This window comes from Streptomyces sp. NPDC087420 (assembly GCF_044744165.1).
Lineage (GTDB): Bacteria > Actinomycetota > Actinomycetes > Streptomycetales > Streptomycetaceae > Streptomyces.
Window position 1 is genome coordinate 283,963 of the sequence record NZ_JBIUXU010000002.1, and the last position, 57,671, is coordinate 341,633.

Genomic DNA, 57,671 nt, shown 5'->3' on the forward strand with positions numbered 1-57,671 from the left:
GTGCGCTTGACGCCCTCACGGTCTTCGTAGGACCGCTGCTTCAGCCGGCCCTGCACGACGACGCGCATGCCTCGCTGGAGCGACTCCGCGACGTTCTCCGCCGCCTGACGCCAGACCGAGCAGGTGAGGAACAGGCCTTCGCCGTCCTTCCACTCGTTGGTCTGCCGGTCGAAGATGCGGGGTGTGGACGCGACACGGAACTTCGCGACCGCCGCACCGGACGGGGTGAAGCGCAGCTCGGGGTCGTCGACGAGATTGCCGACGACCGTGATGACGGTCTCGCCTGCCATGGGTGAACCTCTCGGCGGGGATTGCTTCTGGCTGCTTGCTGCTGCTACTCGAACCCGATGACGTGTGAGCTAGGTGCTCAGTGGGTCTCGGGGCGGAGGACCTTGGTCCGGAGGACCGACTCGTTCAGGTTCATCTGTCGGTCGAGCTCCTTGACGATCGCGGGCTCTGCCTGCAGATCGATGACCGAGTAGATGCCCTCGGGCTTCTTCTTGATCTCGTAAGAGAGACGACGACGGCCCCAGGTGTCGACCTTTTCGACCTTTCCGTTGCCCTCACGGACGACGGAGAGGAAGTTCTCGATCAGCGGGGAGACAGCGCGCTCCTCGAGATCGGGGTCGAGGATGACCATCACTTCGTAGTGACGCATATGGAACCCACCTCCTTTGGACTCAGCGGCCACGGTCGTTCCGTGGCAGGAGGGTCGTGATGCGTAGCAACGGTATCGGCCGCCACTGACAATCCGGCTCGGTGAGCGGGGGATCGTGTTCTGGCCTGGGCAGACACCGGTGCAGACCGTACAGACTACCCGCAGAGCGGCTTCCGGTTGAAATCCGGTCCCGGGTGGGCACAATCTGTACACATCGGGTGTGTGCGGCGCTGGCGTGCGCCGCCTTCCGGCAAAGCCAGGAGGTGCCTCATGGCACAGGCAATGCGACCGAACTCGGCCCGTTCCCTCTTCGCGACGGACGGGAAGCCTCATCCGCTCCAGGACAGCCTGATCGCGGTGGCGTGGGTGCTGGGTGTGCTGGCGGTGACTACCGCGTTCTTCCACAATCTGCATCTGCTCACGTCGTGGGCGGGGCTGGTGGGGATCTTCGCGGGGGGTAGCGCACAGTTCATCTCGGTCACCACGCGTGAGCGTTTTCTGGCGGTCCTGGGGTTGGGGGCGTCGGCGGTCGGCTTCTACATCGGGATGGCGCACGGTGGTCTGTTCGGCGGGGTGATCGGCTGACGGGCCGCTCCACGGCACGGCCGGCCGTCGCTCCACCGCACGGCCAGTCGGGGCGCTTCACGGGCGCAGTAGGCTTCGGCGCGAGAGCCGGAGCCCCTGTATCCATGGGGACACACCTGCCGAGGAGCGCCCCGCATGAGCCTGACCCTGAGGACCATCAGTCGTGAGCAGCATCTGGCGTACATCCAGAGCCTGCCCGCGGCGAGTCATTGCCAGGTCCCGGCTTGGGCCGACGTGAAGACGGAGTGGCGTTCGGAGAACCTGGGCTGGTTTGACAAGGACGGTCAACTCGTCGGCGTCGGGCTGGTGTTGTATCGGCAGTTGCCGAAGATCAAGCGGTATCTGGCGTATCTGCCGGAGGGTCCGGTGCTGAACTGGCACGCGCCCAATCTGGACGAGTGGATGCAGCCGATGCTGGCGCATCTGAAGCATCAGGGCGCGTTCTCGGTGAAGATGGGGCCGCCGGTGGTGATCCGCCGTTGGGACGCGGGCGCGATCAAGTCGGGTATTCAGGACCCGGATGTGAAGCGGCTGCGTGACGTCGAGGCGACGCATATCGAGCCGCGCGCGTTCGAAGTGTCGGACCGGTTGCGGAAGATGGGCTGGCAGCAGGCGGAGGACGGCGGTGCCGGTTTCGGTGACGTACAGCCTCGGTATGTTTTCCAGGTGCCGCTGGCGAATCGTTCGCTGGATGATGTCCTGAAGGGCTTCAATCAGTTGTGGCGGCGGAATATCAAGAAGGCCGAGAAGGCCGGTGTCGATGTGGTCCAGGGTGGTTACGGGGACCTGGAGGAGTGGCAGCGGCTGTACGAGATCACCGCGGAGCGTGATCATTTCCGGCCGCGGCCGCTCTCGTACTTCCAGCGTATGTGGAGTGTCCTGAACACCGAGGACCCGAATCGTATGCGGCTGTACTTCGCGCGTCACGAGGGTGAGAACGTGGCGGCGGCGACGATGCTGATCGTCGGTGGGCATGTCTGGTACTCGTACGGGGCGTCGGCGAACCACAAGCGTGAGGTGAGGCCGTCGAACGCGATGCAGTGGCGGATGTTGCGCGACGCGTACGCGATGGGTGCGACGGTCTACGACCTGCGTGGTATTTCGGATTCGCTGGACGAGACGGATCATCTTTTCGGTCTGATCCAGTTCAAGGTGGGTACCGGTGGCGAGGCTGTCGAGTACATCGGGGAGTGGGACTTCCCGTTGAACAAGTTGTTGCACAAGGCGCTCGACATCTACATGTCGCGTCGCTGACCGTGCCGGCGGGCGGGCGGAGTTTTCCGTGAAGCCGCCGGGATTGGCAAGTTTGTTCCTATCCTTTCGTTCTTACACCGCTGCCACGAGAAAGGTTCCGGCCCGGCATGGCGCTCTCTCTCTACGTCGACACCGCGCGCTGGCGGGCGCATCAGAAGTCGGTCATCGATCAGTTCCCCGGGCTTGTCCCGGTGTGCAAGGGCAATGGCTACGGCTTCAGTCATGAGCGTCTCGCGGACGAGACGACCCGCTTCGGTTCCGACATGCTCGCTGTCGGGACCATTTACGAGGCCGCCCGGATCAAGGACTGGTTCAGTGGCGACCTGCTCGTTCTGACGCCCTTCCGGCGGGGGGAGGAGCCGGTTCCGCTGCCTGACCGTGTGGTGCGTTCCGTCTCCTCCGTGGACGGGGTGTTCGCCCTGGTGGGTGCCCGTGTGGTCATCGAGTGCATGAGTTCGATGAAGCGTCATGGGGTGAAGGAGGAGGAGCTGGGCCAGTTGCACGCGGCCATCGAGGACGTGCGGCTGGAGGGTTTCGCCCTGCATCTCCCGCTGGACCGTACGGACGGTTCCGACGCGGTCGAGGAGGTCATCGGCTGGATGGACCGGTTGCGTGCGGCGCGGCTGCCGTTGCACACGATGTTTGTGAGTCATCTGCGGGCGCAGGAGCTGACGCGGTTGCAGCAGCAGTTCCCGCAGACGCGGTTCCGGGCTCGGATCGGGACGCGGCTGTGGCTGGGTGATCATGAGGCGACGGAGTACCGGGGCGCGGTGCTGGATGTGACGCGTGTCTCGAAGGGTGACCGGTTCGGTTACCGGCAGCAGAAGGCGGCGTCGGACGGCTGGCTGGTGGTGGTGGCCGGCGGGACGTCGCACGGGGTGGGCCTGGAGGCCCCGAAGGCGCTGCACGGGGTGATGCCGCGGGCCAAGGGGGTGGCGCGGGCGGGTCTGGCGACGGTGAACCGGAATCTGTCGCCGTTCGTGTGGGACGGGAAGCAGCGGTGGTTCGCGGAGCCGCCGCACATGCAGGTGTCGATCCTGTTCGTGCCGGCGGACGCGCAGGAGCCGAGGGTGGGTGCGGAGCTGGTGGCGCACCTGCGGCACACGACGACGCAGTTCGACCGGATCGTGGATCGCTGATCCTGCGTGGTTCCCGGGTGTTCCCGGGGGCCGTACCCGGGCCTGGGGGCCGTACCTCGGGCCCGGAGGCCGTACGGCCCCTCGTAAGCCCTCAGACGCCTCCTGACGGCCGTCCCGCGGTCTCCGTGTCCGGCGGCGGGGCTCCCCAGTCGACCCGCGGCCCGTCCGCCGCCGGCATCCCGTCGTACGGGGTCCGGGCGGGGAGTCCGAGCGCGTGTACGTCCTGTGCCCCGTCCAGGACGCCGCCGGAGGGGTCGTCGGAGCCGTCGGCCCGTACGCCGTCCCGTTCGGGGAGCAGGATGTCGCGTACGACCATCGCGCACAGGTAGAGGGTCCCGGCGACGTGCAGGGCGATGGCGAGCTGGTAGCCCTCGGTGGGGAGTCCCTTGTGGCTGTCGCCGCTCATCGTGTACGCGAGGTACATCCAGATGCCCAGGAAATACATGACCTCGCAGGCCTGCCAGATCAGGAAGTCGCGCCAGCGGGGGCGGGCCAGTGCGGCGAGCGGGACGAGCCACAGGACGTACTGCGGTGAGTAGACCTTGTTGGTGAGGATGAAGACGGCGACGACGAGGAAGGCGAGCTGCGCGAAGCGCGGCCGTCGGGGGGCCATCATCGTGAGTGCGCCGATCGCCGCGCAGCCGAGGGCGACGAGAAGGGTCGCGGCGGTGTTGACGGTCTCGATGTTGATGGGGCTGCCGGTGCGCTGGGTGATGACCAGCCAGAAGGATCCGAAGTCGATGCCCCGTTCCTGGCTGAACGTGTAGAACTTCTGCCATCCCTGGGGGGCGAGCAGCATCACGGGGAGGTTGACCGCGAGCCAGGAGCCGGCGGCGCCGAGGACGGCGGTGGTGTACTCCCGGAATTTCCCGGCCCGCCAGCAGAGGAAGAGCAGGGGGCCCAGGAGCAGGACGGGGTAGAGCTTGGCGGCGGTCGCGAGGCCGATGAGGATGCCGAAGGCCAGGGGCCTGGAGCGGGACCACATGAGCATGGCGGCGGCGGTGAGCGCGACGGCGAGCAGGTCCCAGTTGATGGTCGCGGTGAGCGCGAAGGCGGGCGCGAGGGCGACGAGCAGGGCGTCCCAGGGGCGGCGGCGGTGGACGCGCGCGGTGCAGACGGCGATGACGGCCGCGCAGATCATGAGCATGCCCGCGTTGACCATCCAGTACATCTGCTCGCGGTACTGCATGGAGCCGCCGGGGGTGAGCCAGGAGGCGACCTCCATGAAGAGTCCCGTCAGGACGGGGTACTCCAGGTACTGCATGTCGCCGTTGAGGCGGTCGAAGTACGGGACGAGGTTGTCGGAGAAGCCGCGTCCTACGTAGAGGTGTGGGATGTCCGAGTAGCAGGCGTGGGTGTACTGCGAGGTGGCGCCGCGGAACCAGGCCCAGTCGTAGCAGGGCATCTTCTGGGCCATGCCGAGGGCGAACATGCCGATCGCGACGAGGGCGATGACGCGGACGGGGGTGAGGCGGCTGCTGCCGTGCCAGGCCCAGCGCCCGGCGGGGCCGCCGATCAGTTCGCTGCCGGCGGCGGCGATCTCGTCCCGCCGGGTGGGGGCGACGACCGTCTGGTCCTGGTGCACGGTGGTCTCTTCTGCGCTGGGCATGGCGCCCATCCTGCCGTACGGCCCTGTGACGCGGCGAGGGCCGCCGTACCGCCGCGTACCGGGTGGGTACGCGGGGTGCGGCGGCCCTCGTGGGCGCTGCCGGGGTGTGGGGGCGGTGGGCCCCCGGGTGGTCGGCCTGCGGGGCGGTCAGCCCTGTTGGCCGCCGAAGATGCCGCCGTCGCCGCCGCCGTTGCCACCGCCACCGGGGTCGCCGGGGGGTGAGGTGGTCGTGGAGGGGGTGCCGGTGTTGCCGCCGTTCTGGCCTCCGTTGTTGCCGCCTCCGTTGTCGCCGCCGCCGTTCTGTCCGCCGTTGTTGTCACCGCAGCCGAAGAGCCTGGTGCAGGTGTCGGAGGGGGTGGGTTCTTCGGAGGGGGTTTCGCTGGGGGTCTCCGAGGGGGTTTCGCTGGGGCTCTCGGAGGGGCTCTCGCTGGGCGAGGCGGTTTCGCTGGGGGTGGGGCTGGGGCTGGCGCCGCCGCCGTACCAGGCTTCACCGAGGGATTCGGGCTTGGGGAAGGGCAGGGGCTTCTCGCCCTTCATGGCTTCCATCATGTAGTCGCGCCAGATGGTGGAGGGGAAGGAGGCTCCGTGGATCTTCTCCTCCCCACCGGTACCGAACATCTCCTCGAACTTGCGGTCCGCGTTCGTCGCGTCGTCGTCGAGGCGGTACATGTCGACCGCGGTGGAGATCTGCTTGGTGTACCCGACGAACCAGGCCGACTTGTTGCCGTCGGTGGTGCCGGTCTTGCCGGCGACCTGGTGGCCCGGGAGCTGGGCGTTGCTTCCTGTGCCGTCCTCCACGACGGTCTTGAGGACGTCCGTGACGGTGTCCGCGACCGGTGCCGAGAAGGCGGTCTTGACCTTGCCCTCGTGGGTGTAGACGGCCTTGCCCTTCTGGACGACCTTCTCCACGGAGTACGGCTCCCGCTGCTTGCCGCTGGACGCGAAGGTGGAGTAGGCGCCCGCCATGCGGATGGCGCTCGGCGTGGAGATGCCGATGGAGAACGACGGGACGTCGTTGGGGTTCATGGAGCCGTTGTTCAGCAGGCCCGCGCTGATGGCGGCCTGCCTCACCTGCGGGATGCCGACGTCCATGCCGAGCTGCACGTAGGGGGAGTTGGCGGACTCCCGCATGGCCTCACGCAGGTCGATGGGGCCGTACGACTTGCCGCCGTCGTTGGTCTGACGCCACTCGTTGCCCTCTTTGTCGGTCCAGATGGAACCGTCGAATCTCTTGATCTTGAGCTTGTTGTCGCCGTTGTAGATCGTCTTGTCCGGCGCGACGATCGTGCGCTTCCCGGACCCCTTGGGGTCCTGCACCCCGTCCTCCATCGCCGCGGCCAGCACGAACGGCTTGAAGGTCGATCCGACCTGGGCACCGGTCTCGTTGGCGTTGTTGGTGAAGTGCTTGGTGGCGTCCTGGCCGCCGTAGATGGCGAGGATCGCGCCTGTCTCGTTGTCGATGGAGGCGCCGCCGAACTGGACGTGCGTGTCGGTGTCCGGACGCTTCTTGGGATCGATCTTCGCGTCGTAGACCTTGCTGACGGCCTTGTCGAGGGCCGCGACCTTGTCCTTCTTGAAGGTCGTGTGGATCTCGTAGCCGCCGGCGGACAGCGTCTTCGCGTCGATGCCGAGGCCGGTGTTGTTCAGCACGTACGACTTGGCGAGGTCGACCAAGTATCCGGTCTGCCCGCCCAGCTTGTCGTTCTTCTTCAGCGGGTCGGGCATCGGGAACTTGGAGAACTTGGCGCGCTCCGCCTGGGTGAGCTTCTCCTCGACCACCAGCTCGTCGAGGATGCCCGCCCAGCGCTTCGTGGCCCGCCCGAGGTTGTCCTCGGGGGTGGCGGCGGAGTCGTACTCCGTGGCGCCCGCCGGATCGTAGTACGTCGCGCCCTTGAGGAGCGTGGCGAGGAAGGCGCACTGGCTGGAGTTGAGCTTCGCCGCGTCCACTCCGTAGTACGTGCGGGCGGCGGCCTGGAGGCCGAAGGCACCGCGTCCGTAGTAGGAGGAGTTCAGGTACCCCGCCATGATCTTCTTCTTGCCCCACTCGTTGCCCACCTTGATGGAGATGAACAACTCTTTGAACTTGCGGCTCAGCGTCTGGTTCTGGTCGTTGAGCACGGCGTTCTTGACGAACTGCTGGGTGATGGTGGAACCACCCTGCGTCTCGCCGCCCTTGGCCATGTTCACGAAGGCGCGGGCGATGCCCTTGGGGTCGACGCCGGAGTCCTCCCAGAACGTCTTGTTCTCGGCGGCGACCACCGCCTCCTGCATCTCGATCGGGATCTCGGAGTAGTCGAGGATCTGCCGGTTGACCTCACCACCGGTGGCCGCCATCTGAGTGCCGTCGGCCCAGTAGTAGACGTTGTTCTGGGCCACCGCGGTGTCGACGATGCTCGGCGTCTTCACCATGGCGTACGCGATCGACGCGGCCCCCATGAGGGAGGCGCAGAAGGCCAGGAAGAGACCCGTGGTCAGCTTCCAGGAGGGGGTCCAGCGCCGCCAGCCGTACTTGTCGTGGCGCGGATAGTCGATGATGCGCTTCTTGCGCGGCGGACCACCCCGGCCGCGGCCGGGTGGTCCTTCCGGATGTCCGGCGCGCCGGCCGCCGCGCTGCGAGGCGCGTCTGGCCTCGGCGCGGCCCCCGGCGGGGCGCTCCTCCTCGTACGCGTCGGAGGGGGCGGCCGAATCGGCTCCACGGGAATGATCCGCGCGACGGCCGGACGGCTGCTGGGCCGCACGCCTGGCCGCGACACGTCCGCCACCCTGCGACTGTGGCGATTTGCGACGGTGCTCGCTCATCGAACGACTACTCCTCGGGCAGGCGCATACGCCTGGAAGCGGCAGTTGAGTTCCGGTACCCCCGACCTCAATACGGACGGGCCCGGTGTCGGGCTCATCCGCCATGCATCCGGTGGGCCGAGTGGCTTGTCGTTCACTCGCGCCCCAGGGTCCCCGGTGGTCTGCATGCCGCACAGACTACGCACGGTCAAACCCCTCCGAGAGCTGAAGTTCATGCCAAACCAGGCAAGTTGCTTGATGAGAATTAAGGATGTGACGCCGTTCACCATGTCCCCTCTTGTCGCAGGAGCATCTCCCCTCTATCGTCGTGATGTATCGAGTCGATACATCAGTACGGCATAAGGGTCCTGAATGACGGAGGAGGCGAAGGGTGAGCAGACGCTCGGGCATCCTTGAGTTCGCCGTCCTCGGTCTTCTCCGTGAGTCCCCCATGCACGGCTATGAGCTGCGGAAACGGCTCAATACCTCGCTGGGGATCTTCCGGGCGTTCAGTTACGGGACGCTCTATCCGTGTCTCAAGACGCTGGTCGCGAGCGGCTGGTTGATCGAGGAGCCGGGGAGCGCTCCGGAGGACGCTCTCGCCGCGTCCCTCGCGGGCCGCCGGGCGAAAATCGTCTACCGCCTCACGGCGGCGGGCAAGGAGCACTTCGAGGAGCTCCTGTCGCACACCGGTCCCGACGCCTGGGAGGACGAGCACTTCGCGGCTCGGTTCGCCTTCTTCGGCCAGACGGAGCGCGAGGTGCGGATGCGGGTGCTGGAAGGCCGCCGCAGCCGGCTGGAGGAGCGTCTGGAGAAGATGAGCGCCTCCCTTTCCCGTACGCGCGAGCGCCTCGACGACTACACGCTCGAGCTTCAGCGGCACGGCATGGAGTCCGTGGAGCGCGAGGTGCGCTGGCTGAACGAGCTCATCGAGAGCGAGCGGGCGGGGCGGGACCGGCGACGGTCGGGCCCCGGGGACCCCGCTGAGCAGGAAGAGACATCCGTGGAGGTGGACGGCCTGCCCCGGCACCGGGACACCGCGTCTCCCGGGGGTACGCCCCCGGGTCGCGGCGGCCCGCCGGATCCGTCCGCCGACACGGCCACGTGAGATCCCGCATCTTCGCGGGCCTCATCAGAACACTGAGATCACAGGGAGCAAGCGGAATGGGTTCGGTTCGCGTAGCCATCGTCGGCGTGGGCAACTGCGCCGCCTCGCTGGTGCAGGGCGTCGAGTTCTACAAGGACGCCGACCCGGCGGGCAAGGTCCCGGGTCTGATGCACGTCCAGTTCGGCGAGTACCACGTGCGGGACGTCGAGTTCGTCGCCGCCTTCGATGTCGACGCGAAGAAGGTCGGCCTCGACCTCGCGGACGCCATCGGCGCCAGCGAGAACAACACCATCAAGATCTGTGACGTGCCCTCCAGCGGCATCACCGTCCAGCGTGGCCACACGCTGGACGGCCTGGGCAAGTACTACCGCGAGACGATCGAGGAGTCCGGCGAGGAGCCGGCCGACATCGTCCAGACCCTCAAGGACCGGCAGGTGGACGTTCTCGTCTGCTACCTGCCCGTCGGTTCCGAGGCCGCCGCGAAGTACTACGCGCAGTGCGCCATCGACGCCAAGGTCGCCTTCGTCAACGCCCTCCCGGTCTTCATCGCCGGTACGAAGGAGTGGGCGGACAAGTTCACCGAGGCCGGTGTCCCGATCGTCGGCGACGACATCAAGTCCCAGGTCGGCGCGACCATCACGCACCGCGTGATGGCGAAGCTCTTCGAGGACCGGGGCGTTGTCCTGGACCGCACGATGCAGCTGAACGTCGGCGGCAACATGGACTTCAAGAACATGCTCGAGCGTGAGCGCCTGGAGTCCAAGAAGATCTCCAAGACGCAGGCGGTCACCTCTCAGATCCGCGACCGCGACCTGGGCGCCGACAACGTCCACATCGGCCCGTCGGACTACGTGGCGTGGCTCGACGACCGCAAGTGGGCGTACGTGCGCCTCGAAGGCCGTGCCTTCGGCGACGTTCCGCTGAACCTGGAGTACAAGCTGGAGGTCTGGGACTCCCCGAACTCCGCGGGTGTCATCATCGACGCCGTGCGCGCCGCGAAGATCGCCAAGGACCGCGGGATCGGCGGCCCGATCCTCTCGGCGTCGTCGTACTTCATGAAGTCCCCGCCGGTGCAGTACTTCGACGACGAGGCCCGTGACAACGTCGAGAAGTTCATCCGCGGCGAGGTCGACAAGTAAAGCCCCGCGTTTCGCGGGAGCCGTTTCAGCACGATGAAGTCAGCACCATGACTTCAGCAGGATGAGGAGGGTCACCGGGCCGCCGGCCCGGTGACCCTCCTCTTCTGTGCCGCCTGTCCCTTCTGTGTCACCGGCGGGTGTGTGACGCTGGCTCCATGTCCGTCGTGGGTGATCTGCGCGTACTCCTGCGCCTCGGTGATTTCCGCCGCCTGCTGACCGTCCGTCTGCTCTCGCAGGCCGCCGACGGCGTCTTCCAGGTCGCGCTCGCCACCTATGTGGTCTTCTCCCCCGAGAAACAGACCTCGCCGGCCGCGATCGCCTCCACCATGGCTGTACTGCTGCTGCCGTACTCCCTGATCGGTCCGTTCGCGGGCGTGCTGCTGGACCGCTGGCAGCGCCGGCAGGTGTTCCTGTACGGGAACCTGCTGCGGGCCCTGCTGGCCGGCTGTACGGCTCTGCTGATCCTGGCGCAGGTGCCCGACTGGCTGTTCTACGTCTCCGCGCTGTCGGTGACGGCGGTCAACCGGTTCGTTCTCGCGGGGCTCTCGGCCGCCCTGCCCCGGGTGGTGGACGCGGAGCGCCTGGTGGTCGCCAACTCCCTTTCCCCGACGGCCGGGACGCTGGCGGCGACCGCCGGGGGCGGTCTGGCCTTTCTCGTACGGCTCACGGTCCTGGACTCCGCAACCGCCGTGGTGCTGCTGGGCGCTGTCCTCTATCTCTGTGCGGCGCTGGCCTCGCTCCTGATGGCGCGTGAACTGCTGGGGCCCGTACGGGCGCCGGACCGGCCGCGGTTCGGTGCGGCGGTGGCGTCCACCGTGCGGGGGCTCGGGGACGGGCTGCGGCATCTCGCGCGGCGGCCGGGGGCGGCGCGGGCGCTGGCGGCGATGGGGGTGATGCGCTTCTGCTACGGGGCGCTGACCGTGATGCTGCTGATGCTCTGCCGGTACGCCTGGACGGACCGGGAGTCGGACGGGCTGGCGCTGCTCGGCCTTGCCCTCGGTGTGTCCGGAGCCGGGTTCTTCGCCGCCGCGGTGGTCACCCCGTGGGCGGCGGGGCGGCTCGGTACCGCTGCCTGGACGTCGTGGTGCGCGGGTTCCGCGGCGGTGCTGCTGCCTCTTCTGGGGCTGCCCTTCGCGCCCGCGCCGCTGATCGTGGCCGCGTTTGTCCTCGGTCTGGTGACGCAGGGGGCGAAGATCGCGACGGACACGGTGGTGCAGACGGCGGTGGACGACACATTCCGGGGCCGGGTCTTCTCGCTCTACGACGTGCTGTTCAACATTGCCTTTGTCGGGGCGGCGGGGGTGGCGGCGCTGGTGCTGCCACAGGACGGCCGGTCGGCGCCGCTGGTGGTGGCGGTGGCGCTTCTCTACGCGGCTGTCGCCGTGGCGATGACGCGCAAGGGCGATGTTTCACGTGAAACATCGCCCTGGGAACGCCTCGACGGGGGTCATGTTTCACGTGAAACATGACCCCGCCGCCGTCAGTCCTGGGTGGCCCACCACTCCTTGAGGGCGGTGACGGCCGCATCGCGTTCCATCGGGCCGTTCTCCAGCCGCAGCTCCAGCAGGAACGTGTAGGCGGCGCCGATCGCCGGGCCCGGGCCGACCCCGAGGATCTCCATGATCTGGTTGCCGTCGAGGTCGGGCCGGATGGACTCCAGCTCTTCCTGTTCCTGGAGCTGGGCGATCCGGTCCTCCAGCCCGTCGTAGGCCTGGGAGAGGGCGTTCGCCTTGCGTTTGTTGCGGGTGGTGCAGTCCGAGCGGGTCAGCTTGTGGAGCCGGCTGAGGAGCGGGCCGGCGTCGCGGACGTAGCGCCGGACCGCCGAGTCGGTCCACTCGCCGGTGCCGTATCCGTGGAACCGCAGGTGGAGTTCCACCAGCCGGGACACGTCACGGATCAGGTCGTTGGAGTACTTCAGCGCGGTCATGCGCTTCTTGGTGAGCTTGGCGCCCACCACCTCGTGGTGGTGGAAGGAGACCCGGCCGTCCTTCTCGAAGCGCCGCGTGCGGGGCTTGCCGATGTCGTGGAGCAGGGCGGCCAGCCGCAGGACGAGGTCGGGGCCGTCCTCCTCCAGGTCGATGGCCTGCTCCAGCACGGTGAGTGAGTGCTCGTACACATCCTTGTGGCGGTGGTGCTCGTCGCTCTCCAGCCGCAGGGCCGGCAGCTCGGGCAGGATCCGCTCGGCGAGCCCGGTGTCGACGAGTAGCGCCAGGCCCTTGCGGGGGTGGGTGGAGAGGAGCAGCTTGTTGAGTTCGTCGCGGATCCGCTCGGCGGAGACGATCTCGATCCGTTCGGACATCGCCTTCATGGCGGCGACCACGTCCGGGGCGACCTCGAAGTCCAGCTGGGCGGCGAAGCGCGCGGCCCGGAGCATGCGCAGCGGGTCGTCGGAGAAGGAGTCCTCGGGGGTGCCGGGGGTGCGCAGCACCTGGGCGGAGAGGTCCTCCAGGCCGCCGTGCGGGTCGATGAAGTCCTTCTGCGGCAGGGCGACGGCCATCGCGTTGACCGTGAAGTCGCGGCGGACGAGGTCTTCCTCGATGGTCCGGCCGTAGGACACCTCAGGTTTGCGTGATGTCCGGTCGTAGGCCTCGGAGCGGTACGTGGTGACCTCGATCTGGTAGCCGTCCTTCTGGCTGCCGACCGTGCCGAAGGCGATACCGACCTCCCAGACCGAGTCCGCCCAGGGCCTGACGATTCTCAGGACGTCCTCGGGGCGGGCGTCGGTGGTGAAGTCCAGGTCGTTGCCGAGCCGGCCGAGCAGGGCGTCCCGGACGGAACCGCCGACCAGGGCGAGCGTGAATCCGGCATCCTGGAATCGGCGTGCGAGGTCGTCGGCGACGGGGGACACCCGGAGCAGTTCGCTGACCGCGCGGCGCTGCACCTGGTTCAGTGCGCTGGGATTGTCTTCATTGGCGTTCGGCACAACAGAAAAGATTACGTGTCCTGGCCGGTGCGGGCTCCCCCGTTTCCGGCGGCCCGGCCTCCGATGCACGGGTTTCGGGCGGGGCATGAGATTCTTCCGATCATGTGGGGCGGTGCCCAGCACTTCGCCACAGCGCACATCGTTACCATGCGTGGACGCAGCAGTCGACAACCACCAACGGCAGCAGACGATGACGAGGGACGGGCGAGCGCGTGGCCGAGGCGGCAGACTTCCAGGGGAGGGGACACTCTCCTGCCCGCCGGTGGCTGTGGCGCGCAGCCTCCCTGATGGCGGGTGCGCCGCTCCTGGGCGCGCTGGTGGCCGGTGCGGGGGCTCCCGCGGCTCAGGCCGCGGTGGAGGCCACCGGGACGCGTACGGTCGCTGTGGCGCTCGACACGCTGACGCCGAGCGCTCCGGTGAAGGGCGACACGCTGGTCATCTCGGGCACGGTGACCAACAAGAGCAAGAGCGCGGTCACCGAGGCGCGGGTGGATCTGCGGGTGGGTCCGCCGCTGTCCGGCCGGACAGCCATCGACGACGCGGCTGAGCGCTCCCCCGACACGGCGGGCGAGGTGCCGCCGCTCGGCGGCAAGTACAAGGTCGATCTCGCGAAGCTCGCCCCGGGCGTGCCGTACACCTTCTCCCTGTCCGTGCCGGTCGGCAAGCTCGGCCTGGGCGAGGACGGGGTGTACCAGCTCGGTGTCTCGGTGAGCGGGGACACGGTGGACGCCCCGTACGAGCACGTGGTGGGCGTCCAGCGGACCTTCCTTCCCTGGCAGCCCGAGGCGACGGGCAAGAGGACCCAGATCACGTACCTCTGGCCGCTGATCTCGACGACGCGCCTGTCCGCGCAGACCGGGTCCGACGACCAGCAGACGCCGGTCTTCGAGAACGACGACCTGACCAAGGAGCTGGCTCCGGGTGGCCGGCTGGACCAGCTGGTCTCGCTCGGCAATCAGCTTCCTGTCACCTGGGTCATCGATCCCGACCTGCTCGCCAGTGCCGACGCGATGGCCGGCAACTACCGGGTCAGGAGCGGGAAGACCACGGTCCCCGGAAAGAGCCAGACCGTGGCCAGGCAGTGGCTGAACTCCCTGGAGAAGGCCGTGCAGGGCCGCAAGGTCGTGGCGCTGCCGTTCGCGGATCCCGACCTGGCGTCGCTGGCCCACCGCGGCAAGAATGTCTCCGGGTCGCTCAGTCAGCTCCAGCCCGCCACGGACGCGGCGGTCAGCACCGTGGACACCGTCCTGCACGTGAAGCCGTCGGTCGATTTCGCCTGGCCGGTGAACGGGGCGATCGATCCGTCGATCGTCGACGTGGCGACCTCGGCGGGCGCGCACAAGGTGATCACCCGCAGCGACAGCCTCCAGGACAACCTGTCCTACACGCCCACCGCGGCCCGGCCCATCGGCGGCGGCACCACGGCGGTCGTGGCCGACACCCGGCTCTCCACCGCCTTCCAGGGCGACATGACGTCGGCGGACGACTCGATCCTCGCGGTGCAGACGTTCCTCGCCCAGTCCCTCGCCGTGACCTTGCAGCAGCCCGAGAACCAGCGCAGCATCGTGGTCGCCCCCCAGCGGATGCCCACGGCCGCCCAGGCGCAGTCGATGGCACAGGCGCTGCACGGTCTGGACCCCGAGCGCTGGACGCAGACCTCGGACCTGCTGGCGGCGGCCGCGGCCAAGCCGGACGCCGAGGCCAATACGAAGGTGCCGGGCGCGTCCCGCTACCCGAAGAAGCTCCGCAACCAGGAACTGTCGACCCAGGCGTTCCAGGAGATCAGGACCACCCAGGACGCGCTCGACAAGTTCAAGGCCGTCCTGAGCCTGCCCGACCGGGTCGACGCCCCCTTCAGCAACGCGATCAACCGCGCGCTGTCGACGTCGTGGCGCGGGGACCGGACGGACGCCGAGCAGTACCGGCGGAGCGTGGACACGTACCTGCGGACCCTGACGGACGAGGTGCAGCTGGTCCCGAAGTCCGACCTCACCCTCTCGGGGCGCAGCGCGACCATCCCGGTGACCGTGCAGAACAACCTGCTCCAGGGGGTGGAGCATCTGATGCTGCGCCTGGAGTCGGGCCAGCCGACGCGTCTCAAGATCGACGGGAGCCGGGACGTCGCGGAGCAGCCCATCAAGATCGACGGCGGGCACAGCCAGTCGGTGAAGTTCTCCGCCGCGGGCAATGCCAACGGCCGGGTCGAGGTGACCGCTCAGCTGTACACGGTGGACGGCAAGCCGTACGGCAAGAGCATGACGTTCAAGGTGAAGGTCTCCGAGGTCACCCCGACGGTGCTGCTGGTGATGGCGGCCGGCGTGCTGCTGCTGGCGCTCGCCGGGGTCAAGATGTACAGCCAGCGCAAGCGGGCGGCGGCGCGCAAGGCGGCGGCCGTGACCGGGGACGGCGAGTCCGTGCCCGGGGACGAGCGGGACGTGGATCCCGGGCAGCGGAGTGACCCGACACCGGACACCGGACCGGAAAGCGCAAACCCGTCGGACACGGGTGAGAAAGTGGACCGTTGAGCGAGGTCGTGGCCGGTCGGCCGGGGACGATGAGGTGGGGTAACCATGAACGCGCCGTACGACGGTGATCGCGGGCAGGGCGCGGCCGGCGATCCGGCAGGCCAGGTTCCGCCCTCTGGCAGGCCCGCCCAGGACCCCTATGCCGCCCCGGACCCCTACGCGCAGAATCCCCCTGTCCCTGACCCCTACGTTCAGGACGCCTACCGGCAGGATCCGTACTGGGCGCACGACGTGACCGCGCAGGATCCGGTGGGCGAGGCGTTGTACGACCGCGCGTCGCACCCGCCGCCGCCTCCCGGCTCGTACCAGGACACGACGCAGCTGTACCAGCAGCCGCAGGCGCAGCAGTACCCGCCGGATCCCCGGATCTGGGCGCAGACCCCGCCGCCGGAGCCGGCCGGGGTGTCGCGTCATCTGCCGTACGGGGACGATCCGCACACCACCCAGTTCACGGGAGTCGACGAGTTGGTCTCGCAGGCCGGTGCGGAGACGCCCCCGCCGGACGCGTTCGCGCACCTGTACCGGGATCAGCAGGGCCTGGCCAGGACTCCGGTGGCGACGGAGCCCGAGCCGCTCCCGGTGCCGCCGCCGCCCGCGAAGGCGGGCGGGCGCGCCTCGGGTCTGCTGAAGTCGAGTGCGCTGATGGCGGCGGGCACGCTGGTGTCGCGGCTCACCGGTTTTGTACGGAGCCTGGTGATCACCGCGGCGCTCGGCGCCGCGCTGCTCGGTGACTCGTACACGGTGGCGGCGACCCTGCCGACGATGATCTACATCCTGACCGTGGGCGGCGGCCTGAACTCCGTGTTCGTCCCGCAGCTCGTGCGGTCGATGAAGAACGACGACGACGGCGGGGTGGCGTACGCCAACCGCCTGCTGACGCTGGTCGTGGTGGCGCTGGGTGTCATCGTGGCCGTGGCGGTCTTCGCGGCTCCGCTGCTGATCCAGCTGATGTCGGACACGATCGCGGGCAACGCGGCCGCGAACAACGTGGCCGTCACCTTCGCCCGCTACTGCCTGCCCACGATCTTCTTCATGGGTGTGCACGTGGTCATGGGCCAGATCCTCAACGCGCGCGGGAAGTTCGGCGCGATGATGTGGACCCCGGTCCTCAACAACATCGTCGTGATCGCCACGTTCGGCCTGTTCATCTGGGTGTACGGCACCGCCGACACCTCCGAGATGACCGTGCGGACCATCCCGCCCGACGGGGTGCGGCTGCTGGGCATCGGCACCCTGCTCGGTCTCACCGTGCAGGCCCTCGCGATGATTCCCTACCTGCGCGAGGCCGGGTTCCGTTTCCGTCCCCGGTTCGACTGGAAGGGCCACGGCCTCGGCAAGACCGTCAAGCTGGCCAAGTGGACGGTCCTGTTCGTCCTCGCCAACCAAGCCGGCGTCCTGGTCGTCACCCAGCTGGCCACCGCGGCGGGTCACGCCTCCGGCAGGGACGGCACGGGCATCCTGGCCTACAGCAACGCCCAGTTGATCTGGGGCATGCCGCAGGCCATCATCACCGTCTCCGTCATGGCCGCCCTGCTGCCGCGGATCTCCCGCGCCGCGCAGGACGACGACCCGGGCGCGGTGCGCGACGACATCTCCCAGGGGCTGCGCAACTCGGCGGTCGCGATCGTGCCCATCGCCTTCGCCTTCCTGGCGCTGGGTGTCCCGATGTCCACGCTGCTGTTCTCGTCGAGCGGCCTGGAGTCGGCGCGGTCCATGGGCTTCATCCTGATGGCGTTCGGCCTCGGGCTGATCCCGTATTCGGTGCAGTACGTCGTGCTGCGCGGCTTCTACGCGTACGAGGACACCCGCACCCCCTTCTACAACACGGTGATCGTCGCGGCCGTCAACGCCGGCGCCTCCGCCCTCTGCTACGTGGTGCTGCCCGCCCGGTGGGCCGTCGTCGGCATGGCCGCCTCGTACGGGCTGGCCTACGCGGTCGGTGTCGGTATCGCCTGGCGCAGGCTCAAGAAGCGCCTCGGCGGGGACCTGGACGGCGGCCGGGTCATGCGGACGTACGCCCGTCTGTGCCTGGCCTCCGTCCCGGCGGCCCTGGTCGCGGGCGCGGCGGCCTACTTCCTCCTCCAGTCGCTCGGCAGCAGCGCCGGGGCGTCGCTGGTGGCGCTCGTGGGCGGCGGGATCGTCCTGTTGGCCGTCTTCTTCGTCGCGGCGAAGAAGATGCGGATCGAAGAACTCAACTCCATGGTGGGCATGGTGCGCGGGCGCCTGGGACGCTAGAGCGGGGCGGCCGGGCACAACCATCACCGGCCGCCGCGTGTCGTGCATAGCGTCCGACTGTGGGCACAATTGGCTTGGCTGTTGGACAGCACGCAACGGATGGGGAGGCAGGAGCGACGGTGGCGGAACGTAGCACGGCTGCCGTCGACGTGGCCGACAACGGCGGCGACGAGCCGCCGACCGCCAAGGCGGACAAGGCCACGGCCGACGGGTTGTCGAAGACCCCGCACACGGCGGACGAGTCCGCCGCAGCCACGGACGGCGAACGGCAGGGCACCGACCCGGCCGTCGCCGCACCGGAGCTGCACAGCGGTCACAAACTCGCGAGACGCTACCGCCTGGAGGAGTGCGTCACCCGTCTGGACGGTTTCAGCAGCTGGCGTGCCGTGGACGAGAAACTGCGCCGCGCCGTCGGTGTGCATCTCCTTCCCGCGGACCACCCACGGGCGCGTTCCGTGCTCGCCGCGGCCCGGTCCGCCGCCCTGCTCGGCGACCCCCGCTTCGTCCAGGTCCTGGACGCCGTCGAGGAGAACGACCTCGTCTATGTCGTCCAGGAGTGGCTGCCCGACTCCGTCGAGCTCACCGCGCTGCTCGCCGCGGGCCCCCTGGAGCCCCACGACGCCTACCAGCTCGTCAGCCAGCTCTCCCAGGCCATGGCGGCGGCCCACCGGGAAGGCCTCGCCCATCTGCGGCTGACTCCCGGAGCGGTCCTGCGCACCTCCAGCGGCCAGTACCGCATCCGGGGGCTCGCGGTGAACGCCGCGCTGCGCGGCATCCGCGCCGAACGGCCCCAGCGCACCGACACCGAGGCGATCGGCGCGCTCCTCTACGCCGCGCTGACCCAGCGCTGGCCGTACGACACCGACGCGTACGGGCTCTCCGGGCTGCCGAAGGGTGTCGGGCTGATCGCCCCGGACCAGGTGCGCGCGGGTATCCACCGCGGTCTGTCCGAGCTCGCGATGCGGGCGCTGGTCAACGACGGGGCCACGGCCTCCCGTCAGGAGCCGCCCTGCACCACGCCGGACGAACTGGCCGCGGCCGTCGCGGAGATGCCGCGCATCCGGCCGCCCGAGGCGTCGTTCGTGGCACCGCCGGACTACCAGCGCACCACGTACCAGCAGGGCACGTACGGCCAGCAGGGCACATACGGACAGCAGCCCGGCGGCCCCGGAACCACTCCTGGCCGTGCCGTGCCCGTCCCGCCGCCCCCGCTCCAGGGCCGCACCGGCAAGGCCCTGAAATGGACCGTCGCCGCGCTCCTCATCGCGGCGCTCGGCCTGGGCAGCTGGCAGGTCGCGGACCGGCTCCTCGGGGAGGAGAACACCCAGGACGATCCGGGGACCACCCGCACCACGAACGACACCGGGGACAAGGCACCGCGCCCCGCGAAGCCGATCGCCATCGTCGGCGCCCACGACTTCGACCCGTTCGGCTCGGACAGGTCCGAGAAGCCCGCCGGGATAAGGAACAGCTACGACGGCGACCCCAGCACGTACTGGAACACCGACGGCTATCTGAGCGCGAGGCTGGGGAACCTCAAGTCCGGGGTCGGCGTCATCCTGGACCTCGGCAGCGCCAAGCAGGTCCGGAGTGTGAAGGTCTCCTTCGACGGCGGGGACACGTCGGTGGAGCTGCGCGCCGCGTCCGCCGGGACGACGGAGCAGCCCACCGAACTGACGGGCTTCGGGAAGGTCGCGGAGGGATCCGGTACGGATGTCACCCTCAAGCCCGGCAAGCCGTTCCGGACGCGGTACGTTCTGGTCTGGCTGACCAAGCTCCCGCCGTCCGACGGTGCCTTCTTCCGGGGCAAGGTCTCCGAAATCAAGATCACCGGCTGACCGGGCCGGCTGACCGGACCAGGGGAGGGGGCTCACCGTTGGACGACGCCGCGCTCGGCGACACGAACGACCAGGACCTCCTGGCCGCGCACGTCGCAGGCGACCCCGACGCCTTCGGCGAGCTGGTACGGCGCCATCGCGACCGGCTCTGGGCGGTCGCCCTGCGGACGCTGGGGGACCGCGAGGAGGCGGCCGACGCCGTCCAGGACGCCCTGGTCTCCGCCTTCCGCGCCGCCCACACGTTCCGCGGCCAGTCCGCCGTGACGACCTGGCTCCACCGCATCACCGTGAATGCCTGCCTCGACCGGGCCCGTAAGGCCGCCTCCCGCAAGACCTCTCCCATGGAGGACACCGAGCGGCTGGAGCAGCTCCTCGAACCCCATGAGTCCGCGGAGGCGCCCGCCGAGCGCCAGGACCTTCACCGTGAGCTGCTGGCGGCCCTGGCCAAGCTCCCCGTCGACCAGCGCGCCGCACTGGTGCTGGTGGACATGCAGGGATACCCCGTGGCGGAGGCCGCACGGGTGCTGGGGGTGCCCACCGGGACGGTGAAGAGCCGGTGCGCCCGCGGCCGGGCCAGACTGCTCCCCCTTCTCACCCATCTGCGGGCGGACACCGGGGATAGCGGTCAGCTCGCCGGGGGAAGGAACCGGACGCCGGGGACATCCGTCCCACCGGCATCGGCGCCGAAGGATTCAGCACCGAGTGATCCTGTAGTGAAGGGCGGAGGTGGGCGCGCGTGACATCGACGACCGACACAACTCAGCACCCGGACGTCTCGGAGATCTCCGACCTGACGGAGGGGCTGCTCGCACCGTCCCGGGCCGCCGATGTGCAAGAGCATCTCGACGGCTGTGCGCTGTGCACGGATGTCCACGCCTCGCTGGAAGAGATCAGGGGACTGCTCGGCACCCTGCCCGGCCCCCCGAGGATGCCGGCGGACATCGCCGGGCGCATCGACGCGGCGCTGGCGGCGGAAGCCCTTCTGGCCGCCACCGCACCCGATGACACAGCAGATGTTTCACGTGAAACAACGTCCGCCGAACCGCCCTCCGGCGCCTCCCCCGACGAGCCGCCGGCCGAGCCCGTCGTCGCGACGACGGGGGACGTGACAGCGGTGGACGCGGCCGCTTCGGACGCCGTACGGACCGACCGGCCCGCCGGCCGTCCCCGGGCGGCCACCGGCCCGGGCCGGAGCGCCCAGAGCCGCCGCCGTCGCCGTAACACCGTCCTGGGTGCCGTCTTCGGCACAGCGGCCGTCGGTGTGAGCGTCTTCCTGCTCCACTCGATCGCGACGTCGTCCCTGGACGACAACTCCGCCGACTCCAGCTCAGCCGCCAAGTCGGCCCCGGTCGGCCCCCGGGTGCTCTCGGAGAGCAGTCTCCAGGAGCGGGTGGACGCCCTTCTCTCCGCCGGCCCTTCCGCATCCGCAGGCGCGTCCTCAGGACAGAAGAGCGTGCGGCCGCAGCAGGACAACCCCGGCGCGGACGAGCGGACGACCAACACTCCCCTGTTGCAGCCCGCGCCCCCGGTACCGGCCTGTATCCAGCTGGGTACCGGCCGCGCCGACCCCGTCCTCGCCGTCGAGCAGGGCGTCTACCAGGGCAGCAGCGCCTACCTCGTCGTACTGCCGCAGCCCGGGGACAGCACCAGGGTCCAGGCGTACGTGATCGACGCGGCCTGCGTCGACACCGCCCCCACGGGCAAGGGCACCGTCCTGCTGACGCACTCCTACCCGCGCCACTGACCAGCCCTCCGCGCCGCCACGGGTCCACGGGAATGTAAGACCCGTAGGATCCGTTGCGTGGGTGTAGGTCGTGGATCTGGCCCCAGTAGGCAGTAAGCAGTCTGCAGAGACGAGGAAGAATCCCGTGAGCGACGTCCGTAATGTGATCATCATCGGTTCCGGGCCCGCCGGCTACACCGCAGCGCTGTACACCGCGCGTGCGGCACTGCGGCCGCTGGTCTTCGAGGGAGCGGTGACCGCAGGCGGTGCGCTGATGAACACCACCGATGTGGAGAACTTCCCCGGCTTCCGGGACGGCATCATGGGTCCGGACCTGATGGACAACATGCGGGCGCAGGCGGAGCGCTTCGGCGCCGAGCTGGTTCCCGACGATGTGATCGCCGTCGACCTCACCGGTGACATCAAGACCGTGACCGACACCGCGGGCACGGTCCACCGTGCCAAGGCGGTGATCGTCACCACCGGGTCCCAGCACCGCAAGCTCGGCCTGCCCAACGAGGACACGCTCTCCGGGCGTGGCGTCTCCTGGTGTGCCACCTGTGACGGGTTCTTCTTCAAGGACCAGGACATCGCCGTGGTCGGTGGCGGTGACACCGCGATGGAGGAAGCCACCTTCCTGTCGCGGTTCGCCAAGTCCGTCACGATCGTCCACCGCCGTGACACCCTGCGGGCCTCCAAGGCCATGCAGGACCGCGCGTTCGCCGACCCCAAGATCAAGTTCGCTTGGGACAGCGAGGTCGCGGAGATCCACGGCGACCAGAAGCTCTCGGGCCTGACCCTGCGCAACACCAGGACAGGTGAGACCTCCGCGCTCGCGGCGACCGGCCTGTTCATCGCGGTGGGCCATGACCCGCGGACCGAGCTCTTCAAGGGCCAGCTCGACCTCGACGACGAGGGCTACCTCACCGTGGCCGCCCCGTCGACGCGGACGAACCTGTCCGGTGTGTTCGGCGCCGGTGACGTCGTTGACCACACCTACCGTCAGGCGATCACCGCTGCGGGCACCGGCTGTTCCGCCGCTCTCGACGCCGAGCGGTTCCTCGCGGCGCTGAGCGACACCGACAACGCGCACACCGCGGAGCCCGAGAAGACCGCGACCTTCTGACCAGCACGATCCACTTCACCCCTGCCCCACCCACAACCCGAAGGAGGCCGCCGTGGCCGGCGCCCTGAAGCATGTGACCGACGATTCATTCGAAGAGGACGTTCTCAAGAGCGACAAGCCCGTTCTGGTGGACTTCTGGGCCGAATGGTGCGGACCCTGCCGCCAGATCGCTCCGTCGCTGGAGGCCATCGCGGCCGAGCACGGGGACAAGATCGAGATCGTCAAGCTCAACATCGACGAGAACCCGGCCACCGCAGCCAAGTACGGCGTGATGTCCATCCCGACGCTGAACGTCTACCAGAACGGCGAGGTCGCCAAGACCATCGTCGGCGCGAAGCCCAAGGCCGCACTGGTGCGCGACCTGGAGAGCTTCATCGGCGAGGAAGCCATCAAGGCCTGACGCCTCGCGATGTTTCACGTGAAACGGGCCCACCCCCGCCGGGGTGGGCCCGTTCCGCGTGTACGCGCCGACCGGCGCCCGCTCACAACGGCCGGAGCACGGGCTCCTTGTGCACCTTGCCGAGCAGGCGGTCCAGCGCCAGCTCCACGTCTTCCTTCCACGAGAGCATGGTGCGCAGCTCCAGCCTCAGGCGCGGGTACGTCGGATGCGGGCGGACGGTCTTGAAGCCGACCGCCAGCAGGTGATCGGCGGGCAGCACACAGGCAGGCTCCTTCCAGCGCGCGTTCCCGAACGCCTCGACGGCCTTGAACTCCCGCCGCAGCAAATCCTTCGCCACGGTCTGCACCATCGCGCGGCCCAGTCCCTGCCCCTGGTACTCCGGCACGATCCAGCCCGTCATCAGCTGGACGGCGTCAGGGGAGACCGGGCTCGTCGGAAAGGCGGTGGCCCGCGGGACGTACGCGGGAGGCGCGTACAGCACATAGCCCACGGGCACGTCGTCGACATACGCGAGCCGGCCGCACGATCCCCACTCCAGCAGGACGGCGGAGATCCACGCTTCTTTCTCCGTCTCGGGTGTGCCCGCCTTTACCGCGGCTTCTCCGCTGACCGGATCAAGCTCCCAGAAGACACACGCACGGCAGCGTGGGGGGAGGTCCGGAAGGTTGTCCAGCGTGAGCGGTACAAGCCGACGCCCCATAGAGGCTGTTCCTCACTTCCTTCGCCCGTCGCGTCACGGGCATCCGTCAGCGCACCCCGTTCCCTGAGCAGGCTGCCGACAAAACCGCCGACCACACCAAGTCCGAGTCCAGCTGACACCAGTTGGCTGCGGCTCACCGATCGCATGGCCCCGCTCTCCCTCTGAGGTGGATCACAATGGATGCGCCATACCAGAACGAATCGTATCCACCTCAGGGTTCTTCGCACACCGAGAGACAGCAAAGGGCGGGCTGTGTTCCGGTAACCGGAGAACACAACCCGCCCTGAGGCCTGTTCAAGAGCGTCAGCTCTCGTCGTCCTCCCCGGTGTCCTCGGCGAGGACCTGGTCCAGGATCCGGCCCTCACCGGGGGCCAGCGTGCCAAGGATCCGGTCCAGGTCGTCCATCGAGGCGAACTCGACGACGATCTTTCCCTTCTTCTGCCCCAGGTCGACCTTCACCCGGGTCTCGAAGCGGTCCGACAGGCGCGAGGCGAGGTCGCCCAGCGCCGGGGACAGCCGGGCACCGGCCCGGGGCCCCTTGGCCTTGGGACCGGCCTGCGGCCCCAACTCCATGAGCTTCACGATCTCTTCGATCGACCGCACCGAGAGGCCTTCCGCCACGATGCGGTGAGCCAGCCGGTCCTGCTCCGCGGAGTCCTCCACGGCGAGGAGCGCCCGTGCGTGACCCGCCGACAGCACCCCCGCGGCGACCCGGCGTTGGACGGAGGGAGACAGCCGCAGCAGCCGCAGCGTGTTGGAGACCTGCGGACGCGAGCGCCCGATCCGGTCCGCCAGCTGGTCGTGTGTGCAGTTGAAGTCCTTGAGCAACTGGTCGTAGGCGGCGGCCTCTTCCAGCGGGTTCAGCTGGGCGCGGTGCAGGTTCTCCAACAGCGCGTCGAGCAGCAGCTTCTCGTCGTCCGTGGCGCGGACGATGGAGGGGATGCGCTCCAGGCCGGCCTCCCGGCAGGCCCGCCAGCGCCGCTCGCCCATGATCAGCTCGTAGCGCTCCGGCCCCACCTGCCGTACGACGACGGGCTGGAGGAGCCCCACTTCCTTGATGGAGGTGACCAGTTCGGCGAGGGCGTCCTCGTCGAACACCTCGCGGGGCTGCCGCGGGTTGGGCGTGATGGAGTCGATCGGCAGCTCGGCGAAGTACGCACCGGCCGCCGGGGCGGGCTCGGGCGCCTCGTCGTACTCCGGGATGATCCTCTCCGCGTCCGGCACCGAAGCCGCCGACGGGAGGGCGGTGACCTTCGCCGCCGCCACACCCCGCTCGGTGGTCAGCATCGGCGTCGCTCCCGAAGATGCCGTCGCCACTCCGATGGAGGGCACCTGCTTCTCCTGGGGAGCGGTAGGGATCAGCGCACCAAGCCCACGCCCCAACCCTCTACGTCGCTCACTCACTGGATCCCCTCCGACATCTGCTGGTTGTTCTGGCTGCCCACATGGACCTGCTGGGCGTCATAGTGCACCCCGACCCCCCGAAGAGCGATCTCACGGGCGGCTTCGAGGTAGGACAGGGACCCACTGGATCCCGGATCGTAGGTCAGCACCGTCTGGCCGTAGCTCGGCGCCTCCGAGATGCGTACGGACCGAGGGATGCTCGTCCGCAGCACCTCCTTCCCGAAGTGACTGCGTACTTCCTCCGCCACCTGCGAGGCAAGACGGGTCCTGCCGTCGTACATGGTGAGCAGGATCGTCGACACGTGCAGCGTGGGGTTGAGATGCCCACGGACCAGATCGACGTTGCGCAGGAGCTGACCCAGCCCCTCCAGCGCGTAGTACTCGCACTGGATGGGGATCAGCACCTCCGCGCCGGCGACCATCGCGTTGACGGTCAACAGGCCGAGCGAGGGCGGGCAGTCGATGAGGATGTAGTCCAACGGCTGCTCGTACGCGTCGATCGCCCGCTGTAGCCGGCTCTCCCGCGCCACCAGCGACACCAGTTCGATCTCCGCACCGGCGAGATCGATGGTGGCCGGGGCACAGAAGAGGCCTTCGACGTCGGGTACAGGCTGGACCACTTCGGACAGTGGCCTGCTCTCCACCAGGACGTCATAGATCGAGGGGACTTCGGCGTGATGGTCGATCCCGAGCGCCGTGGAGGCATTGCCCTGTGGATCGAGGTCGATCACCAGAACGCGCGCGCCGTGCAGCGCGAGCGAGGCGGCCAGGTTGACCGTGGTGGTGGTCTTCCCCACACCGCCCTTCTGATTGGCGACGACCATGACACGCGTCTGCTCCGGGCGGGGCAAGCCCTCGCCGGCGCGGCCGAGAGCCTCCACCGCCAGCTGAGCGGCACGGCCAATGGGGGTGTCGTCCATCGGGGGCGGTGTTTCACGTGAAACATCCTCCCCCGCCGACTCAGTACGGGGACCGGGGACCGGATCGGTCATCGGTCCCGCGATGTTGGCGTCGGACCGCAAGGATTCACTCTCCTCGACTTCAGACTCGCAATGAATAGAGCCTGCCATGCTTTCGGGGTCGTGAACCAGTGAGGCCCGTGGTTCTGTGGATGAATCCACCTCTGTGGACAACCCCATGCCTCGAACGAGGGACTTTCGACCACGCGGCGTCGCTGCCGCGCGGCCACGGCCGATGATTCCCTGAAGCAATGAACGGTGTTTCACGTGAAACACGATGCATCCGCCGCAGGTTCAGACCGTCACGACACTCCGCAATGCGTAGGTATGGCAGCTTGTATGGAGCATCACTGATAGGCACTACGGACTGTACGGCTCAGCGGCGCCGTCTCGTACGGCTGGTCCGCGCGGCCTTCGCCCGCTTCGCTGCGAACCGTACGCCACCGGGGCTCTCCCCGACCTCCACCCGCACCACGGTGGCCAGCGGATCGACCACACCCTCCCCGACCCGCAGCACCGAGGCCTCCAGGACGCCGAGCTTGCTGAGCGCGGCCCTGGCTCCCTTGACCTCTTCCTCGGCGGTGTCGCCCTTGAGGAGCAGCATCTCCCCGTAGGGACGCAGCAGCGGCACCCCCCAGCCCGCCAGGCGGTCCAGCGGGGCCACCGCGCGCGCCGTCACCACGTGGACCGGCGGCAGCGTCCCCAGGACCTCCTCGGCCCGCCCACGCACCACCGTGACGTGGTCCAGCCCCAGCAGCTCGACCACTTCCTGGAGGAAATTGGTACGCCGCAGCAGCGGCTCCAGCAGCGTGATCTTGAGATCGGGCCGCACCAGGGCCAGCGGTATGCCCGGCAGCCCCGCGCCCGAGCCGACATCGCAGACCGTCACCCCCTCGGGGACGACCTCGGACAGCACCGCGCAGTTCAGCAGATGCCGCTCCCAGAGGCGCGGGACCTCCCGCGGCCCGATCAGGCCGCGCTTGACCCCTGCGTCCGCCAGCAGCTCCGCGTAGCGGACCGCCGAGGAGAAGGACTCGCCGAAAAGAGTCCGCGCCTCGTCCGGCGGAGGGGAAAGCTCTGCTGCCTCTGTCACGGGGACCGTCCTTCCGTACCGAACCACCCCGAGGGCGGCTGACTAACAGGCTGACAAAATTCGGCCCCGCCTGCGAACAGGGCGGGGCCGAAAAGAGTGGTGCGATCAGGCAGGGAGGACCACGACGAAGCGCTGCGGCTCCTCGCCCTCGGACTCACTGCGCAGACCCGCGGCCGCGACCGCGTCGTGCACGACCTTGCGCTCGAAAGGCGTCATGGGATCGAGCTTCACCGGGGCACCGGTGGACTTGACCTCGTCCGCTGCCTTGGCACCCAGCTCGGCGAGCTCGGTGCGCTTCTTCGCCCGGAAGCCGGCGATGTCGAGCATCAGCCGGCTGCGGTCCCCGGTCTCCCGGTGCACCGCGAGCCGCGTCAGCTCCTGGAGCGCCTCCAGGACCTCGCCGTCACGCCCGACCAGCTTCTGGAGATCCCGGCCGCTGTCGCTGATGATCGAAACAGCGGCCCGGTCGGCCTCGACGTCCATGTCGATGTCACCGTCGAGGTCGGCGATGTCGAGCAGGCCTTCGAGGTAGTCGGCCGCGATCTCCCCTTCCTGCTCAAGGCGGGTCAGGGTGTCGCCCCCCTCGGCGGCGGCGGAGATGGTGCCTTCCGTCACGGATGGACTCCTTCGTTACTTCTTGGACGGGTGCTTGGGCCGCTGCTGGCCCTTGCGCTGTCCCGCCTTGGCTTGGCGTGGGGAGGAACCGGCGGCGGGCTTGCCCGACGGCTTGGACGTGGAGTCCCGCGGCTCGTCCTGCTTCTCCAGCGAGGTCTTCGCCACGGGAGCGGCGTCGTCCGCCGCCTTGTGCTCCGGCCCGTGATCGGCCGGCTTCTGGTCCGCCGTCGCCTGGGCGGCCGCTGCCTGGCGCTGCGCCTTGGTCAGACGCTTCGGCTGCTGCCGCCTGGCCGCGGCGGCACCCGCCTCGGCCTCGGCCGCCACCGTGTCGCTCTTGACCACCGTGCCGTCGGCCTGGGGCACCAGACCCGCCTTCGCCAGGTTCAGGAAGAACTTACGCTCGTTGTCGTTGCGGTCGGGCCCCTTGGCCACAATCGCTCCGACGATGGTGCGCTTCCGCTTGGACTTGACCTGCTCGTGCGTCGAGATGTTCTTCAGCAGACGCCCGAGGTACGCGTCCTGCGCCTTGCTGCCCGGTGTCGGGTTCTGGTTGATCACGTACATCTGCTGGCCCATGGTCCACACGTTGGTGGTCAGCCAGTAGACGAGGACACCGACGGGGAAGTTGATGCCCGTGACGGCGAAGATGACCGGGAAGATGTACATCAACATCTTCTGCTGCTGCATGTACGGCGTCTTGACCGTCAGGTCGACGTTCTTCGTCATCAGCTGGCGCTGCGTGTAGAACTGCGACGCCGACATCAGAAGGATCATGATCGCTGTGACGATCCGCACGTTGGTCAGCGACGCGCCCAGCGCGTCGACCTTCGCGCTGCTCTCCAGGAACTTCGACGCCAGCGGGGCGCCGAAGATGTGCGCCTTACGCGCACTGTCCAGCAGCCCCTGGTCGATCACGCCCATCGTCTTGCCGTTGGCGATGCTCGACAGCACGTGGTAAAGCGCGAAGAAGAATGGAGACTGCGCCAAGATCGGAAGACACGAGGAGAGCGGGTTGGTGCCCGTCTCCTTGTACAGCTTCATCATCTCTTCGGACTGGCGCTGCTTGTCGTTCTTGTAGCGCTCCTGGATCGCCTTCATCTTGGGCTGAAGGACCTGCATGTTCCGGGTCGACTTGATCTGCTTCACAAAAAGCGGGATCAGACAGATCCGGATCAGCACCACCAGGGACACGATGGACAGGCCCCAGGCCCAGCCCGTGTCAGGCCCGAAGATCGCCCCGTACAGACTGTGGAATTGGACGATGACCCACGAGACTGGCGTGGTGATGAAACTGAAGAATCCGGCAATCGTGTCCACTAATCAGGCTCCTTGAGCTTTGGGCGAGGTCTCTGCGGCCGGACTGGGAGGTTCGGGGGCCGACGCCCCGGAAGGCACGCCGGCGACGGAGTGCCCGCTCTCGCTGCTCCGCCACGCGTTGCGCAGCAGTTCGTGCCAACGCGGGCGCTTGCGCGGTGGGACATGGTCCACACCACCTGGCGACCACGGATTGCACCGCAGGATGCGCCAGGCGGTCAGCGCCGTGCCTTTCACCGCGCCATGCCGGTCGATGGCCGTGTACCCGTAGTGCGAACACGACGGGTAGTACCGGCAGACAGGGCCCAGAAGCGGGCTGATCGTCCACTGGTACAGCTTGATCAGAGCCAGCAGCGGGTACTTCATCGCGTGCCCCCTCCCAGCAGCCGCTGAAGAGCGGCGTCCAGGTCTCGGGCCAGTCGTTCATATTCGGCGTCACCCGCTTCGGGTAGCGCCCGTACGACAACCAGGCTACCGGGGGGCAGCTCAAGCAGTCGGTCGCGTATGAGATGGCGAAGTCTTCGCTTCACCCGGGTCCGTACCACCGCGCCGCCCACAGCCTTGCTCACGACGAAACCCGCACGTGCCGGGGAAGCGCTCTCCCCAGGCGCGTGCGGGTCCGTTGCACCGCTGTGTAGATGGACGACAAGAAGCGGGCGTCCGGCCCGGCGTCCCCGGCGTACCGCGGTCGCGAAGTCCTCGCGCCGCCTCAGCCGATTCTCGGAAGGCAGCACGTCATGACCTGTAGGTGATCAGGCGGACAGACGGGCGCGACCCTTGCCACGGCGGGTCGCGAGGATCGCACGACCGGCACGGGTGCGCATGCGCAGACGGAAGCCGTGGGTCTTCGCACGACGACGGTTGTTCGGCTGGAAGGTGCGCTTGCTCACTCGAGGGCTCCAGAAAGTGATAAGTGATGGCGGGGCGTCGCCTGGCTGTCACCGTGCGCCCACGAGAAGCTCGCGTTTACGCCCGAGTGCACCGCTTCACAACCACAGATCGTGATCTTTGCCCATCGGAGGCAGGCGGCAGCAGCCATCGACAACTCGACCTGGTCACGGTACGCGCGGCTACGCCATCCGGTCAAACCAGTGAGCTGCCACCTCCCATTGTGCACAGCCTGTGGACAACGACTTGAACGTCGGACCCCGGCCTGACTACCGTGACGGAACTCCGGCTTCTTTTTCCGCCGGTCTTCCCACCCCGTCCCGAGAACCACATATTCGTGGGACCTGTGAGAGAGCGTGCCTTGTGGCTGATGTACCTGCCGATCTTGCCGCAGTGTGGCCACGAGTGCTGGAGCAACTCCTCAGGGAGGGCCAGCAGGGCGTCGAGCCCAAGGACAAGCAGTGGATCGAGCGCTGCCAGCCTCTCGCGCTGGTGGCCGACACGGCGCTGCTCGCCGTCCCGAACGAATGGGGCAAGCGGGTCCTGGAGGGCCGTCTCGCCCCGTTGATCAGCGAGACCCTGAGCCATGAGTGCGGCCGGCCCATCCGGATCGCGATCACCGTGGACGACTCGGCCGGCGACCCCGCGCCCGCCCCCGCCGTACCCCAGCAGCACCGCTACCAGTCCTCGCTCCACGACGAGCGGCAGACAGATACATACGACACCTACGGCCACCGCCCGCAGGACGACGGGATGCCGTCGGTGCGCCCCGCGTACCCGGACTACCAGCAGCGCCAGCGCCCCGATCCCGGTGTCTGGCCGCAGTCCCAGGACGACCTCGCGTGGCAGCCCCGGCTCGGCGGCTACCAGGACCGTGATCCGTACGCCACCACCCGCCCCCAGCAGCCGCAGCACGACTACCGGCAGCCGCAGGGTCCCGACCGGTCGCAGTACGAGCAGCCGCACGAGCGCCACGACCTCCAGGACCCCCAGTCGCCGCAGCACGGCGGCGGGCCCAGCGGAGGCCGGCACCGGGGCGCGCCGGGACCGCTGGGCGCGCAGCCCGCGCCGGCGACCCGGCCCGGGGAGCCGCATGCCCGGCTCAATCCCAAGTACCTCTTCGACACCTTCGTCATCGGCGCCTCCAACCGGTTCGCGCACGCGGCGGCGGTCGCGGTCGCCGAGGCGCCGGCGAAGGCGTACAACCCGCTCTTCATCTACGGGGAGTCCGGGCTCGGCAAGACCCACCTGCTCCACGCGATCGGGCACTACGCGCGCAGCCTGTACCCGGGGACGCGGGTGCGGTACGTGAGCTCCGAGGAGTTCACGAACGAGTTCATCAACTCGATCCGGGACGGCAAGGGCGACACCTTCCGCAAGCGGTACCGCGATGTCGACATCCTCCTGGTCGACGACATCCAGTTCCTGGCGAGCAAGGAGTCGACGCAGGAGGAGTTCTTCCACACGTTCAACACGCTCCACAACGCGAACAAGCAGATCGTGCTGTCCTCGGACCGGCCGCCCAAGCAGCTGATCACCCTGGAGGACCGGCTGCGCAACCGCTTCGAGTGGGGGCTGACCACCGATGTGCAGCCGCCCGAGCTGGAGACGCGTATCGCGATCCTCCGTAAGAAGGCGGTGCAGGAGCAGCTGAACGCGCCGCCGGAGGTGCTGGAGTTCATCGCGTCCCGGATCTCGCGCAACATCCGTGAGCTGGAGGGCGCGCTGATCCGGGTGACCGCGTTCGCCTCCCTCAACCGGCAGCCGGTGGACCTCGGCCTGACCGAGATCGTCCTCAAGGACCTGATCCCCGGTGGTGAGGACGCGGCCCCGGAGATCACCGCGAGCGCCATCATGGCGGCGACCGCGGACTACTTCGGGCTGACCGTGGAGGATCTCTGCGGGTCGTCCCGCAGCCGGGTCCTGGTGACGGCCCGCCAGATCGCGATGTATCTGTGCCGTGAGCTGACCGACCTCTCGCTGCCGAAGATCGGGGCGCAGTTCGGCGGCCGGGACCATACGACCGTGATGCACGCGGACCGCAAGATCAGGGCGCTGATGGCCGAGCGGCGGTCCATCTACAACCAGGTCACGGAACTCACGAACCGCATCAAGAACGGCTGACACCGCCGGCGGAACGTCGGTGAAGGGCGCCCGGGAAGCACCTTCCCGGGCGCCCTTCACCGTTCCGGCGCGCCGTCGCCCGCGCCCGCTGTTCGAACACCGGGCGCCGCCGCCGACTTCTCCACAGAGTTGTGGGTGATCTTCCGTCCACAGCCTGGGGACCCAGGAAGTTGTCCAGAACGCTTCCACAGGCGAGGCGGGTGCGGGATTATCGTGGCTGGTCAGACGCCTGTGGATTTGTGCGCGACAGTTCTCCACAGCCTGTGGATGAATTTTCTGTCCACAGGGTCATCGGGACGTTGTCCACCGGCGGCCCACAGGGCGGACCCTCTTACCCACAACTTCCCCACAGCGCTGTCCACTGTTCGGCAACAAAACGCCCACCATCGCTGAGTCGAGTGAAAGGCGTCACACCAAGGAGGTCGGTTGGGCTGTGGGGAACGTGGGTAAAGCTGGGGACGGAGCTGGGGGTAAGTGGCCCTCCCCTGTGCATCGGGTGTGCAGAACTTTCGCCCGTCCACAGAGGGACCGAGTTGTCCACGGATGCCGCCCACAGGGCCGGTGGACAAAAAAACGGGTCTGACCTGCGCAAACGACGTTATCCACGGTTTCCACAGGCCCTACTACTACTCCTACTCATAGTTAGCTAGGGATCCGCTTCGAAGTGGGCCCTGTGCACAAGTCGGCGAGGAAGCTCTCCGCCGCCCCCACCCCGACTTGACCCGCAGCAGCACGGACTGTCGGTGCCGTACGTCAGACTGGTCCCCGGCATCAGGGCCGACGACGAAGGCCGGCAGGACGAGCGAGCAAAGCAGGAGGCGGTTCCGGTGAAGATCCGGGTGGAGCGCGACGTACTCGCCGAGGCGGTGGCCTGGGTGGCCCGGAGCCTCCCGGCACGACCCCCGGCGCCGGTACTCGCAGGCCTTCTGCTGAAGGCCGAGGAAGGCGCCCTCAGCTTCTCCAGCTTCGACTACGAGGTCTCGGCGCGGGTCTCGGTGGACGCCGAGGTGGAGGAGGACGGCATCGTCCTCGTCTCCGGCCGGCTCCTCGCCGACATCTGCCGCGCCCTCCCCAACCGCCCTGTGGAGATCTCCACGGACGGGGTGCGGGCCACCGTGGTCTGCGGCTCCTCCCGGTTCACCCTCCACACCCTGCCGGTGGACGAGTACCCCGCGCTGCCGCAGATGCCGACGGCGACGGGCACCGTCCCCGGCGAGATCTTCGCCTCGGCCGCCTCCCAGGTCGCCATCGCCGCGGGCCGCGACGACACGCTCCCGGTGCTGACCGGCGTACGGATCGAGATCGAGGGCGACACGGTCACGCTGGCCTCGACCGACCGCTACCGCTTCGCGGTCCGCGAGTTCCTGTGGAAGCCGGAGGCCGCGGACATCTCCGCGGTCGCGCTGGTGCCCGCCAAGACGCTCCTGGACACCGCCAAGGCGCTCACCAGCGGTGACACGGTCACCCTGGCGCTCTCCGGGGCGGGTGCGGGCGAAGGCCTGATCGGTTTCGAGGGCGCGGGGCGGCGGACGACGACCCGGCTGCTCGAAGGCGACCTGCCGAAGTACCGGACGCTGTTCCCGACGGAGTTCAACTCGATCGCGGTGATCGAGACGGCCCCGTTCGTGGAGGCCGTCAAGCGCGTGGCCCTGGTCGCCGAGCGGAACACGCCGGTGCGGCTGAGCTTCGAGCAGGGGGTGCTCATCCTGGAGGCGGGTTCCAGCGACGACGCACAGGCTGTGGAAAGGGTGGACGCGCTGCTGGACGGCGACGACATCTCCATCGCCTTCAACCCGACGTTCCTGCTGGACGGTCTGAGCGCGATCGATTCACCGGTGGCCCAACTGTCGTTCACGACTTCCACGAAGCCGGCGCTGCTGAGCGGCAAGGCGGATGTCAAGGCCGAGGCGGACGAAGCGTACAAATACCTCATCATGCCGGTTCGCCTGAGCGGCTGACCCCACAGGTGAGTGGAGGCGCCCGGGCGTAGGCTCGGGCGCGGGTACGAATCGCCTCGACGCTTAAGGAACCACTGATGGAGCTCGGTCTCATCGGTCTCGGCAAGATGGGCGGCAACATGCGCGAGCGCATTCGCCGCGCAGGCCACACCGTCGTCGGATATGACCGCAACCCGGACGTCGCCGATGTGCACAGCATCGAAGAGCTGGTGAACACGCTCAAGGGCCCCCGGGTCGTGTGGGTGATGGTCCCGTCCGGTGCCGCGACGCAGTCCACGATCGACGAGCTGGCCGGTCTGCTGTCCCCGGGGGACGTCGTGGTGGACGGCGGGAACTCCCGCTGGACGGACGACGAGAAGCACGCCGTGGAGCTGGGCATCAAGGGGATCGGCTTTGTCGACTGCGGTGTCTCGGGCGGTGTCTGGGGCCTGGAGAACGGCTACGCGCTGATGTACGGCGGTACGCCGGAGGACGTGGCGAAGGCGCAGCCGATCTTCGACGCGCTCAAGCCGGAGGGTGATTTCGGCTCGGTGCACGCGGGCAAGGTCGGGGCGGGCCACTTCGCGAAGATGGTTCACAACGGCATCGAGTACGCGATGATGCAGGCCTATGCCGAGGGCTGGGAGCTGCTGGAGAAGGTCGGCTCGGTCACGGACGTCCGTGAGGTCTTCCGTTCCTGGCAGGAGGGCACGGTCATCCGTTCCTGGCTGCTGGACCTGGCGGTCAAGGCGCTGGACGACGACGAGCACCTGGAGCAGCTGAGGGGCTTCGCGGAGGACTCGGGCGAGGGCCGGTGGACGGTCGAGGCGGCCATCGATCACGCGGTGCCGCTGCCCGCGATCACCGCGTCGCTGTTCGCGCGGTTCGCGTCGCGTCAGGACGACTCGCCGCAGATGAAGATGGTCGCGGCGCTGCGTAACCAGTTCGGCGGTCACTCCGTCGAGTCGAAGCAGGCGAAGTAGCTCCACCGGGGAGGCCGGCGCACATCCATGCACGTCACGCATTTGTCGCTGGCCGACTTCCGGTCGTACGCCCGGGTCGAGGTTCCGCTCGACCCGGGCGTCACCGTGTTCGTGGGGGCGAACGGGCAGGGGAAGACCAATCTGGTCGAGGCGGTCGGGTATCTGGCCTCGCTCGGCAGCCACCGGGTGTCGTCCGACGCGCCGTTGGTGCGGATGGGCGCGGACCGGGCGGTGATCCGGGCGGCGGTGACGCAGGGCGAGCGGTCGCAGCTGGTGGAGCTGGAGCTGAATCCGGGCCGGGCGAACCGGGCGCGTATCAACCGGTCGTCGCAGGTCAGGCCGCGGGATGTGCTGGGGATCGTACGGACGGTCCTGTTCGCGCCGGAGGATCTGGCGCTGGTGAAGGGCGATCCGGGTGAGCGCCGGCGGTTCCTCGACGAGCTGGTGACGGCGCGGTCGCCGCGGATGGCGGGAGTGCGGTCGGACTACGACCGGGTGCTGAGGCAGCGGAACACGCTGTTGAAGTCGGCGGCGATGGCGCGCAGGCACGGCGGGCGTGGCATGGACCTGTCGACGCTGGACGTGTGGGACCAGCATCTGGCGCGGGTGGGGGCGGAGTTGCTGGCGCAGCGGGTGAATCTGGTCGAGACGTTGCGTCCGCTGACGGACAAGGCGTACGAGCAGCTGGCGCCCGGGGGCGGGCCGGTGGGGCTGGAGTACCGCTCGTCGGCCGGGGAGGCCATGGACTCCTCCGCCGCCGGGGACGGCGCGGGACTGGGCCATGGGCGTGAGGAGCTGTACGAGCGGCTGCTGGCGGCCTTGGTGGAGGTACGGAAGCAGGAGATCGAGCGCGGGGTGACGCTGGTCGGCCCGCACCGTGACGATCTGGTGCTCAAGCTGGGGCAGCTGCCCGCGAAGGGCTACGCGAGTCATGGGGAGTCGTGGTCGTTCGCGCTGGCGTTGCGGCTGGCTTCGTACGACTTGCTGAGGGCCGAGGGCAACGAGCCGGTGCTGGTGCTGGACGACGTGTTCGCGGAGTTGGACGCGCGGCGGCGGGAGCGGTTGGCGGAGCTGGTGGCGCCGGGTGAGCAGGTGCTGGTGACGGCGGCGGTGGACGACGACGTTCCGGGTGTGCTGGCGGGGACGCGGTTCCTGGTGGCCGACGGCGCTGTGGAGCGGGCGTGAGCGGCGCGCGGCGGGGTGGCGGGGCCGGGGGGCCTGGCGGGCCCGAGAGGTCTCCTGAGCTGCCGGAGGCGGACGGGAGCGTAGGCGGGGGTACGCCGCCGGCGCCGCCGGAGTCGTCGGGGGTGGATCTGGCGCGGGTGGCGTTGCGCGCGGCGAAGGAGCAGGCACGCGCGCGTGGGGATGCCGCGCAGCAGAAGAAGCAGGCCAGGCGGGGCGGTGGGCTGCGGTCGGGGGCCCGGGCGGACGGTCGTGATCCGCTGCCGCTGGGTGCGGCGATCAGCCGGTTGATCACGGAGCGGGGCTGGGAGGCGCCGGCGGCCGTGGGCGGCGTGATGGGCCGGTGGCCGCAGATCGTCGGGGACGACGTGGCGAAGCACTGTGTGCCGCAGAAGTACGAGGAGGACGAGCGGGTCCTGACGGTGCAGTGCGACTCGACGGCGTGGGCGACGCAGTTGCGGTTGCTGGCGCCGCGTCTGGTGGCGCGGCTGAACGAGGATCTGGGGCACGGCACCGTACGGGTGATCAAGGTGCTGGGACCGACGGGTCCGCCGCAGCGGTACGGCCGGCTGCGGGCGCCGGGGAGCAAGGGTCCCGGCGACACGTACGGATGAGGTGTGGGGTCCGTGGTGGTTCGGTGCGGGGGTCTCGTACGGCCTCTTGCGCGCCCCTGGGAGCCCGCACGCGCCTGTTTGTCCGCTGTCCATGATCCGCGCAGGTCAGCGGGGTGGGAGCGGGCCCGGCGCGGTCCCCAGAGGGTACGGCGGCCGCCGGTACGAGGCGGCTCGGCGGCGCCCCGCGCGCGGCGGCGCGTGTTCCTCTCCGGCAGAGCTGTGACCTGGGGAAGTGTCCGGGGAGAGTGAGGCGTCCCTCACCGTAGCGGAAGGTTGACAGGCCGAAGCGCTCAATGCCCGTGTGAGCCTCTTGGAGCCCCTTCCCGAATATGGGGAGTCGGTCGGCGCTCATTCAGGGCGGCACATGCGGACTCAGGTACCGGCAAACCCCCATTCGGGTCGGCGCTACCGGTAGACTGATGGAAAATCCCGCTGTGCTTGCGGGAGACGTCGCTACAAGCCGAACGACGCAGCCGCTCCCGCTTGCCGGTGAACGGCCTGTGCTGTGCCAGAAAGGGCGCTTCGTGGCCGATTCCGGCAACCCCAAAGAGAAGACTCCGTCCGCCTCCACTGGTGAGCACGGCGAGGTGACTTCCTCGTACAACGCCAGTGCCATCACCGTGCTGGAGGGCCTCGACGCGGTCCGCAAGCGTCCCGGGATGTACATCGGGTCGACCGGCGAGCGTGGTCTGCATCACTTGGTGTCCGAGGTCGTCGACAACTCCGTCGACGAGGCCCTGGCGGGGCACGCGGACACCATCGACGTGACGATCCTCGCCGACGGCGGGGTGCGTGTGGTCGACAACGGGCGCGGTATCCCGGTGGGCATCGTCCCGTCCGAGGGCAAGCCGGCCGTCGAGGTCGTGCTGACGGTGCTGCACGCGGGCGGAAAGTTCGGCGGTGGCGGTTACGCCGTCTCCGGCGGTCTGCACGGCGTCGGCGTCTCGGTCGTGAACGCGCTGTCGACGAAGGTCGCCGTGGAGGTCAAGACCGACGGCCACCGCTGGACGCAGGACTACAAGCTGGGTGTGCCGACCGCCCCGCTGGCGCAGAACGAGGAGACGGGCGAAACCGGTACGTCGGTGACGTTCTGGGCCGACCCGGACATCTTTGAAACGACCGAGTACTCGTTCGAGACGCTGTCGCGCCGGTTCCAGGAGATGGCGTTCCTGAACAAGGGGCTGACGCTGACGCTGACGGACGAGCGCGAGTCGGCGAAGGCCGTCGCGGGCGCGGACGTGGCGGGCGCGGACGCCGCCGAGGACGCGGGCGAGGCGCCGGCCCGTACGGTCACGTACTACTACGAGGGCGGCCTCGTCGACTTCGTGAAGTACCTGAACTCCCGCAAGGGCGAGCTGATCCACCCCACGGTCATCGACATCGAGGCCGAGGACAAGGAGCGGTTGCTCTCGGTGGAGATCGCGATGCAGTGGAACGCGCAGTACAGCGAGGGTGTGTACTCCTTCGCCAACACGATCCACACGCATGAGGGCGGTACGCACGAGGAGGGCTTCCGTGCGGCCATGACGGGCCTGGTCAACCGGTACGCGCGCGAGAAGAAGTTCCTGCGCGAGAAGGACGACAACCTCGCCGGTGAGGACATCCGCGAGGGTCTGACGGCGATCATCTCGGTGAAGCTGGGCGAGCCGCAGTTCGAGGGCCAGACGAAGACGAAGCTGGGCAACACCGAGGCGAAGACGTTCGTGCAGAAGATCGTGCACGAGCACCTGACGGACTGGTTCGACCGCAACCCGACCGAGGCCGCGGACATCATCCGCAAGGCGATCCAGGCCGCGACGGCCCGGGTCGCGGCCCGCAAGGCGCGTGACCTGACCCGCCGCAAGGGGCTGCTGGAGAGCGCGTCCCTGCCGGGCAAGCTGAGCGACTGCCAGTCGAACGACCCGGCGAAGTGCGAGATCTTCATCGTCGAGGGTGACTCGGCCGGTGGTTCCGCGAAGTCGGGCCGTAACCCGATGTACCAGGCGATCCTGCCGATCCGCGGCAAGATCCTGAACGTCGAGAAGGCGCGGCTCGACAAGATCCTCCAGAACACCGAGGTGCAGGCGCTGATCTCGGCGTTCGGCACCGGGGTGCACGAGGACTTCGACATCGAGAAGCTCCGCTATCACAAGATCATTCTGATGGCGGACGCCGACGTCGACGGGCAGCACATCAACACGCTGCTGCTGACCTTCCTGTTCCGCTTCATGCGGCCGCTGGTCGAGGCGGGACACGTGTATCTGTCGCGTCCGCCGCTGTACAAGATCAAGTGGGGCAAGGACGACTTCGAGTACGCGTACTCGGACCGGGAGCGCGACGCGCTGGTCGAGCTGGGCAAGCAGAACGGCAAGCGGACCCGCGAGGACTCGATCCAGCGCTTCAAGGGGCTGGGCGAGATGAACGCCGAAGAGCTGCGCATCACCACCATGGACCAGGACCACCGGGTCCTCGGCCAGGTGACCCTGGACGACGCGGCGCAGGCCGACGACCTCTTCTCGGTGCTGATGGGCGAGGACGTCGAGGCACGGCGTTCCTTCATCCAGCGCAACGCCAAGGACGTCCGCTTCCTCGACATCTGAGTCGGTCTCAGCTGACGGATTCGAAAAGGCCGAAAGGAACACTGACCAGCAATGGCCGACCAGAACACCCCTGAAAACGCCGACACCCCCGAGAGTCCTGACGGAGCCGCCCCCGAGGCCCCCGTCATCGTCGAGGCCGCCACCGCGGTGGAGGGGCTGGCGCTGCGCGTCGAGCCGGTCGGGCTCGAGACGGAGATGCAGCGCTCGTACCTCGACTACGCGATGTCCGTCATCGTGTCGCGCGCGCTGCCGGACGTACGGGACGGTCTGAAGCCCGTACACCGCCGGGTGCTGTACGCGATGTACGACGGCGGCTACCGGCCCGAGAAGGGCTTCTACAAGTGCGCCCGCGTCGTCGGTGACGTCATGGGTACGTACCACCCGCACGGCGACTCCTCGATCTACGACGCGCTCGTCCGTCTCGCGCAGCCGTGGTCGATGCGGATGCCGCTGGTGGACTCGAACGGCAACTTCGGTTCTCCCGGCAACGACCCGGCGGCCGCGATGCGGTACACCGAGTGCAAGCTGATGCCGCTGTCCATGGAGATGCTCCGTGACATCGACGAGGAGACCGTCGACTTCAAGGACAACTACGACGGCCGCAACCAGGAGCCGACGGTCCTGCCGGCGCGCTTCCCGAACCTGCTGATCAACGGTTCGGCCGGCATCGCGGTCGGCATGGCCACCAACATCCCGCCGCACAACCTGCGGGAGGTCGCGGCCGGCGCGCAGTGGGCGCTGGAGCACCCGGACGCCTCGCACGAGGAGCTGCTCGACGCGCTGATCGAGCGCATCAAGGGCCCCGACTTCCCGTCGGGCGCGCTGGTGGTGGGCCGCAAGGGCATCGAGGACGCGTACCGCACCGGTCGTGGCTCGATCACGATGCGCGCGGTGGTGGCGGTCGAGGAGATCCAGAACCGCCAGTGCCTGGTCGTCACGGAGCTTCCGTACCAGACCAACCCGGACAATCTCGCGCAGAAGATCGCGGACCTGGTCAAGGACGGGAAGGTCGGCGGGATCGCCGACGTCCGTGACGAGACGTCCTCGCGTACGGGTCAGCGGCTGGTGATCGTCCTCAAGCGGGACGCGGTCGCCAAGGTCGTCCTGAACAACCTGTACAAGCACACCGAGCTGCAGAACAACTTCGGCGCGAACATGCTGGCCCTGGTCGACGGGGTGCCGCGCACGCTGTCCTTGGACGCGTTCATCCGCCACTGGGTGACGCACCAGATCGAGGTCATCGTCCGGCGGACGAAGTACCGGCTGCGCAAGGCGGAGGAGCGCGCGCACATCCTGCGCGGTCTGCTGAAGGCGCTGGACGCGATCGACGACGTCATCGCGCTGATCCGGCGCAGTGACACGGTCGAGATCGCGCGTACGGGCCTGATGGGCCTGCTGTCGATCGACGAGATCCAGGCGAACGCGATCCTGGAGATGCAGCTGCGCCGCCTGGCGGCGCTGGAGCGGCAGAAGATCGTCGCCGAGCACGACGAACTCCAGCTGAAGATCAACGAGTACAACGCGATCCTGGCGTCGCCGCAGAAGCAGCGTCAGATCGTCAGTGACGAACTGGCCGTCATCGTCGAGAAGTTCGGCGACGACCGGCGGTCCAAGCTGGTGCCCTTCGACGGTGACATGTCCATCGAGGACCTCATCGCCGAGGAGGACATCGTCGTCACGATCAGCCGTGGCGGCTATGTGAAGCGTACGAAGACGGACGACTACCGTTCGCAGCGGCGCGGCGGCAAGGGCGTGCGGGGGACGAAGCTCAAGGAAGACGACATCGTCGACCACTTCTTCGTCTCGACGACGCACCACTGGCTGCTGTTCTTCACGAACAAGGGCCGGGTGTACCGGGCGAAGGCCTACGAGCTGCCGGACGCCGGGCGGGACGCGCGCGGCCAGCACGTGGCCAACCTGCTGGCGTTCCAGCCGGACGAGCAGATCGCCGAGATCCTGGCGATCCGCGACTACGACGCGGTGCCGTACCTGGTCTTGGCAACCAAGGGCGGTCTGGTGAAGAAGACCCCGCTCAAGGACTACGACTCGCCGCGGTCGGGCGGTGTCATCGCGATCAACCTCCGGGAGACGGAGTCGGGCGCGGACGACGAGCTGATCGGCGCGGAGCTGGTGTCGGCGGAGGACGATCTGCTGCTCATCAGTAGGAAGGCGCAGTCGATCCGGTTCACGGCGACCGACGAGGCGTTGCGTCCGATGGGGCGCGCCACATCGGGAGTTAAGGGGATGAGCTTCCGCGAAGGCGACGAACTGCTGTCGATGAATGTCGTCAGGCCGGGTACGTTCGTCTTCACCGCCACAGATGGTGGGTACGCGAAGCGAACCGCGGTGGGTGAGTATCGCGTCCAAGGACGTGGTGGCCTGGGCATCAAGGCTGCGAAGATTGTGGAGGACCGCGGTTCCCTGGTGGGCGCGTTGGTGGTCGAGGAGACGGATGAGATCCTTGCCATCACCCTGGGCGGCGGTGTGATTCGCACGCGAGTCAACGAAGTCAGGGAGACCGGCCGTGACACCATGGGCGTTCAACTGATCAATCTCGGTAAGCGGGACGCCGTCGTCGGCGTCGCCCGCAACGCTGAGGCGGGCCGTGAGGCCGAGGAGGTCGACGGGGTGATTGACCCGGCGGCCGACGAGGCGGGCACGGCAGAGGCCGGTACGGGCGAGGTGGCCGGTACGGCCGAGGTCGCCGAGGGCACTCAGCCCTCGGCAGGGGAGCACGAGGAGTAAAGCGTGAGTGGAGCCACGGGCGCCGGATCGGCCGCTTCCGGAGGGAACGGTGCTCGTGGCCCTGCCACGGACTCCCAGGGGGTTGCGGTGACGGACACCCGGGGGCAGCAGCCCCCGTTCGATACGTACGGCGCTGAGCAGCCGAAGCCGGCCGCGCAGCCTTATCACCCGCCGCAGGCGTATCCCTCGCCTGGCGGCGGGACGCACGCCGGCGGGACCGGCGGGACTGGTGGGACGCAGGGCGGGCAGCACGGCTTCACGGGCCCGGCCGCCGGGACCGCGGGGGAGCCCGCCTCGGCGGTGCGTCTGCCGAGGACAGGGGCGCGTACGACCCCTCGTACACGCAAGGCACGACTGCGGGTGGCGAAGGCCGATCCGTGGTCGGTGATGAAGGTCAGCTTCCTGCTCTCCATCGCGCTGGGCGTGTGCACGGTCGTCGCGGCGGCGGTGCTGTGGATGGTCATGGACGCCATGGGCGTCTTCTCGACGGTCGGCGGCACGATCAGTGAGGCCACGGGCTCGAACGAGTCCAACGGCTTCGACCTCCAGTCGTTCCTGTCGCTGCCGCGGGTGCTCATCTTCACGTCGGTCATCGCGGTGATCGACGTGGTCCTGGCCACCGCGCTGTCGACGCTCGGCGCCTTCATCTACAACCTGTCGGCGGGCTTCGTGGGCGGTGTCGAGCTCACGCTCGCCGAGGACGAGTGAGCAGCGGGTATCGATTTTGGGGCTGGCCCCGGAGTGCGCTAATCTTTGGGGGCAGCGCGGGGCTATAGCTCAGTTGGTTAGAGCGCATCCCTGATAAGGATGAGGCCACAGGTTCAAATCCTGTTAGCCCCACCCGCGTGAAGACCCCCAGGCATTCGTGCCTGGGGGTCTTTGACATCCACCGGTGACATCAACCGATGAGCGGGTTTTCCAAGAGATCCGCGAGAAGTCCCGCAGCCTCGCGCTGGTCCTCATCCACGACGTGTGTGTAGACGTCCATCGTCATACTGATCTGACTGTGCCGAAGAATCGCCTGAGCCACTTTCGGGTGCACCTTCAACGAGGCGAGCAGGGTGCCGCAGGCGTGCCGGGCGAGCCGCACTGTGACGAGTCGCACACCAGCCCGTTTCACCAGGGCGGTGAAGGTCGGGGCGAAGCCGCGCGGTTCGATCTCCCCGCCATGTCGCTCGGTGAAGATCAGATCTTCTCCGGTCTTCTGCCTCCAGTCGTCGCCGGCGGCCTTCCGCTCCAAGGACTGGAGATACCGGCGATCCTGGACGCAGAACCTCACTCCGGCGGAGCCCCCAGGACCAGCACCAAGACGCAGGCCCCGTAGAGCCGGTGCGCGCGCACCGAACGAAGGAAGACGATCGCCTCCCGTGGTACGCGAAGAGGAGCAGCCCCGGCCGGGGTCAGCAACCACCCAGCGGCCGGGACCGTTTTTCTGTCAGCCCTTCGGCGGGATGATGAATCCTCGCATCGGTGCAGGTTCACTCGATTCCGGGTCTTCCGACTCGGCCGCCTGCTTCATGGCCTCAACGACTTCCGCGTAGCGCGGGTCGATCCACTCCATGACGCGCTCCTTCCGTCGGGCATCGAGACTACGCGCCGGAGTCGTCCTTCGGCTTCGGCTTCGGCCGCTTGGTGATGACGATCGGCCGACTGTCCGAGGGGGTGTGCCAGGTCGTGGCGCCCACCGCGATCTCGTTGGCGCCCGGTCCCTGCCACAGGTCCATGTCCGGTCCGTACCCGGCGTTGGTCATCACAGTCAGCGTGTAGGCGGTGAGCTCCGGGTCGTAGCCGGACGGTTCGGGCCCCTGCGGGTAGTGGTGGACGAACCCGCCGACTGCCTCGCAGAGAGTCGCATACAGCTGGGTGTCGAGGACCAGGGCGTGCCAGCCCTCGTCGACCACGGGCGACGGAGCGATGCGGGCCTCGGGGAACCGGGCGGAGGTGGCGACGAACGCCACCGCCTGTTCGACGATCCGCCCGGCCAGCGACGCGGCCATGCCGGAGTTGGCGTCCATGACCGTGGCGCGGACGCCGGCGAACTGGTCCGCCGTGAGTAAGGATTTGGCGTCCTGTGTCGCGGATGCGGGTGCTTCGATAGTGCTATTCATGGGTGGTGCCTCCTGTTCGGATGGATGGGTGGTGCGTGAACCCGCCCCGACCGGGGTTTCCGGGCAGGAGTCGTCGGCCGGGGCGGGAGCTCCGAGGCGCAGGCAGTGGTCATTGCCTGCCGGGAACTGGATCCTTGGGGCTTTCCCACGGGTCAGGTCCGTAGTGGTCCGCATGGTTCCGGGGCAGCAGGTACGCCACGGCGTGATCCGGACCGGCTACGGAGACGGCACCGAGCTGGGGGGCCGTCGACGTGTGACGCCTTGGCGGGGCTCTTGGCCGACTTGGAGAGACTGAGCGACATCGTCTCGAAGCCGTGCTTCGATCGTTCTCTCGTCTTTCGTCCGGCGTGCACGGCAGCCCCTGTCGTCGCGTCCATTCGGTTCGTGTCAGCAGCGTCGGCCCGATAGGTGCAACTGCGGGATGACCGGCGGGGGTTACTTAGGCGGTAATACATTCGTTCACGCACCTGCAAGGCGCGCCCGCGTGCATAGAATCGCCCGGAAGCTGGCCCATGGATGCCACCACCCCTAGTCTTCTCCCGCCCGACGTCCTCGACCGACAGGACCTCCGGGCAGCTCTCGCCGAGCACGACTTCGCAGCCGTCTTCACCCTGATCAAGAAGTGGGGTGGCCTCTCCCAGAATCGGATGGCATCCGCTTGCCGGCTCCCCCCCCGGCAAGGTCAGCACGATCATCAGCGGCAGCCAACGGGTCACCAGTTTTGATGTCGTCTGCCGTATCGCCGACGGACTCCGAATCCCCGGAGCACTGCTCGGGCTCGCACCGCGCCCCTGGGAGCAGCACCAACCACAGCATCAAACGCAGCACCAGCCAGCGTTACGAGGTGACCAGTCGGCCAGCGAGGAGCCGTCGTGGCGGCCGGACGCCACCGTCAACCTGGCCGCCGACCTTACGAGGAGCGATCTCGTGATGGACCGCCGCGCGATGGCGCGGGCACTGGCCGGCACGGCGGTGACCGGCGCCGCACTCCTTGATTCCCTCGAGGGCTGGCTCCAGCCGGCCGTAGCCCTTCCTGCGGCTGCTCGGCGCGGCCGCCTCGGGATGAGAGAGATGGACGAACTGGAGTTCACGGCGCGCGCCTTCCGCCAGTGGGATCACCGGTACGGTGGCGGGCTCCGAAGAAAGGCCGTGCTCGGGCAGCTCGCCGAGGTGGCCGGGGCCCTCGACGAGCACCAGGCACCGGCCATCGAGACCCGCCTCTACCGGATCATGGCCCAACTCGCCGGGACCGCCGCCACCATGGCCTGGGACTCGGGCCTGCACCGCGGGGCACAGGACTACTACCGCTTGGCGCTTCGCTCTGCACACGCGGGTGGAGACGCGGTCTTCGGCGCCAACGTCCTGGCCGGGATGGCCCGCCAGATGCTCTGTCGCGACCGTCCCGACGACGCTCTTCAGCTCATCAACCTTGCCCAGGAGGGTGCCCGCGACGAGATCGGACCACGCGTCCGAGCGATGCTTCACACCCGCGAGGCGTGGGCGTACGCCGCGCAGGGCCGCCACACAGGCTTCGAGCGAGCCACGAAACGGGCAGCAGAGGCCCTCGCCGGCGCAGGGCCCGGTGAGGAAGAGCCATACTGGATCGCGTACTTCGACGAGGCCGAGCTGGCTGGAGTGACGGGCGGCCGACTACTCGATCTCGCACGCGGAGACCCACGCCGGCACGCGAACAGGGCTGCTGCGGAGATCCGTACGGCTCTGTCCCAGCGCGGTACCGAGGCCGGCCGATCCCATGCCCTTGACCGTATCGGCCTTGCCGAATGCCACTTCCTCGTCGGCGACGTGGCTGCCGGAGCGGAGGAAACGTGCCGCGCGGTCGGCGCCGCCTGGTTCGCTCGGTCCGGCCGCGTCCGCGCACAGCTCGGGCAGCTGTACCCGTACACCGTCGGCCGCCAGGCATCACGATCCGTCCGCGAGGCGCGCGACACTATCCGCGACTTGCTTTCGAGCTGAGGAGTACCCCCGTGACGACGCTCGCTGTGACCGGGCACATGGACCTGACCGAGGAGAGCGTGCCTCTCGTGCGGGCCGCCCTGCGCGCTGTCCTGGAGCCCTACCGGCATGACTTGACCGGAGTGTCGTGCGTTGCCGCCGGAGCGGACTCGCTCTTCGCCGAAGCGGTCACGGCGGTGGGCGGTCGGCTTGTTGTGGTGATTCCCTCGCAGGACTACCGCGAGACGAAGGTGAGGCCCGATCACGCGCCGGTCTTCGATCATCTTGTCCAGGCGGCCGAGAACGTTCTCACCTTGCCTCACGCCACCGCGAACCGGGCGGCCTACGAAGCCGCGAACTCGGAGCTCCTGAAGCGCGCCGATCGGCTTGTCGCCGTCTGGGACGGAACGCCCCCCTCAGGGAAGGGCGGCGGCACGGCCGACACCGTCGGGGAAGCGCGCGCGGCCGGCCTGCCTGTGGATGTCATCTGGCCCGCCGGTGCCGCACGCCGGTCCTGACGAAAGGAGTCAGCCCGGCTGGGGCTCTGTGTGTACGGCTGCTTCGACGATGTACGGGTTGAACAGTTCCTGGATGCAGAGGAGCGGGCGCTCCTTGCTGTCCAGGGTGTACGTCTTGACCACGCAGGTGGCGCCGTCCGGCCACGTGGACCGGCCCACGTGGACGATGCGCCGGCGCAGGGTCACCCCTGCTTCGGCGAGGGCGAATCCCACCGGTTGGGAGGGGTCGGCGACGGCTCGGTCCACTCGTGGGTCCACTCCGGAGAGGGCCGCGACCGTGTTGTCCGACACGGGCCGTCCGGTGACCGTCAGCAGGCGGGCCCGGCGGAGCAGGCAGTGGTCGGTGCCGTTCGGGCGGAGGGCGGCGCGGATGTCGGGGGGGAGGGCGGACGGGACGACGGTCCGTACGTCGCGGGCCCGGGCGCGCAGGGGGCCGCGTACGAGCGCCTGGAGGAGGGGGGTGGTCAGGCCTTCGCTGGTGAGGAGCATCCGCGTGGCGGCGGAGGAGAAGGCCATCGCGGCAGGATCCAGGCCGCGCAGGGCGGGCTCCGGCCCAGGCTGAAGAGTATGGGGGGACACGACATCCTCGGTCTGGTCGACAGCCGTACATCGGCAGCCCAAAGGAGGGAGCAGCAACGATCCTGCAAGTCACCTGTTGTGGCGCCTGTGACAGGTTAGACGTTTTGCGGCGGTAGAGGTGGGTGTGTCGTGCGCTGTCGCGACGGCCTGTGGTGGGCCGGCTGACCCGGTCGTCGCTGGTCAGGGCCGGTCTCTGTGGGGGAACGAGGTGGGCGGGGCCGTGAGGGGTGTCCGGTGGTCCGACCGGCGCTCACTCGAAAGTGCCGTGCGTCAGAAGGGTGTTCGAGGTGGTTCCCGGGGGTGGGTTTGCCGGGGCGTCCGACGGCGGGATACTACTTCTTGTGACATACCGGTCACTGTGTGTTTCCGTACCGTTGTGGCCGTGCGAGCCGAATCGAGGACACGTGAGCCAGGCCCCGACGACCCCCGTGCGAGAAGTGGGTTCTTCGACGGTTGTCTCTTATGTCTCTTCTGTTTCTTCGACGGTTGTCGAGGTTGTCGACTACCGACTCGGGTCGTCGGGTGCGGAGCAGGAACGTCTCCTGGCCCAGTGCGAGCTCCTGCGGCCGGCCGCGGCCGCCCTCCTGGACACGATCCCCCTGCCGCCGAACGCGAAGGCGCTCGACGTGGGCTGCGGCCCGCTGGGCGTTCTCGACCTCCTCAGCGAACGGGTCGGCCCCGGGGGGTCGGTCACCGGCCTCGACACCGATCACCGGATGATCGGCTGGGCCCGGGAGTCCGTCGCCGAACGCGCCCTCGACAACGTCGAAGTCCGCCACGAGGCCCTGCCGCCCGTGACAGCCGCCGAGGCGCTGTACGACCTGGTCCACTGCCGGCTGCTGCTGATCAACACGACCCACCCCCGCCAGATCCTCGGCTCGATGGCCGCCGCCGTGCGGCCCGGTGGGTGGGTCGCGGTCCAGGAGTTCGACTGGGCGACCTGGCAGTGCGACCCGCCCCACCCCGCGTGGAGCCGCCTCAAAGCGCTGCTCACCGAGGTCTTCGGAGGCGACGTCCACATCGGCGCCCGGCTGCCCGGCCTCTTGAGCGAAGCGGGTCTCACGGACGTACGGGCCACCGCCCACGCCTACTACTGGCGGCCGGGCGACCGCTACCAGACCCTGCTCCTCTCCTTCGCCCACCTCTTCCGCGACCGGCTCCTGGAGCACACCCCGCTCACGTCCGGGGAGCTCGACTCCCTCACGGGCGCGCTCCGCGACCACCTTGAGCAGCCTCGTACCACCGTCCGCGAGAGCCTCCTCGTGCAGGCGTGGGCGCGCAAACCCTGACGGCGGTCCCTGGCCGACCGCTCATGCGCGTCGGCGTGCGTCGACGGTTGATGGGGGCTTCGATCAGCCGTACGGCCGTCCCGGGACTTTCCCTTTGACCCGGCCGACGGACACCGTTACACGGCCGACCGCATTCCTGTCTGCGTCCACCCGGAGAAGATCGGCATCCCCGCAGGGCGATACCGAACCGACGGGATTCCTCTCGCCTGCCCTCTCGACCTTCCGAACGACGTCAACGAGCTGGACGACTACCTCCGCGAAGCCGTGCACAGCGCGGCACCGGCGGCGCTGGACGTCCTCATCACGCGCGCCATGGAGGAGATCCCCCTCCGCTGGCCGGGAGTCGACGCGACCACCGTGCTGCGTCGTGCGCTCAACTAGCCTTGTGGGGCGGCGAAGTCGATTCGACTGCTTCCTGACGGTCCGGCAGAAGCCGGCTGCGGCGGGTTAAGTCAGTGTGCGGGCAGCACTTGGCGGTAGCCCCCGGCGAGAGGGACGGCAGTGGTGCAGATCAGCGTGGCGACCGAAGAAGATACCGAGATCATCTCGGAGATCCTCGGCGAGATCGAGGCCTACTACGGCGGTGAGGCGACGCCGGGGAACACCACCCAGATCCGCGCCGCGCTCTTCTCCGGCCGGCCGGCCGCACAGGTGCTCCTGGCCCGCGACAGCGACCAGGTCCTCGGGTTTGCGTCGTACACGTTCCTGTGGCCCGCGGCCGGCGCCGAGAGCAGCCTCTACCTCAAGGAACTCTTCGTCCGGTCCACAGCCCGACGCCGCGGCGTGGCCAAGGCGTTCATGGCGGCGCTCGAAGCCGCCGCCGCGGCAGCGGGCTGCTCGCGGATCGAGTGGACGCCGATGCCGACAACCCGTCCGCGCTTGCCTTCTACAAGGCGCTCGGAGCTGAGCCCCGTAACGGAAAGATCTTCTACAGGGCACCCGTGTAGGCGATAGAGGTGCCCTTGTCCGGCCCGAAGACCACATCAGGGGCGGCGCGAAGGCGCTCCGCCGGGTTTCGGCCGGTGACCCTTGGTACATGCGGGCAGGAGCGCGGACCGGGGTGGTGGGGGGTGGGGTGGGGCACTTTTGGGTGGGGTTGTTCGTCGTTCAGTAGGGGGGAGTTGGCGTGCGGGGAGGTCACCGATCGGTATCGGTCGGTGTGTATAGTCGGGCGCCAGAAGTCCCCTACGTCAAGGAAAGACGAGGTCGCGCGGTGAAGAAGCTTCTCTTGGTTGCACTGGCTGCCATCGGCGGGCTCCTCGTGTACCGCCAGATCCAGGCGGACCGCGCCGAGCAGGATCTGTGGACGGAGGCGACCGACTCCGTGCCCGCAGGTTCGGGTGTGTGAGACGCAGCAGTCCTGAATGCGAGCCCCGGTCGCCGAGCGGCCGGGGCTTCGTGCTGTCCGGTTGCCTTGGCAAAGCGGTCCTCGGGCGGTGATTCGGGCGGCCGGGCGGACAGCGGGGAGGGGGGCGGGGCAGGATGGACCGGCGTCGTGTGGGCTGCGGTGGAGTGGTTTGTGGGTGTGGGTGTGGGTGGGGCTGTGGGTTTGTGTGGGTGTGCGGGTGCGGGTGCGGTGCCGTGCGGGTGAGGGGGGAAGCGCGTGAAGTGGTGGGGCGGTAGGGGGCGGGGAGCGTCGGCGGGTGGGGCGGCGGTGTGTGGAGTGGTGTGCGCGGGCGTGTTCGCCCTGGTGGCGCTGCCCGGGGCGGCTTGGGCCGAGGGCGCGGGCGGCGCGGTGGGGCCCGGGCGGGTGCCCCCTGTGGCCGGGGCGCCGGCTCCGTACACCTTCCAGCCTGGCGCCCGGCCGGTCACCGGCGCCGCCACGACCAGCGACGCGCGGCCCCTCGACACCGGGGCCACCTACCGGGACTCCATAGAACCGGGCGACCGGCTCACCTACCGCGTGGACCTGGACGCGACGACAAACGCGTACGTCTCCGCCGTGGCCGTACCGCCCGCCAACGCCAAGGTCGCCTACGGGGACAAGATCAAGGTGTCGTTGCAGAACCGCCAGGGCAACGATTGCAGCTCCAACGACGCGCAGTTCGGCGCGGCGGCGCAGTTCCCCCGCCCGCTCGCCGCCTACGCCTACCGGATGATCGAGAAGGGCGCGTACTCCTGCCAGGAGGCCGGTCCCTATTTCGTCGTCGTGGAGCGCGTCAGCGACGAGGGCTCCACCACCACTCCGTGGGACCTGGAGATCCGCCATGTCCAGGAGCCGGCGGTCAAGGCGCCCGGAGGCCCCACCGCGGCGCCGTCCCAGTGGCCCAGCGCCTCCCCCGTACCGGCCGCCGAGGGGCCGGGGGCACGCGCGGGCGGCGCGGGTTTCTACGACGCCACGGGGCTGACCCGCGGCGAGTGGACGGCGAGGATCGAGCCGGGCGCCTCCCTGTTCTTCCGGGTGCCGGTCGACTGGGGTCAGCAGCTCTTCGTCAGCGCCGACCTGGGCAGCTCCGCGGGGCAGGGCTTCGTGAGCGGCGCGCTGGCGATGTCCCTGTACAACCCGGCGCGCGGGCTCGTCGGCAGCTCCGGCTCGGTGTCGTACGACGGCAAGCAGAAAACGACCGCGCTCGACCCGTTGCCGCCGGTCGCGTACGAGAACCGCTTCGGCTCGCGCTCCGGCGACAAGGAGATGCGCTTCGCGGGCTGGTACTACCTGCGCGTCAGCCTCAACCCCGAGGTCGGCGGGACGTTCGGTGCGAAGGCGTATGGGCTGACGCTGCGGGTGAACGTCGAGGGCACGGCGAAGAGCGGGCCGGGGTACGCGGGTCCCGCCGGCGACTTCACCGTGGACGAGGGGAAGTTGGACGAGGCGTCGAGCGGGCGGGGAGAGCCGGGGGCCTCGGCGGACGGCGGCACGATGGCGCTGGTGGCGGCGGCCGGGATCGGGACGGGCACGCTGCTGGTGCTCTGGCTGGGGACGTGGACGCTGCTCGCGCGGCGGCGTGCGGCGCGGGTGCGGATCGCCCGGTAGGGCGGGGGTCAGGGACGTGGGGTTGTAGTGGGCCGGAGCCCCCGGCCCCTCAGGTTTGTGTCAGGGCCCAGATGCCTACGGCGAAGCAAACCAGCGCGAGCAGCAGGACCGGGACCGTCACCTTCGGGGGCGGTCCCGGACGTGTATGAGGAGGGGGAACCTCCGGGGCGCGAGCGGTGTATGGAGTGGTGAGAGCTGGTTCGTACGGCTGGACGGCGGGCAATTGTACGGCCGCCGGCTGTACGGAGACGGTCGGGGCGTGGGACGGATCCGGCGGCGGTCCGTAGGGCTGGAGCGGAGGGAAGGGGAGGGGGGAGGCCGGGTGAGGAGAGAGGGGGTGAGGAGAGACGGGGTGGGGAGAGACGGGGTGGGGAGACACGGGATGGGGAGTGGTCAGGTGCATGGGCGGGAGCGGTGGCTGTGGGGGCTGCTGGGTGGGTGGTTGCTGCTGGGCCTGCCGGCCCTCGTGGCCGTGGTGCTGGGCCTGTTGAGGCTGGGGGGACGACGGCTGGGGGTCTTGTCGGACCGGCGGGGGCGGGAGGTGGAAGCTGCCGGTCTCCGACATCGAGCCGTGACCCGGCCCGGTGGCCGGCGGGGGGTCCTGCGGCGGGGTCGTGAGCGGGCCCGACGGGCCGAAAGAGGAGGGGAGCGCGCCGATCTGGTCGAAGATCTCGACGGGTTCGTCGTCACTGTCGGGCTCCGGGAGCAGTTCCACCGCCGTCGCCAGCGCCTTGCGCGCGCCGGTGGCCGTGCGGAACCGCGCGTGCGGGTTCGGCTGGAGCAGGCCCGCGAGGACCTGCCACAGCGGCTCGGGGATGCCCTGCGGCGCCCCGGGGGTGCCGTGCGCGGCGAAGTACTCGATCAGGGCTCTGGCGTCCGGCTTCTGACCCTGCAACAGATAGAGAGCGACCAGTCCGACCGCGAAGAGGTCGGCGGGGAAATCGGGCTCGGAGCCCATCATCTGCTCGGGTGCGAAATAGCCGGGGGTCCCCAGGACGTAGTCGGTCTCGGTCAGGCGCGGCTCGCCCTTGCGCATGGCGATGCCGAAGTCGGAGAGGCGCAGATGAGGCCGCGCCTTTCCGGTGGCCTCCATCAGGATGTTCGCCGGTTTGATGTCGCGGTGGACCACGCCTTCGGCGTGCACCGCCGCGAGGCCGGACAGCAGCTGGTCGAGGAGGGTGCAGACGAAGTGAGGAGGAAGAGGACCGTAGTCCCCTATGACGTGCGCCAGCGATCCGCCGCTCACCAGATCCATGGTGAACAGCACCTTGTCGTCGTCCGCGGACCAGCTGGCCGGGGCGAGGACGTGCGGGTGGTCGATCCGGAGGGCCTGTTCCCTGACGAACCGCAGCAGGGCGTGCGCGTCGCTCTGCTGGAGGACCTTGGCCGCTACGTAGCGGCGGCGCCGGTGGTCCCAGGCGCGCCAGACGGCTCCGGCGCCCCCGCGCCCGATCGGGTCGATCAGTTCGTACCGTCCCGCGAAGACCTCACCCATGGCGCCGCGTCCGCTCCCCGTCGTCCCGCTCGCTCTGTCTGCCCGGCCGCCCTGCCCCCTGGCCGCGGCCGGGCCCCCGGCTAGTTCTGGTGTGCCTCGTAGTGGGCGACCGCCTCGGCGGTGCGCCCCGCGCCGTACACCCGGAGGAACTCTGCCAGTTCGGGCTGGGTGGGGGCGAGGGCGGCGGCCGCGTCGATGATGTCGCCGGCCGCGGCGACCGACCGCAGCAGCGACTGGATCTCGCGGACGACCCGGCGCACCGTCGGGGCGCCCGAGGAGTTGGTCGTCTGGCCGGTGCCGGTGAGGACGGAGCCGCCCTGCGACTTCTTGATCTCGTCCATCCGGTCCGTGGCCTCCCCGGCGCTGACGCTGCCGTCGCACACCTGTGCCGCCAGGTCCTGGAGCGACTGGACGCGCTGGACGACGGCGGGGTTGCCGATCTTCGCGCGCTGGCCGCTCATCAGCTGGGAGAGCATCGGGGCCGACAGGCCGAGAACGGCGGCGAGCCTGGCCTGGTTCAGGCCGAGATCGTCGATGAGCCGACGGAAGAGCGCCCCCAGCGGCTCTCCGTACCAGCTTCGTTGGAGTTCTCTGGCTCTGGCCGTCGATTCCTGCTGTGCGGCATCCATGCGCGTCTCCCCATCGCTTCCCCAAACGCGGCAGCTTCGCTGCTGCGAACCTCGTGGGGCATCTTACGGAGCGTGGTCGGGGACGGGGAGCCCCCATTATTTTGGAGGATCCCGGGGTACACCCGGTACGCTGTTCCCCGGTGACGGCCGAGGGCTTCTCTGCTGCTCGGTCGTACCCGACCCGTTCGCGGGGCCTTAGCTCAGTTGGTAGAGCGCTGTCTTTGCATGGCAGATGTCAGGGGTTCGACTCCCCTAGGCTCCACCACATCAGACCCCTCTGACCTGCGGAAACGTGGGCAGGGGGGTCTTTTTGTCGCGGGTTTCCGTGCTGATGCGTCAGCACAGTGGTGCCGACGCGAGCCCGTGGTGCCTGTGGTTGCGGGGCGTGAGGCGGCCTTCGCTGGTCATCCAGGTCGGCTCAGCCGCGTTTGTGCAGCGGCATGATGCGGTCGCGGATCTCGTCCCGGCCGGGTGGGTGGCCGGTGGTCATGGTGGTCAGGATGATGAGGGCCGGGCCCAGGGCGGCGTATTCCTCGAAGTCCGGCGGTGATCCGATCACCCGGCGCAGGCGCTGCCGGTGTGCGGCGCCGAAGGGGTCGATCTTGGCTTCGCGTATCGCCCGCGAGAGTTCGGTCCCGGGCTTGGCCAGCAGGTGGGCCAGCAGGGGGCGGGCGCCGCCGTTGAGGCTCTGGGCCAGCAGGACCAGTCCTTCCAGGAGGTCCGCCTCGGGGTCGTCGGTGGGCTCGACGTCGATCCCGCGGGTGGCGGCGCGCAGGGCGGCGACGACCAGGTCGTGCTTGCCGGTCCATCGCCGGTACAGGGCTCCGAGGCTGGTGCCCGCGCGGTCGGCGACCTCGCGCATGCCGAACGCGTCGTATCCGCGTTCCTCGACCAGTTCCCGGGTGGCCCGCAGGACGGCGTCGTCGATCGCCTGCTTGCGTGGGCGCCCCCGCCCGTCGCCGGCTTCCATGGGAACACCGTACCGGAACGCTGGTTCTCGGAAAGCCGTGCCGACTGCTACGCTTTTAACGGTAATCAACGTTCTCGTATTTATGGAGGGGCGAGGACGGGGCGAGGACGGGGCGAGGCAGTGGCGAGAACGCCATCAGGACACGGAGGTGCCGATCATGGCCGAGATCACAGGTGGCAGTGCGATCGTTCTGGGCGGCGGAGGCGTGACCGGCATCGCCTGGGAGATCGGCGTCCTGGCCGGCCTGCTGGAAGCCGGAGTGGAGCTGGGCGCCGATGCCGTGTTCGGGACCTCCGCCGGTTCCTTCGCCGGTGCCGCCCTGGCCGCGGGCGCCGACCTCGGACAGCTCTGCGCGGCCCAGCAGGCACCCGCCGTTGACGAGTCCACCACCAGGGCGCCACGCCTGCTGACCGCCGCGTGGGGGTGGGCGTTCCTGCGCGGGCGCGGCGACCCCGAGCGGGTGGGGGCCGGGTTCGGGGCCGTCGCCCGCCGCTTCCGCCCCCAGGTCTCCGTGGAGGAAAGACGCCGTACGGTGCTGGCGCGGCTCCCCACCATGCAGTGGCCCAGCACGCTGCACGTTGCCGTGACCGACGCCGAATCCGGCGTCCTGACCGCCTTCGACCACACCTGCGGACACCCGCTGGCCGACGTCGTCTCAGCGAGCGGCGCGGTACCCGGCATCTCCCCGCCGGTTCGGTTCGGCGGCCGGACCTGGATCGACGGCGGCATGGTCTCCGCCGCGAACGCCCGCCTGGCAGACGGCTACGCACGAGTCCTGGTCATCGCCCCCATGCCCAAGGGCCACGCCGGAATCCCCTCGGCCCACCAGGACGTGGAAACCATGCGGGCCACCGCGAAGGTCGAACTGATCACGCCCGACCCGCAGTCCGTCCAGGCGATCGGCCCCAACCCCTACGACCCGGCCCGCCGGGGCCCGGTCGCCGTGGCGGGCCGCGACCAGGGCCGGCGGTCCGCCACCCGCGTCGCGGACCTCTGGCGCTGAGCGCGTCTCGGCCGTACGGGTCACCACGCCGGCTCTCGTGGCACTCAAGGAAGCGGAGCGCGCCTCGGTCATCAACGTGACGACCGGCATCACGGGCAATCCCCCCCCCGCTCCTCTCATGCGCTACGGCGCCGTCAAGGCCCCCTCGAAAGCTGGTCCAGGGGGCTCTCCACGCAGCTCGCCCCGTCCGGCGTCCGGGTGAACCTGGTGACGCTCGGGATGGTCGACACCCCGGGCGGCAGCGAGATCCTGGAGACCGTGACGGGAGCGAGGGGAGGCGGCGCGGAGCAGGCTTACGCGCGGGTGCCCCTCGGGCGCGGTGGCGACCCCCGGGGCATCGCCGAGCTCATCGCCTTCCTGGTTTCCGACCGGGCACAGTTGATCGCCGGAGCGAATGTCGCCGCCAACGGCGGCGCCTGCGGGCCCCGATCCGGTCCCGGCCGGCGCCGCAGCCCGGCGCCGCGGGCCGGGGCCGCAGGCCGGGACCGCGGGGCGAGCCGCTCTAGATCACTTCCCGGAGGACGTCGTCCGGCGGGGTGGCGCTCACCGCGAGTGTCTTCTCGGTCTCGGAGTAGTCGATGACAAACGGGTGGCCGGGCTTCGTGAGCACTTCGTGCATTTCTGCCCAGAACGGCTCGGTGAGCGCGAGCAGGGTCAGGTCGCGTTCGGTCATCTCCTCCATCCGCGGTTCCGGTGCCCCCGCGAGGTCCGCGAGGCGCATGGCCAGTTGCCGGACCGACAGGGTCGAGGTGGGTACGTGCCAGGCCCGGCCGTACGCCTGGTCGTCGCGGCTCGCGGCGACCAGGGTGCGTGCGGTGTCGCCGATCGCCGAGTAACTGTGGGGTACGTCCAGTTCTTGCGGCACCAGGACCAACTTCCCTTCCAGGACCTGCCGCTGCACCAGGAAGCTGAACACCGAGAAGGCGCCGGCGCCGTAGAACTGAGCGGCCCGTACCTCCGTGACCCTGACCCCTGAGGCGGCGGCCTCCTCCCACGCCCGGGCTCTGGCCCGCCCCTTGGGGCCGGTCGCCGTCAGGGGGAGGTCCGGCGTGACCGGCCCGCTCACGGGCCCGTAGGCGTAGTGGTTGCCGAGCATGACGTACGCGGCCCCGGTTCGTTTCACCGCGGTCAGGAGCGAGCCCGACAGGACCGGAAGCTGTTCGGGCCAGAGGTGGTACGGCGGCACGGCGGTGGTGAACAGGGTGTCGGCCCCCTCCGCCAGCTCGGTGAGCCGGTCGGTGTCGGTCGCGTCCGCGGCGACCTTGTCGATGAGCGGGTGGTCGGGCCCGCCGCCGGTCCGGCTGACCATCCGTACCCGCTCGCCGTCCCCGGCCAGCAGCAGAGCGGTCTTCGACGCGGCTGCCCCGCGGCCCACGATCACATGAGATGTCATGCCGAGAACGGTGCCGCGATCCGGCCTCGTACGATACTGGCCGGAATGCCAACCCTCCGGAGGTTCTGGCCATGCACCGTGTCGCCGCAGTGGTCGTGCCGCCCGTGCTCGGCTTCGACGTCTCGATCCCGCTGATGGTGTTCCACAGCGTTCCGCACTACGACGTGCGCGTCTGTGCGGCGCGGCCCGGCCCGATGCCCACCGTCGGCGGTCCCGACATCGTGGTGCCGAACGGCCTGGACGCGGTCGAGGGCGCCGACACGGTCCTCGCCGTCGGCAGCGGCGGCGAGCAGGCTCCCGCCGAAGCCCTCGACGCCCTGCGGAAGGCCGCGGCCGCCGGCGCGCGGATCGCCTCGCTCTGTACGGGGGCTTTTGTACTGGCCCAAGCCGGCCTGCTCGACGGGCTGCGCGCCACCACCCACTGGGGGCTGGCCGGCGACCTCGCCGCCCGCTTCCCGTCCGTCGACGTACAGCCCGACCTCCTCTTCGTCGAGGACGGCGGCATCTTCACGTCGGCGGGCGCGGCCGCCGCCATCGATCTGTGCCTGCATCTGGTACGAATCGACTACGGCGCGGCGGTCGC

Annotated in this window: 50 protein-coding genes, 2 tRNA genes and 2 pseudogenes (2 of these 54 only partly in view); 32 read left to right on the top strand and 22 right to left on the bottom strand. The window is 69.1% G+C overall.

The window, feature by feature from the left end:
* Together ACIO1C_RS04755 and rpsF are read right to left on the bottom strand one after the other, a co-directional pair.
* Positions 1–290: the 5' end (the start) of a single-stranded DNA-binding protein gene (locus ACIO1C_RS04755; RefSeq protein WP_401858620.1), read on the bottom strand. It extends 334 nt beyond the left edge of the window; the window shows 290 of its 624 coding nt (coding positions 1–290); it begins with the start codon at positions 288–290; its stop codon lies beyond the left edge, outside the window.
* Between the two features lie 77 nt (positions 291–367).
* A complete protein-coding gene (gene rpsF, locus ACIO1C_RS04760) occupies positions 368–658 on the bottom strand; it encodes a 30S ribosomal protein S6 (RefSeq protein ID WP_073787253.1) in 291 nt (96 codons plus the stop codon).
* Positions 659–928: 270 nt separating this feature from the next.
* On the opposite strand from rpsF, the gene ACIO1C_RS04765 reads away from it, so the two are divergent.
* The 3 genes from ACIO1C_RS04765 (at position 929) to ACIO1C_RS04775 (ending at position 3,636) form a co-directional block, all read left to right on the top strand.
* Positions 929–1,243 (top strand): hypothetical protein, encoded by a 315-nt coding sequence (locus ACIO1C_RS04765; RefSeq protein WP_401858622.1) that lies wholly within the window; start codon positions 929–931, stop codon positions 1,241–1,243.
* A 135-nt stretch (positions 1,244–1,378) separates the two neighbouring features.
* Positions 1,379–2,497, top strand: coding sequence for a lipid II:glycine glycyltransferase FemX (locus ACIO1C_RS04770; protein WP_401858625.1), 1,119 nt, complete (start codon positions 1,379–1,381; stop codon positions 2,495–2,497).
* Positions 2,498–2,604: 107 nt separating this feature from the next.
* Complete coding sequence (locus tag ACIO1C_RS04775) at positions 2,605–3,636, top strand: alanine racemase (protein ID WP_401858628.1); 1,032 nt, start codon at positions 2,605–2,607, stop codon at positions 3,634–3,636.
* A gap of 91 nt (positions 3,637–3,727) precedes the next feature.
* On the opposite strand, the gene ACIO1C_RS04780 is transcribed toward ACIO1C_RS04775, so the two are convergent.
* A complete protein-coding gene (locus ACIO1C_RS04780) occupies positions 3,728–5,245 on the bottom strand; it encodes a glycosyltransferase family 87 protein (RefSeq protein WP_401858631.1) in 1,518 nt (505 codons plus the stop codon).
* A 147-nt stretch (positions 5,246–5,392) separates the two neighbouring features.
* Positions 5,393–8,044, bottom strand: a complete 2,652-nt coding sequence (locus ACIO1C_RS04785) for a transglycosylase domain-containing protein (RefSeq protein ID WP_401858634.1) — start codon at positions 8,042–8,044, stop codon at positions 5,393–5,395.
* 370 nt (positions 8,045–8,414) lie between these two features.
* On the opposite strand from ACIO1C_RS04785, the gene ACIO1C_RS04790 reads away from it, so the two are divergent.
* From ACIO1C_RS04790 to ACIO1C_RS04800, 3 genes are all read left to right on the top strand, one after another.
* On the top strand, positions 8,415–9,131 hold the full coding sequence (locus ACIO1C_RS04790; protein ID WP_401858637.1) for a helix-turn-helix transcriptional regulator: 717 nt from the start codon (positions 8,415–8,417) through the stop codon (positions 9,129–9,131).
* Between the two features lie 56 nt (positions 9,132–9,187).
* Positions 9,188–10,270 carry an inositol-3-phosphate synthase gene (locus tag ACIO1C_RS04795; RefSeq protein ID WP_401858640.1) on the top strand — a complete coding sequence of 361 codons (1,083 nt, stop codon included), beginning with the start codon at positions 9,188–9,190 and terminating at the stop codon, positions 10,268–10,270.
* A 155-nt stretch (positions 10,271–10,425) separates the two neighbouring features.
* Positions 10,426–11,739: an MFS transporter gene (locus ACIO1C_RS04800; protein WP_401858642.1), complete on the top strand. Its 1,314-nt coding sequence runs from the start codon at positions 10,426–10,428 to the stop codon at positions 11,737–11,739.
* Positions 11,740–11,750: 11 nt separating this feature from the next.
* On the opposite strand, the gene ACIO1C_RS04805 is transcribed toward ACIO1C_RS04800, so the two are convergent.
* On the bottom strand, positions 11,751–13,193 hold the full coding sequence (locus ACIO1C_RS04805) for a CCA tRNA nucleotidyltransferase (RefSeq protein WP_401858645.1): 1,443 nt from the start codon (positions 13,191–13,193) through the stop codon (positions 11,751–11,753).
* A 212-nt stretch (positions 13,194–13,405) separates the two neighbouring features.
* Between ACIO1C_RS04805 and ACIO1C_RS04810 the strand changes: the two genes are divergently transcribed.
* From ACIO1C_RS04810 to trxA, 7 genes are all read left to right on the top strand, one after another.
* Entirely contained in the window at positions 13,406–15,718 is a 2,313-nt protein-coding gene (locus tag ACIO1C_RS04810) for a DUF6049 family protein (RefSeq protein WP_401858648.1), read from the top strand.
* Positions 15,719–15,763: 45 nt separating this feature from the next.
* Complete coding sequence (murJ, locus tag ACIO1C_RS04815) at positions 15,764–17,953, top strand: murein biosynthesis integral membrane protein MurJ (RefSeq protein WP_401858651.1); 2,190 nt, start codon at positions 15,764–15,766, stop codon at positions 17,951–17,953.
* 119 nt (positions 17,954–18,072) lie between these two features.
* Positions 18,073–19,791, top strand: coding sequence for a protein kinase family protein (locus ACIO1C_RS04820; protein WP_401858654.1), 1,719 nt, complete (start codon positions 18,073–18,075; stop codon positions 19,789–19,791).
* 38 nt (positions 19,792–19,829) lie between these two features.
* Positions 19,830–20,531, top strand: a complete 702-nt coding sequence (sigM, locus tag ACIO1C_RS04825; RefSeq protein ID WP_401858656.1) for an RNA polymerase sigma factor SigM — start codon at positions 19,830–19,832, stop codon at positions 20,529–20,531.
* Positions 20,528–21,535 carry a hypothetical protein gene (locus tag ACIO1C_RS04830; RefSeq protein ID WP_401858659.1) on the top strand — a complete coding sequence of 336 codons (1,008 nt, stop codon included), beginning with the start codon at positions 20,528–20,530 and terminating at the stop codon, positions 21,533–21,535. The genes sigM and ACIO1C_RS04830 overlap by 4 nt, the downstream gene beginning before the upstream one ends.
* A 124-nt stretch (positions 21,536–21,659) precedes the next feature.
* Complete coding sequence (gene trxB / locus ACIO1C_RS04835; RefSeq protein ID WP_401858661.1) at positions 21,660–22,640, top strand: thioredoxin-disulfide reductase; 981 nt, start codon at positions 21,660–21,662, stop codon at positions 22,638–22,640.
* A gap of 52 nt (positions 22,641–22,692) precedes the next feature.
* A complete protein-coding gene (gene trxA / locus ACIO1C_RS04840) occupies positions 22,693–23,040 on the top strand; it encodes a thioredoxin (RefSeq protein WP_401858664.1) in 348 nt (115 codons plus the stop codon).
* Between the two features lie 82 nt (positions 23,041–23,122).
* On the opposite strand, the gene ACIO1C_RS04845 is transcribed toward trxA, so the two are convergent.
* From ACIO1C_RS04845 to rpmH, 9 genes are all read right to left on the bottom strand, one after another.
* Complete coding sequence (locus ACIO1C_RS04845; RefSeq protein WP_401858667.1) at positions 23,123–23,740, bottom strand: GNAT family N-acetyltransferase; 618 nt, start codon at positions 23,738–23,740, stop codon at positions 23,123–23,125.
* Between the two features lie 303 nt (positions 23,741–24,043).
* The gene (locus ACIO1C_RS04850) at positions 24,044–25,144 is read right to left on the bottom strand and encodes a ParB/RepB/Spo0J family partition protein (RefSeq protein ID WP_401858670.1); all 1,101 of its coding nucleotides are present in this window, start codon (positions 25,142–25,144) and stop codon (positions 24,044–24,046) included.
* The gene (locus ACIO1C_RS04855) at positions 25,141–26,214 is read right to left on the bottom strand and encodes a ParA family protein (RefSeq protein WP_161311684.1); all 1,074 of its coding nucleotides are present in this window, start codon (positions 26,212–26,214) and stop codon (positions 25,141–25,143) included. Before ACIO1C_RS04855 ends, ACIO1C_RS04850 begins: the two co-directional genes overlap by 4 nt.
* A 265-nt stretch (positions 26,215–26,479) precedes the next feature.
* On the bottom strand, positions 26,480–27,196 hold the full coding sequence (rsmG, locus tag ACIO1C_RS04860) for a 16S rRNA (guanine(527)-N(7))-methyltransferase RsmG (RefSeq protein WP_327235605.1): 717 nt from the start codon (positions 27,194–27,196) through the stop codon (positions 26,480–26,482).
* A 105-nt stretch (positions 27,197–27,301) separates the two neighbouring features.
* Positions 27,302–27,811, bottom strand: coding sequence for a R3H domain-containing nucleic acid-binding protein (locus tag ACIO1C_RS04865; protein ID WP_161311682.1), 510 nt, complete (start codon positions 27,809–27,811; stop codon positions 27,302–27,304).
* 15 nt (positions 27,812–27,826) lie between these two features.
* On the bottom strand, positions 27,827–29,128 hold the full coding sequence (gene yidC, locus ACIO1C_RS04870; RefSeq protein ID WP_401858674.1) for a membrane protein insertase YidC: 1,302 nt from the start codon (positions 29,126–29,128) through the stop codon (positions 27,827–27,829).
* Positions 29,129–29,131: 3 nt separating this feature from the next.
* Positions 29,132–29,491 carry a membrane protein insertion efficiency factor YidD gene (yidD, locus tag ACIO1C_RS04875; RefSeq protein WP_401858677.1) on the bottom strand — a complete coding sequence of 120 codons (360 nt, stop codon included), beginning with the start codon at positions 29,489–29,491 and terminating at the stop codon, positions 29,132–29,134.
* Positions 29,488–29,859, bottom strand: coding sequence for a ribonuclease P protein component (gene rnpA / locus ACIO1C_RS04880; RefSeq protein ID WP_401858680.1), 372 nt, complete (start codon positions 29,857–29,859; stop codon positions 29,488–29,490). The genes yidD and rnpA overlap by 4 nt, the downstream gene beginning before the upstream one ends.
* 18 nt (positions 29,860–29,877) lie before the next feature.
* Positions 29,878–30,015, bottom strand: a complete 138-nt coding sequence (gene rpmH / locus ACIO1C_RS04885; RefSeq protein WP_030354375.1) for a 50S ribosomal protein L34 — start codon at positions 30,013–30,015, stop codon at positions 29,878–29,880.
* 361 nt (positions 30,016–30,376) lie between these two features.
* Here rpmH and dnaA point away from each other — a divergent pair, with 361 nt between their 5' ends.
* The 9 genes from dnaA to ACIO1C_RS04930 all read left to right on the top strand — a co-directional run bounded on the left by dnaA (position 30,377) and on the right by ACIO1C_RS04930 (position 43,017).
* Positions 30,377–32,137, top strand: coding sequence for a chromosomal replication initiator protein DnaA (gene dnaA / locus ACIO1C_RS04890; RefSeq protein ID WP_401858683.1), 1,761 nt, complete (start codon positions 30,377–30,379; stop codon positions 32,135–32,137).
* Positions 32,138–32,964: 827 nt separating this feature from the next.
* Complete coding sequence (dnaN, locus tag ACIO1C_RS04895) at positions 32,965–34,095, top strand: DNA polymerase III subunit beta (RefSeq protein WP_401859115.1); 1,131 nt, start codon at positions 32,965–32,967, stop codon at positions 34,093–34,095.
* A 77-nt stretch (positions 34,096–34,172) separates the two neighbouring features.
* Entirely contained in the window at positions 34,173–35,057 is an 885-nt protein-coding gene (gnd, locus tag ACIO1C_RS04900) for a phosphogluconate dehydrogenase (NAD(+)-dependent, decarboxylating) (RefSeq protein WP_401858686.1), read from the top strand.
* Between the two features lie 27 nt (positions 35,058–35,084).
* Positions 35,085–36,242 carry a DNA replication/repair protein RecF gene (gene recF / locus ACIO1C_RS04905; RefSeq protein WP_401858688.1) on the top strand — a complete coding sequence of 386 codons (1,158 nt, stop codon included), beginning with the start codon at positions 35,085–35,087 and terminating at the stop codon, positions 36,240–36,242.
* A 59-nt stretch (positions 36,243–36,301) separates the two neighbouring features.
* Positions 36,302–36,853 carry a DUF721 domain-containing protein gene (locus ACIO1C_RS04910; RefSeq protein WP_401859117.1) on the top strand — a complete coding sequence of 184 codons (552 nt, stop codon included), beginning with the start codon at positions 36,302–36,304 and terminating at the stop codon, positions 36,851–36,853.
* A 500-nt stretch (positions 36,854–37,353) separates the two neighbouring features.
* Positions 37,354–39,432: a DNA topoisomerase (ATP-hydrolyzing) subunit B gene (gene gyrB / locus ACIO1C_RS04915; RefSeq protein ID WP_401858690.1), complete on the top strand. Its 2,079-nt coding sequence runs from the start codon at positions 37,354–37,356 to the stop codon at positions 39,430–39,432.
* Positions 39,433–39,483: 51 nt separating this feature from the next.
* Positions 39,484–42,177: a DNA gyrase subunit A gene (gene gyrA / locus ACIO1C_RS04920; protein ID WP_401858692.1), complete on the top strand. Its 2,694-nt coding sequence runs from the start codon at positions 39,484–39,486 to the stop codon at positions 42,175–42,177.
* A gap of 87 nt (positions 42,178–42,264) precedes the next feature.
* A complete protein-coding gene (locus ACIO1C_RS04925) occupies positions 42,265–42,885 on the top strand; it encodes a DUF3566 domain-containing protein (RefSeq protein WP_401858695.1) in 621 nt (206 codons plus the stop codon).
* A 58-nt stretch (positions 42,886–42,943) separates the two neighbouring features.
* Positions 42,944–43,017, top strand: a tRNA-Ile gene (locus ACIO1C_RS04930).
* Between the two features lie 58 nt (positions 43,018–43,075).
* Here ACIO1C_RS04930 and ACIO1C_RS04935 read toward each other — a convergent pair.
* From ACIO1C_RS04935 to ACIO1C_RS04945, 3 genes are all read right to left on the bottom strand, one after another.
* Positions 43,076–43,417, bottom strand: a complete 342-nt coding sequence (locus ACIO1C_RS04935) for a tyrosine-type recombinase/integrase (protein WP_401858697.1) — start codon at positions 43,415–43,417, stop codon at positions 43,076–43,078.
* 195 nt (positions 43,418–43,612) lie between these two features.
* Entirely contained in the window at positions 43,613–43,738 is a 126-nt protein-coding gene (locus ACIO1C_RS04940) for a hypothetical protein (protein WP_401858699.1), read from the bottom strand.
* Positions 43,739–43,766: 28 nt separating this feature from the next.
* Positions 43,767–44,285, bottom strand: a complete 519-nt coding sequence (locus ACIO1C_RS04945; RefSeq protein WP_401858701.1) for a glycine-rich domain-containing protein — start codon at positions 44,283–44,285, stop codon at positions 43,767–43,769.
* Positions 44,286–44,797: 512 nt separating this feature from the next.
* Here ACIO1C_RS04945 and ACIO1C_RS04950 point away from each other — a divergent pair.
* Together ACIO1C_RS04950 and ACIO1C_RS04955 are read left to right on the top strand one after the other, a co-directional pair.
* Positions 44,798–46,259, top strand: a pseudogene (locus tag ACIO1C_RS04950) (helix-turn-helix domain-containing protein).
* An 11-nt stretch (positions 46,260–46,270) separates the two neighbouring features.
* A complete protein-coding gene (locus ACIO1C_RS04955) occupies positions 46,271–46,756 on the top strand; it encodes a hypothetical protein (protein WP_401858704.1) in 486 nt (161 codons plus the stop codon).
* Between the two features lie 9 nt (positions 46,757–46,765).
* On the opposite strand, the gene ACIO1C_RS04960 is transcribed toward ACIO1C_RS04955, so the two are convergent.
* Complete coding sequence (locus tag ACIO1C_RS04960) at positions 46,766–47,272, bottom strand: hypothetical protein (RefSeq protein ID WP_401858707.1); 507 nt, start codon at positions 47,270–47,272, stop codon at positions 46,766–46,768.
* A 500-nt stretch (positions 47,273–47,772) separates the two neighbouring features.
* Here ACIO1C_RS04960 and ACIO1C_RS04965 point away from each other — a divergent pair, with 500 nt between their 5' ends.
* The 4 genes from ACIO1C_RS04965 to ACIO1C_RS04980 all read left to right on the top strand — a co-directional run bounded on the left by ACIO1C_RS04965 (position 47,773) and on the right by ACIO1C_RS04980 (position 51,598).
* Positions 47,773–48,624 carry a methyltransferase domain-containing protein gene (locus ACIO1C_RS04965; protein WP_401858710.1) on the top strand — a complete coding sequence of 284 codons (852 nt, stop codon included), beginning with the start codon at positions 47,773–47,775 and terminating at the stop codon, positions 48,622–48,624.
* Between the two features lie 501 nt (positions 48,625–49,125).
* Positions 49,126–49,578 (top strand): GNAT family N-acetyltransferase, encoded by a 453-nt coding sequence (locus ACIO1C_RS04970; RefSeq protein WP_401858712.1) that lies wholly within the window; start codon positions 49,126–49,128, stop codon positions 49,576–49,578.
* 259 nt (positions 49,579–49,837) lie between these two features.
* Positions 49,838–49,972, top strand: a complete 135-nt coding sequence (locus ACIO1C_RS04975; RefSeq protein ID WP_003958712.1) for a DLW-39 family protein — start codon at positions 49,838–49,840, stop codon at positions 49,970–49,972.
* Positions 49,973–50,302: 330 nt separating this feature from the next.
* Positions 50,303–51,598 carry a hypothetical protein gene (locus ACIO1C_RS04980; protein WP_401858714.1) on the top strand — a complete coding sequence of 432 codons (1,296 nt, stop codon included), beginning with the start codon at positions 50,303–50,305 and terminating at the stop codon, positions 51,596–51,598.
* Between the two features lie 49 nt (positions 51,599–51,647).
* Here the strand turns inward: ACIO1C_RS04980 and ACIO1C_RS04985 are convergent, their stop codons facing one another.
* Positions 51,648–53,093 (bottom strand): protein kinase, encoded by a 1,446-nt coding sequence (locus ACIO1C_RS04985; protein WP_401858717.1) that lies wholly within the window; start codon positions 53,091–53,093, stop codon positions 51,648–51,650.
* A gap of 80 nt (positions 53,094–53,173) precedes the next feature.
* Entirely contained in the window at positions 53,174–53,722 is a 549-nt protein-coding gene (locus ACIO1C_RS04990; protein ID WP_161310305.1) for a DNA-binding protein, read from the bottom strand.
* A 189-nt stretch (positions 53,723–53,911) separates the two neighbouring features.
* Between ACIO1C_RS04990 and ACIO1C_RS04995 the strand changes: the two genes are divergently transcribed.
* Positions 53,912–53,987, top strand: a tRNA-Ala gene (locus ACIO1C_RS04995).
* A gap of 153 nt (positions 53,988–54,140) precedes the next feature.
* Here the strand turns inward: ACIO1C_RS04995 and ACIO1C_RS05000 are convergent.
* Positions 54,141–54,692, bottom strand: coding sequence for a TetR/AcrR family transcriptional regulator (locus ACIO1C_RS05000; RefSeq protein WP_401858720.1), 552 nt, complete (start codon positions 54,690–54,692; stop codon positions 54,141–54,143).
* A gap of 157 nt (positions 54,693–54,849) precedes the next feature.
* Here ACIO1C_RS05000 and ACIO1C_RS05005 point away from each other — a divergent pair, with 157 nt between their 5' ends.
* On the top strand, positions 54,850–55,695 hold the full coding sequence (locus tag ACIO1C_RS05005; RefSeq protein WP_401858723.1) for a patatin-like phospholipase family protein: 846 nt from the start codon (positions 54,850–54,852) through the stop codon (positions 55,693–55,695).
* Between the two features lie 156 nt (positions 55,696–55,851).
* A pseudogene (locus tag ACIO1C_RS05010) lies at positions 55,852–56,277 on the top strand (SDR family oxidoreductase); the annotation flags it as partial.
* On the opposite strand, the gene ACIO1C_RS05015 reads toward ACIO1C_RS05010, so the two are convergent.
* Complete coding sequence (locus ACIO1C_RS05015) at positions 56,198–57,088, bottom strand: NAD-dependent epimerase (RefSeq protein WP_401858725.1); 891 nt, start codon at positions 57,086–57,088, stop codon at positions 56,198–56,200. The pseudogene ACIO1C_RS05010 and the gene ACIO1C_RS05015 overlap by 80 nt on opposite strands.
* Before the next feature lie 71 nt (positions 57,089–57,159).
* Between ACIO1C_RS05015 and ACIO1C_RS05020 the strand changes: the two genes are divergently transcribed.
* On the top strand, positions 57,160–57,671 hold the 5' portion of the coding sequence (locus ACIO1C_RS05020; RefSeq protein ID WP_401858728.1) for a GlxA family transcriptional regulator. Its footprint extends 430 nt past the window's final position; the window shows 512 of its 942 coding nt (coding positions 1–512); its start codon is at positions 57,160–57,162; its stop codon lies beyond the right edge, outside the window.

Bases quoted from the DNA above. Each gene is read 5' to 3' on its own strand.
- ACIO1C_RS04940 (WP_401858699.1), bottom strand. From the start codon at position 43,738: ATGGAGTGGATCGACCCGCGCTACGCGGAAGTCGTTGAGGCCATGAAG.
- ACIO1C_RS04765 (WP_401858622.1), top strand. From the start codon at position 929: ATGGCACAGGCAATGCGACCGAACTCGGCCCGTTCCCTCTTCGCGACG.
- ACIO1C_RS04800 (WP_401858642.1), top strand. From the start codon at position 10,426: ATGTCCGTCGTGGGTGATCTGCGCGTACTCCTGCGCCTCGGTGATTTC.
- ACIO1C_RS04845 (WP_401858667.1), bottom strand. From the start codon at position 23,740: ATGGGGCGTCGGCTTGTACCGCTCACGCTGGACAACCTTCCGGACCTC.
- ACIO1C_RS04985 (WP_401858717.1), bottom strand. From the start codon at position 53,093: ATGGGTGAGGTCTTCGCGGGACGGTACGAACTGATCGACCCGATCGGG.
- ACIO1C_RS05015 (WP_401858725.1), bottom strand. From the start codon at position 57,088: ATGACATCTCATGTGATCGTGGGCCGCGGGGCAGCCGCGTCGAAGACC.
- ACIO1C_RS04770 (WP_401858625.1), top strand. From the start codon at position 1,379: ATGAGCCTGACCCTGAGGACCATCAGTCGTGAGCAGCATCTGGCGTAC.
- ACIO1C_RS04990 (WP_161310305.1), bottom strand. From the start codon at position 53,722: ATGGATGCCGCACAGCAGGAATCGACGGCCAGAGCCAGAGAACTCCAA.
- ACIO1C_RS04785 (WP_401858634.1), bottom strand. From the start codon at position 8,044: ATGAGCGAGCACCGTCGCAAATCGCCACAGTCGCAGGGTGGCGGACGT.
- ACIO1C_RS05005 (WP_401858723.1), top strand. From the start codon at position 54,850: ATGGCCGAGATCACAGGTGGCAGTGCGATCGTTCTGGGCGGCGGAGGC.
- recF (WP_401858688.1), top strand. From the start codon at position 35,085: ATGCACGTCACGCATTTGTCGCTGGCCGACTTCCGGTCGTACGCCCGG.
- gnd (WP_401858686.1), top strand. From the start codon at position 34,173: ATGGAGCTCGGTCTCATCGGTCTCGGCAAGATGGGCGGCAACATGCGC.
- rpsF (WP_073787253.1), bottom strand. From the start codon at position 658: ATGCGTCACTACGAAGTGATGGTCATCCTCGACCCCGATCTCGAGGAG.
- yidD (WP_401858677.1), bottom strand. From the start codon at position 29,491: ATGAAGTACCCGCTGCTGGCTCTGATCAAGCTGTACCAGTGGACGATC.
- ACIO1C_RS04855 (WP_161311684.1), bottom strand. From the start codon at position 26,214: ATGGCAGGCTCTATTCATTGCGAGTCTGAAGTCGAGGAGAGTGAATCC.
- ACIO1C_RS05000 (WP_401858720.1), bottom strand. From the start codon at position 54,692: ATGGAAGCCGGCGACGGGCGGGGGCGCCCACGCAAGCAGGCGATCGAC.
- ACIO1C_RS04960 (WP_401858707.1), bottom strand. From the start codon at position 47,272: ATGGCCTTCTCCTCCGCCGCCACGCGGATGCTCCTCACCAGCGAAGGC.
- gyrA (WP_401858692.1), top strand. From the start codon at position 39,484: ATGGCCGACCAGAACACCCCTGAAAACGCCGACACCCCCGAGAGTCCT.
- ACIO1C_RS04780 (WP_401858631.1), bottom strand. From the start codon at position 5,245: ATGCCCAGCGCAGAAGAGACCACCGTGCACCAGGACCAGACGGTCGTC.
- ACIO1C_RS04795 (WP_401858640.1), top strand. From the start codon at position 9,188: ATGGGTTCGGTTCGCGTAGCCATCGTCGGCGTGGGCAACTGCGCCGCC.
- ACIO1C_RS04945 (WP_401858701.1), bottom strand. From the start codon at position 44,285: ATGAATAGCACTATCGAAGCACCCGCATCCGCGACACAGGACGCCAAA.
- ACIO1C_RS04775 (WP_401858628.1), top strand. From the start codon at position 2,605: ATGGCGCTCTCTCTCTACGTCGACACCGCGCGCTGGCGGGCGCATCAG.
- murJ (WP_401858651.1), top strand. From the start codon at position 15,764: ATGAACGCGCCGTACGACGGTGATCGCGGGCAGGGCGCGGCCGGCGAT.